The sequence below is a fragment of the Vibrio sp. 1F263 genome (genome assembly GCF_041439035.1).
GTDB lineage: Bacteria > Pseudomonadota > Gammaproteobacteria > Enterobacterales > Vibrionaceae > Vibrio > Vibrio tasmaniensis_A.
This window is the reverse complement of sequence record NZ_JBGONI010000028.1, coordinates 1-57,671: the sequence shown is the minus strand read 5'-3', so window position 1 is coordinate 57,671 and position 57,671 is coordinate 1. Positions and strand designations below refer to the sequence as shown.

Annotated in this window: 54 protein-coding genes (1 of these 54 running past the window's edge); 37 read left to right on the top strand and 17 right to left on the bottom strand. The window is 43.2% G+C overall.

The features are described from left to right. A protein-coding gene (locus ACED25_RS16640; protein ID WP_102250188.1) for a CinA family nicotinamide mononucleotide deamidase-related protein crosses the window boundary here: on the top strand, positions 1 to 83 show its 3' end. Its footprint begins 1,153 nt before the window's first position; the window shows 83 of its 1,236 coding nt (coding positions 1,154–1,236); its start codon lies beyond the left edge, outside the window; it ends in the stop codon at positions 81 to 83. A 280-nt stretch (positions 84 to 363) separates the two neighbouring features. Here ACED25_RS16640 and yfaE read toward each other — a convergent pair whose 3' ends face one another. The 4 genes from yfaE to ubiG all read right to left on the bottom strand — a co-directional run bounded on the left by yfaE (position 364) and on the right by ubiG (position 5,412). After that, the gene (yfaE, locus tag ACED25_RS16635; protein WP_012604325.1) at positions 364 to 642 is read right to left on the bottom strand and encodes a class I ribonucleotide reductase maintenance protein YfaE; all 279 of its coding nucleotides are present in this window, start codon (positions 640 to 642) and stop codon (positions 364 to 366) included. Beyond that, on the bottom strand, positions 642 to 1,775 hold the full coding sequence (gene nrdB / locus ACED25_RS16630; RefSeq protein WP_004733365.1) for a class Ia ribonucleoside-diphosphate reductase subunit beta: 1,134 nt from the start codon (positions 1,773 to 1,775) through the stop codon (positions 642 to 644). Before nrdB ends, yfaE begins: the two co-directional genes overlap by 1 nt. Positions 1,776 to 1,878: 103 nt before the next feature. Next, a complete protein-coding gene (nrdA, locus tag ACED25_RS16625; protein WP_371695709.1) occupies positions 1,879 to 4,161 on the bottom strand; it encodes a class 1a ribonucleoside-diphosphate reductase subunit alpha in 2,283 nt (760 codons plus the stop codon). A gap of 504 nt (positions 4,162 to 4,665) precedes the next feature. Next, positions 4,666 to 5,412, bottom strand: a complete 747-nt coding sequence (gene ubiG / locus ACED25_RS16620) for a bifunctional 2-polyprenyl-6-hydroxyphenol methylase/3-demethylubiquinol 3-O-methyltransferase UbiG (protein ID WP_371695708.1) — start codon at positions 5,410 to 5,412, stop codon at positions 4,666 to 4,668. A gap of 258 nt (positions 5,413 to 5,670) precedes the next feature. On the opposite strand from ubiG, the gene gyrA reads away from it, so the two are divergent. Continuing rightward, on the top strand, positions 5,671 to 8,376 hold the full coding sequence (gene gyrA / locus ACED25_RS16615) for a DNA topoisomerase (ATP-hydrolyzing) subunit A (protein WP_371695707.1): 2,706 nt from the start codon (positions 5,671 to 5,673) through the stop codon (positions 8,374 to 8,376). 271 nt (positions 8,377 to 8,647) lie between these two features. Beyond that, entirely contained in the window at positions 8,648 to 9,277 is a 630-nt protein-coding gene (locus ACED25_RS16610; protein WP_371695706.1) for a tetratricopeptide repeat protein, read from the top strand. Positions 9,278 to 9,329: 52 nt separating this feature from the next. Here the strand turns inward: ACED25_RS16610 and ACED25_RS16605 are convergent, their stop codons facing one another. Both ACED25_RS16605 and nrfA read right to left on the bottom strand, forming a co-directional pair. Next, positions 9,330 to 9,674 (bottom strand): rhodanese-like domain-containing protein, encoded by a 345-nt coding sequence (locus ACED25_RS16605; RefSeq protein WP_009848845.1) that lies wholly within the window; start codon positions 9,672 to 9,674, stop codon positions 9,330 to 9,332. Positions 9,675 to 9,801: 127 nt separating this feature from the next. After that, the gene (gene nrfA, locus ACED25_RS16600; protein ID WP_017101428.1) at positions 9,802 to 11,232 is read right to left on the bottom strand and encodes an ammonia-forming nitrite reductase cytochrome c552 subunit; all 1,431 of its coding nucleotides are present in this window, start codon (positions 11,230 to 11,232) and stop codon (positions 9,802 to 9,804) included. A gap of 481 nt (positions 11,233 to 11,713) precedes the next feature. Here nrfA and nrfB point away from each other — a divergent pair, with 481 nt between their 5' ends. The 15 genes from nrfB (at position 11,714) to ACED25_RS16525 (ending at position 26,490) form a co-directional block, all read left to right on the top strand. After that, complete coding sequence (gene nrfB / locus ACED25_RS16595) at positions 11,714 to 12,298, top strand: cytochrome c nitrite reductase pentaheme subunit (RefSeq protein WP_009848843.1); 585 nt, start codon at positions 11,714 to 11,716, stop codon at positions 12,296 to 12,298. 3 nt (positions 12,299 to 12,301) lie between these two features. After that, on the top strand, positions 12,302 to 12,988 hold the full coding sequence (gene nrfC, locus ACED25_RS16590) for a cytochrome c nitrite reductase Fe-S protein (RefSeq protein ID WP_009848842.1): 687 nt from the start codon (positions 12,302 to 12,304) through the stop codon (positions 12,986 to 12,988). A 2-nt stretch (positions 12,989 to 12,990) separates the two neighbouring features. Then, positions 12,991 to 13,965 (top strand): cytochrome c nitrite reductase subunit NrfD, encoded by a 975-nt coding sequence (nrfD, locus tag ACED25_RS16585; protein ID WP_102258305.1) that lies wholly within the window; start codon positions 12,991 to 12,993, stop codon positions 13,963 to 13,965. A 128-nt stretch (positions 13,966 to 14,093) separates the two neighbouring features. Beyond that, positions 14,094 to 16,016 carry a heme lyase CcmF/NrfE family subunit gene (locus ACED25_RS16580; protein WP_371695705.1) on the top strand — a complete coding sequence of 641 codons (1,923 nt, stop codon included), beginning with the start codon at positions 14,094 to 14,096 and terminating at the stop codon, positions 16,014 to 16,016. Beyond that, the gene (locus ACED25_RS16575; protein WP_371695704.1) at positions 15,997 to 16,584 is read left to right on the top strand and encodes a DsbE family thiol:disulfide interchange protein; all 588 of its coding nucleotides are present in this window, start codon (positions 15,997 to 15,999) and stop codon (positions 16,582 to 16,584) included. The genes ACED25_RS16580 and ACED25_RS16575 overlap by 20 nt, the downstream gene beginning before the upstream one ends. Beyond that, positions 16,581 to 17,021, top strand: a complete 441-nt coding sequence (locus ACED25_RS16570) for a cytochrome c-type biogenesis protein (protein WP_102258308.1) — start codon at positions 16,581 to 16,583, stop codon at positions 17,019 to 17,021. Before ACED25_RS16575 ends, ACED25_RS16570 begins: the two co-directional genes overlap by 4 nt. Positions 17,022 to 17,110: 89 nt before the next feature. Continuing rightward, entirely contained in the window at positions 17,111 to 17,287 is a 177-nt protein-coding gene (locus ACED25_RS16565) for a hypothetical protein (RefSeq protein WP_009848837.1), read from the top strand. Between the two features lie 249 nt (positions 17,288 to 17,536). Further along, positions 17,537 to 18,133 carry a GTP cyclohydrolase II gene (gene ribA, locus ACED25_RS16560; RefSeq protein ID WP_009848836.1) on the top strand — a complete coding sequence of 199 codons (597 nt, stop codon included), beginning with the start codon at positions 17,537 to 17,539 and terminating at the stop codon, positions 18,131 to 18,133. A 177-nt stretch (positions 18,134 to 18,310) separates the two neighbouring features. Beyond that, positions 18,311 to 19,570 carry an imelysin family protein gene (locus tag ACED25_RS16555; RefSeq protein WP_009848835.1) on the top strand — a complete coding sequence of 420 codons (1,260 nt, stop codon included), beginning with the start codon at positions 18,311 to 18,313 and terminating at the stop codon, positions 19,568 to 19,570. Between the two features lie 112 nt (positions 19,571 to 19,682). Further along, positions 19,683 to 21,071 (top strand): di-heme oxidoredictase family protein, encoded by a 1,389-nt coding sequence (locus tag ACED25_RS16550; RefSeq protein ID WP_102250193.1) that lies wholly within the window; start codon positions 19,683 to 19,685, stop codon positions 21,069 to 21,071. Positions 21,072 to 21,229: 158 nt separating this feature from the next. After that, positions 21,230 to 22,291, top strand: a complete 1,062-nt coding sequence (locus tag ACED25_RS16545; RefSeq protein ID WP_371695703.1) for an imelysin family protein — start codon at positions 21,230 to 21,232, stop codon at positions 22,289 to 22,291. Then, positions 22,281 to 23,369, top strand: a complete 1,089-nt coding sequence (locus ACED25_RS16540; RefSeq protein ID WP_009848832.1) for a DUF1513 domain-containing protein — start codon at positions 22,281 to 22,283, stop codon at positions 23,367 to 23,369. The genes ACED25_RS16545 and ACED25_RS16540 overlap by 11 nt, the downstream gene beginning before the upstream one ends. Before the next feature lie 81 nt (positions 23,370 to 23,450). Further along, positions 23,451 to 24,989 carry a murein L,D-transpeptidase gene (locus tag ACED25_RS16535; RefSeq protein ID WP_371695702.1) on the top strand — a complete coding sequence of 513 codons (1,539 nt, stop codon included), beginning with the start codon at positions 23,451 to 23,453 and terminating at the stop codon, positions 24,987 to 24,989. 199 nt (positions 24,990 to 25,188) lie between these two features. Continuing rightward, complete coding sequence (locus ACED25_RS16530; RefSeq protein WP_009848830.1) at positions 25,189 to 25,737, top strand: YcbK family protein; 549 nt, start codon at positions 25,189 to 25,191, stop codon at positions 25,735 to 25,737. A gap of 99 nt (positions 25,738 to 25,836) precedes the next feature. Then, the gene (locus ACED25_RS16525; protein ID WP_004733386.1) at positions 25,837 to 26,490 is read left to right on the top strand and encodes an MBL fold metallo-hydrolase; all 654 of its coding nucleotides are present in this window, start codon (positions 25,837 to 25,839) and stop codon (positions 26,488 to 26,490) included. Positions 26,491 to 26,597: 107 nt separating this feature from the next. Here ACED25_RS16525 and ACED25_RS16520 read toward each other — a convergent pair whose 3' ends face one another. Continuing rightward, positions 26,598 to 27,398 carry a DUF2982 domain-containing protein gene (locus ACED25_RS16520; protein ID WP_371695701.1) on the bottom strand — a complete coding sequence of 267 codons (801 nt, stop codon included), beginning with the start codon at positions 27,396 to 27,398 and terminating at the stop codon, positions 26,598 to 26,600. 220 nt (positions 27,399 to 27,618) lie between these two features. Between ACED25_RS16520 and ACED25_RS16515 the strand changes: the two genes are divergently transcribed. The 9 genes from ACED25_RS16515 to ACED25_RS16475 all read left to right on the top strand — a co-directional run bounded on the left by ACED25_RS16515 (position 27,619) and on the right by ACED25_RS16475 (position 39,995). Then, on the top strand, positions 27,619 to 28,011 hold the full coding sequence (locus ACED25_RS16515) for a hypothetical protein (RefSeq protein ID WP_004733388.1): 393 nt from the start codon (positions 27,619 to 27,621) through the stop codon (positions 28,009 to 28,011). 671 nt (positions 28,012 to 28,682) lie between these two features. Beyond that, the gene (locus ACED25_RS16510) at positions 28,683 to 29,777 is read left to right on the top strand and encodes a TRAP transporter substrate-binding protein (protein ID WP_009847138.1); all 1,095 of its coding nucleotides are present in this window, start codon (positions 28,683 to 28,685) and stop codon (positions 29,775 to 29,777) included. A gap of 495 nt (positions 29,778 to 30,272) precedes the next feature. Next, positions 30,273 to 30,818, top strand: coding sequence for a TRAP transporter small permease subunit (locus tag ACED25_RS16505; RefSeq protein WP_052879091.1), 546 nt, complete (start codon positions 30,273 to 30,275; stop codon positions 30,816 to 30,818). A 9-nt stretch (positions 30,819 to 30,827) separates the two neighbouring features. Next, positions 30,828 to 32,111 (top strand): TRAP transporter large permease subunit, encoded by a 1,284-nt coding sequence (locus ACED25_RS16500; RefSeq protein ID WP_017078694.1) that lies wholly within the window; start codon positions 30,828 to 30,830, stop codon positions 32,109 to 32,111. 104 nt (positions 32,112 to 32,215) lie between these two features. Next, positions 32,216 to 33,571: a cache domain-containing protein gene (locus ACED25_RS16495; protein WP_371695700.1), complete on the top strand. Its 1,356-nt coding sequence runs from the start codon at positions 32,216 to 32,218 to the stop codon at positions 33,569 to 33,571. Next, positions 33,564 to 34,202 (top strand): response regulator, encoded by a 639-nt coding sequence (locus ACED25_RS16490; RefSeq protein WP_371695699.1) that lies wholly within the window; start codon positions 33,564 to 33,566, stop codon positions 34,200 to 34,202. The genes ACED25_RS16495 and ACED25_RS16490 overlap by 8 nt, the downstream gene beginning before the upstream one ends. A 169-nt stretch (positions 34,203 to 34,371) precedes the next feature. Further along, positions 34,372 to 35,970, top strand: coding sequence for a BCCT family transporter (locus ACED25_RS16485; protein ID WP_371695698.1), 1,599 nt, complete (start codon positions 34,372 to 34,374; stop codon positions 35,968 to 35,970). 272 nt (positions 35,971 to 36,242) lie between these two features. Beyond that, a complete protein-coding gene (locus tag ACED25_RS16480) occupies positions 36,243 to 37,814 on the top strand; it encodes a BCCT family transporter (protein ID WP_009847132.1) in 1,572 nt (523 codons plus the stop codon). 297 nt (positions 37,815 to 38,111) lie between these two features. Beyond that, positions 38,112 to 39,995 carry a methyl-accepting chemotaxis protein gene (locus ACED25_RS16475; protein WP_371695697.1) on the top strand — a complete coding sequence of 628 codons (1,884 nt, stop codon included), beginning with the start codon at positions 38,112 to 38,114 and terminating at the stop codon, positions 39,993 to 39,995. A gap of 112 nt (positions 39,996 to 40,107) precedes the next feature. Here the strand turns inward: ACED25_RS16475 and ACED25_RS16470 are convergent, their stop codons facing one another. From ACED25_RS16470 to ACED25_RS16445, 6 genes are read right to left on the bottom strand one after another with little or no spacing between them, the layout of a single operon-like run. Further along, positions 40,108 to 40,509 carry a SufE family protein gene (locus tag ACED25_RS16470; RefSeq protein ID WP_012604295.1) on the bottom strand — a complete coding sequence of 134 codons (402 nt, stop codon included), beginning with the start codon at positions 40,507 to 40,509 and terminating at the stop codon, positions 40,108 to 40,110. A 3-nt stretch (positions 40,510 to 40,512) separates the two neighbouring features. Beyond that, positions 40,513 to 41,745 (bottom strand): SufS family cysteine desulfurase, encoded by a 1,233-nt coding sequence (locus ACED25_RS16465; protein WP_371695696.1) that lies wholly within the window; start codon positions 41,743 to 41,745, stop codon positions 40,513 to 40,515. Continuing rightward, the gene (gene sufD / locus ACED25_RS16460; protein ID WP_371695695.1) at positions 41,738 to 42,994 is read right to left on the bottom strand and encodes a Fe-S cluster assembly protein SufD; all 1,257 of its coding nucleotides are present in this window, start codon (positions 42,992 to 42,994) and stop codon (positions 41,738 to 41,740) included. Before sufD ends, ACED25_RS16465 begins: the two co-directional genes overlap by 8 nt. Continuing rightward, positions 42,984 to 43,730: a Fe-S cluster assembly ATPase SufC gene (gene sufC / locus ACED25_RS16455; protein ID WP_371695694.1), complete on the bottom strand. Its 747-nt coding sequence runs from the start codon at positions 43,728 to 43,730 to the stop codon at positions 42,984 to 42,986. The genes sufD and sufC overlap by 11 nt, the downstream gene beginning before the upstream one ends. Before the next feature lies 1 nt (position 43,731). Beyond that, entirely contained in the window at positions 43,732 to 45,243 is a 1,512-nt protein-coding gene (gene sufB / locus ACED25_RS16450; RefSeq protein WP_371695693.1) for a Fe-S cluster assembly protein SufB, read from the bottom strand. Between the two features lie 2 nt (positions 45,244 to 45,245). Beyond that, positions 45,246 to 45,614 carry an iron-sulfur cluster assembly accessory protein gene (locus ACED25_RS16445; RefSeq protein ID WP_009847125.1) on the bottom strand — a complete coding sequence of 123 codons (369 nt, stop codon included), beginning with the start codon at positions 45,612 to 45,614 and terminating at the stop codon, positions 45,246 to 45,248. A gap of 185 nt (positions 45,615 to 45,799) precedes the next feature. On the opposite strand from ACED25_RS16445, the gene nrdH reads away from it, so the two are divergent. From nrdH to nrdF, 4 genes are read left to right on the top strand one after another with little or no spacing between them, the layout of a single operon-like run. Further along, complete coding sequence (nrdH, locus tag ACED25_RS16440) at positions 45,800 to 46,021, top strand: glutaredoxin-like protein NrdH (protein ID WP_009847124.1); 222 nt, start codon at positions 45,800 to 45,802, stop codon at positions 46,019 to 46,021. Beyond that, entirely contained in the window at positions 46,021 to 46,419 is a 399-nt protein-coding gene (nrdI, locus tag ACED25_RS16435; protein WP_012604288.1) for a class Ib ribonucleoside-diphosphate reductase assembly flavoprotein NrdI, read from the top strand. Before nrdH ends, nrdI begins: the two co-directional genes overlap by 1 nt. Then, positions 46,412 to 48,544: a class 1b ribonucleoside-diphosphate reductase subunit alpha gene (gene nrdE, locus ACED25_RS16430; RefSeq protein WP_371695692.1), complete on the top strand. Its 2,133-nt coding sequence runs from the start codon at positions 46,412 to 46,414 to the stop codon at positions 48,542 to 48,544. The genes nrdI and nrdE overlap by 8 nt, the downstream gene beginning before the upstream one ends. 16 nt (positions 48,545 to 48,560) lie before the next feature. Next, positions 48,561 to 49,532, top strand: a complete 972-nt coding sequence (gene nrdF, locus ACED25_RS16425) for a class 1b ribonucleoside-diphosphate reductase subunit beta (protein WP_032555225.1) — start codon at positions 48,561 to 48,563, stop codon at positions 49,530 to 49,532. A 93-nt stretch (positions 49,533 to 49,625) separates the two neighbouring features. Here nrdF and ACED25_RS16420 read toward each other — a convergent pair whose 3' ends face one another. Continuing rightward, the gene (locus ACED25_RS16420; protein WP_017097344.1) at positions 49,626 to 50,045 is read right to left on the bottom strand and encodes a BLUF domain-containing protein; all 420 of its coding nucleotides are present in this window, start codon (positions 50,043 to 50,045) and stop codon (positions 49,626 to 49,628) included. 212 nt (positions 50,046 to 50,257) lie between these two features. Continuing rightward, positions 50,258 to 50,449, bottom strand: a complete 192-nt coding sequence (locus ACED25_RS16415) for a hypothetical protein (RefSeq protein ID WP_009847119.1) — start codon at positions 50,447 to 50,449, stop codon at positions 50,258 to 50,260. A gap of 498 nt (positions 50,450 to 50,947) precedes the next feature. Here ACED25_RS16415 and ACED25_RS16410 point away from each other — a divergent pair, with 498 nt between their 5' ends. From ACED25_RS16410 to ACED25_RS16400, 3 genes are all read left to right on the top strand, one after another. Further along, entirely contained in the window at positions 50,948 to 51,196 is a 249-nt protein-coding gene (locus ACED25_RS16410; protein WP_009847118.1) for a TIGR03643 family protein, read from the top strand. A gap of 76 nt (positions 51,197 to 51,272) precedes the next feature. Further along, positions 51,273 to 51,668, top strand: a complete 396-nt coding sequence (locus ACED25_RS16405) for a DUF3465 domain-containing protein (RefSeq protein WP_029225537.1) — start codon at positions 51,273 to 51,275, stop codon at positions 51,666 to 51,668. A 131-nt stretch (positions 51,669 to 51,799) separates the two neighbouring features. Beyond that, the gene (locus tag ACED25_RS16400) at positions 51,800 to 52,090 is read left to right on the top strand and encodes a hypothetical protein (RefSeq protein ID WP_009847116.1); all 291 of its coding nucleotides are present in this window, start codon (positions 51,800 to 51,802) and stop codon (positions 52,088 to 52,090) included. 57 nt (positions 52,091 to 52,147) lie between these two features. Here the strand turns inward: ACED25_RS16400 and ACED25_RS16395 are convergent, their stop codons facing one another. Further along, a complete protein-coding gene (locus ACED25_RS16395; RefSeq protein ID WP_371695691.1) occupies positions 52,148 to 53,521 on the bottom strand; it encodes a cytochrome P450 in 1,374 nt (457 codons plus the stop codon). A 176-nt stretch (positions 53,522 to 53,697) separates the two neighbouring features. Further along, positions 53,698 to 54,672 carry an integron integrase gene (locus ACED25_RS16390; RefSeq protein ID WP_371695690.1) on the bottom strand — a complete coding sequence of 325 codons (975 nt, stop codon included), beginning with the start codon at positions 54,670 to 54,672 and terminating at the stop codon, positions 53,698 to 53,700. Positions 54,673 to 54,976: 304 nt separating this feature from the next. On the opposite strand from ACED25_RS16390, the gene ACED25_RS16385 reads away from it, so the two are divergent. From ACED25_RS16385 to ACED25_RS16375, 3 genes are all read left to right on the top strand, one after another. Continuing rightward, complete coding sequence (locus ACED25_RS16385; protein ID WP_108112258.1) at positions 54,977 to 55,393, top strand: N-acetyltransferase; 417 nt, start codon at positions 54,977 to 54,979, stop codon at positions 55,391 to 55,393. 148 nt (positions 55,394 to 55,541) lie between these two features. After that, positions 55,542 to 56,318 (top strand): hypothetical protein, encoded by a 777-nt coding sequence (locus ACED25_RS16380; RefSeq protein ID WP_371695689.1) that lies wholly within the window; start codon positions 55,542 to 55,544, stop codon positions 56,316 to 56,318. 144 nt (positions 56,319 to 56,462) lie between these two features. Beyond that, positions 56,463 to 57,470, top strand: a complete 1,008-nt coding sequence (locus ACED25_RS16375) for a restriction endonuclease (RefSeq protein WP_371695688.1) — start codon at positions 56,463 to 56,465, stop codon at positions 57,468 to 57,470. Positions 57,471 to 57,671: the final 201 nt, after the last annotated feature.

The window sequence follows — 57,671 nt, the reverse complement described above, 5'->3', positions numbered from 1 at the left end:
ATCTAGACAACAAACCGATGTTTGGTACTTACTCTTCGGTTAAGCGATTGAAAGACATGTTTATTCCTAAAGCGGTACTATAAAACCAAGTCAACGCTATAAAGTCCAAGTTAAAGCTATAAAGCTATAAAGCTATATATGTAATAAATCATATACATCAATAAAGCCGAGTTGGTGCAATAAGCGAGTTGTATGATTGAGCCAACATGAAATACAAAAAGGGCCTGATAATGAAGATTATCGGGCCCTTAAATTTTTAAGCTTGTCTGTTAACGATTCAACATTGTACTAATCGCGCTAAGTAGCTAAGTAGCTAAGTAGCTAAGTAGCTAAGTAGCTAAGTATAAGATCTAAGTACAAGTATTAAGCACTTTTTTGCTTATTTCTGTGAATAACGTTACTCAGCGATAGTTCTGTTTTTGCTTTACAGATACAAGGCAAAATTTCATCGCCTTGTGTGTAAGCCATAGCAAAACCAACGTACTCGACTTCACCAGAATCCAACGTACAGCGGCAAGCGCCACAGTGGCCATCTCGGCAGTTGTATTCTGGCTCTAACCCTGCTTGTTCCATTGTTTCCAATAGAGTATTTGAAGGGTTAGATTCAATAGAAGTCAGCTTGTTGATTTTGATTGTTGGCATTACAGCTCAAACCCTTCAAAGTCGTCAGCTTTTACTTCGTTGTCGATTTGGCCAACTAGGTAAGAACTGATTTCAGCTTCTTGTGGAGCAACTTGAACGTTATCTGAAGACAACCAAGCGTTGATCCATGGAATTGGGTTCGACGTTGCTTCTGGGTAAGCGGTACCTAGACCAACAGCCTGCATACGGATGTTAGTAATGTACTCAACGTATTGGCAAAGAATGTCTTTGTTTAGACCAATCATAGAGCCATCTTTGAATAGGTATTCTGCCCACTCTTTCTCTTGCTCAGCCGCTTCTTTGAATAGGTCGAAACACTCTTGCTTACACTCTTCAGCGATCTGCATGAATTCGAAGTCATCTTGGCCATTACGCAGCAAGTTGATCATGTGCTGTGTACCAGTAAGGTGAAGTGCTTCATCACGAGCGATTAGCTTGATGATCTTCGCGTTACCTTCCATTAGCTCACGTTCAGCGAATGCGAATGAACATGCAAAACTCACGTAGAAACGAATCGCTTCCAGTGCGTTTACAGACATTAGACATACGTAAAGCTTCTTCTTCAGGTCGTGAAGTGAAATCTTAACGTCTTCGCCGTTGATGTTGTGGTTGCCTTCACCGTAGCGGTGGTAGTCAGCCGTCAGCTTGATCAAATCGTCGTAGTAAAATGCGATGTCTTTAGCGCGCTTCAGGATCTCTTCGTTTTCAACGATGTCGTCGAATACTACGCCTGGATCATTTACGATGTTACGGATGATGTGCGTGTAAGAACGAGAGTGAATCGTTTCAGAGAATGACCATGTCTCAATCCAAGTTTCAACTTCTGGTAGTGATACCAATGGAAGTAGGGCAACGTTAGGGCTGCGGCCTTGGATAGAATCTAGAAGCGTTTGGTACTTCAAGTTAGAGATGAAGATGTGCTTTTCATGCTCAGGAAGCTTGTTGTAGTCGATACGGTCACTAGACACGTCGACCTCTTCTGGGCGCCAGAAGAAAGAAAGCTGCTTCTCGATAAGCTTTTCGAAGATTTCAAATTTTTGTTGGTCGTAACGTGCAACGTTTACCGACTGACCCAAGAACATTGGTTCTTTTAGTTGGTCATTTTTTTGTTGAGAAAAAGTACTGTAAGCCATAAATGCCTCAAATCCTTTAAAGACCCGCAATAAAACGGACCCTGTTAATGCTTTAAACCCAGAGAAGATAACTCTTCTCTGGGGTCTTAATGTTTATTGCGATTTAGATCTTACAACCGCCGCCTTCACAATCTTCTTCCGGCACTTGAACTGCATCGCCTTGGTCGTCTTTAGCACCATCACGAGTGTTATGGTAGTAAAGCGTTTTAACACCATACTTGTATGCAGTTAGCAGGTCTTTAAGCAGCTGCTTCATTGGTACCTTACCGCTGTCGTAAACACTTGGATCATAGTTAGTGTTTGCAGAGATAGCTTGGTCAACGAATTTTTGCATGATACCCACTAAGTGCAGGTAACCGTCGTTATTGCCAATGTTCCAAAGTAGTTCGTAGTTGTTTTTAAGATTTAAGAAATCAGGAACAACTTGCTTCAGGATACCGTCTTTCGACGCTTTCACTGATACATAACCACGTGGTGGCTCGATACCGTTAGTCGCGTTCGAGATTTGAGACGAAGTCTCAGAAGGCATAAGCGCTGTTAGCGTAGAGTTACGCAGACCGTGCTCCATGATCTCTTCACGTAGCGTGTCCCAATCGTAGTGCAGCGGCTCTTCACATACTAAGTCGATATCTTTTTTGTAAGTATCGATTGGCAGTAGGCCTTTCGCGTAGTTGGTCTCGTGGAAAGATGGGCAACGGCCTTGCTCTTTCGCTAGTTCAACAGACGCTTTTAGCAAGTGGTATTGAATTGCTTCAAAAGTACGGTGAGTCAGGCCATTTGCACTGCCATCAGAGTACTTAACACCATTCTTCGCTAGGTAGTATGCGTAGTTGATTACACCCACACCTAGAGTACGACGGTTCATTGTCGACTTACGTGCTGCTGGAAGCGGGTAGTCTTGGTAATCAAGCAGTGCATCAAGTGCACGAACAACCAACTCAGAAAGCTCTGCTAAGTCGTCGAGTTCATTGATTGCGCCAAGGTTGAACGCTGAAAGCGTACACAGTGCAATCTCACCTTCGTCATCTTCCACGTTAGAAAGTGGCTTAGTTGGTAGCGCGATTTCTAGACATAGGTTCGATTGACGAACAGGTGCTACTTCAGAATCAAACGGGCTGTGTGTATTACAGTGGTCAACGTTCTGAATGTAGATACGACCAGTAGAAGCACGCTCTTGCATTAGTAGAGAGAACAGTTCAACCGCTTTCACAGTTTCACGTTTCACTGAAGGATCGTTTTCGTACTTAACGTACAGCTCTTCAAAACGCTCTTGGTTTTCGAAGAACGCATCGTAAAGTCCAGGTACATCTGAAGGGGAGAACAGGCTGATGTTGCCACCTTGAACAAGACGAGAGTACATAAGCTTATTAAGCTGTACGCCGTAGTCCATGTGACGAACACGGTTCTCTTCAACACCACGGTTGTTTTTCAGTACTAATAGAGACTGAACTTCACCGTGCCATAGTGGGTAGAACACGGTTGCTGCACCGCCACGAACACCACCTTGAGAACAACATTTTACTGCTGTTTGGAAGTATTTGTAGAAAGGGATACAGCCAGTGTGGAACGCTTCACCACCACGAATTTCAGAACCAAGCGCACGGATACGACCTGCGTTGATACCAATACCAGCACGTTGAGATACGTAACGAACAATAGAGCTTGCTGTTGCGTTGATAGAATCAAGGCTGTCACCACACTCGATCAGTACGCAAGAACTGAATTGACGAGTAGGCGTACGTACACCAGACATAATTGGTGTAGGTAGAGAAATCTTAAACGTAGACGAGGCGTCGTAAAAACGTTTGATGTAATCCAGACGAGTTGATTTCGGGTATTTACCGAATAAACAAGCAGCAACTAGGATGTAAAGGAACTGAGCACTCTCGTAGATTTCTTTTGTTACACGGTTTTGCACGAAGTATTTACCTTCAAGCTGCTTGACCGCTGCATAAGAGAAGTCTAAGTCACGCTTGTGGTCGATGTACGCGTCAAGCTCGTCAAACTCAGCTTTCGTGTAGTCTTCCATTAGGTGGCTATCGTATTTGCCCATATCAACCAGTTTTGCAACGTGGTCATATAGAGCCGGTGGCTCGTACTCGCCGTACGCTTTTTTACGTAGGTGGAATACTGACAGACGTGCTGCTAGATATTGGTAATCAGGAGTCTCTTCAGAGATTAAATCCGCTGCTGACTTGATGATTGTCTCATGGATGTCAGTGGTGGTGATGCCATCATAAAACTGAATGTGAGCTTTCAATTCTACTTGTGATACAGAAACATTGTGCAAGCCTTCAGCTGCCCATGTGATCACTCGATGGATTTTCTCTAAATCGATTGTTTCTTTGCGCCCGTTACGTTTGGTAACAGTAAGTTGTTGGTTCATTCTGCTTAATTTCCCTAACAAAACTGAACAAAGCCGTGTTTTTGTGTATTTCTGTGTAATTTTTGTAAATTACGTTTCGGCTTTGTGATCTTGGTCTACCCATACATTGTAGTTCAAACACAACATATAGGGGTCATTTGTTTGTTGGGTTACAAGATAGTGCTACAGCTTATATTTTTCAAGGTAAAGAAATGGGAGTGCTTGTGGATAAGTGGTGGATTGAAAAAAAACTGTAAGTGACCACTAACTGACGAGGTTCGATGTGACTTGATTGTATAAAAATAGCCTTTTAAGGTTGCTTTATTTTTGCGCACACATAAAAAAAAATCCCTTGATCTTTGAGCAAAATGGGCAATGGATTTTGGATGATTAAAATTAAATCTAGGTGGTCAAAATGGAAGCGAGCGCACGAAATTTAGACTGAAAAAAGTCGTAAAGTTATGTTAATTACAACTCTTTTCAATCGTCTTTTTCTAAAAGATTTTAAGCTGGGGATATTAATAGTTATCGGGTGAGATTTTGCGTGTGGACTATGTAGTTAACATCTACATTTGTGCCCAAACGGTAAGTGTCCGTTAACGGGTTGTAGTGCAGTCCTGTAATCCCCAATTCTTGCAGCGGAGTGTTGTCTATCATCTTGATAAGTTCCGCTGGGCGAATGAACTTTTCGTGGTCGTGAGTACCTTCTGGGACAATCTTAAGTAGCTTTTCTGCACCTACTATAGCGAATAGGTAAGACTTAAAGTTACGGTTCAATGTCGAGAAGAACACATGGCCGCCTGGTTTAACCAACTTTGAACAAGCCGAGATAACCGATTGTGGGTCTGGTACGTGCTCTAGCATTTCCATGCAGGTCACCACATCGTAAGTTTGTGGGTTTTGCTCAGCATGATCTTCAATGGTGCTTTGAATGTAATCAAGCTTGGTGCCGGTTTCTAATGCATGCAGACGAGCGACTTCTAGCGGTTCTTTACCCATATCTAAACCAGTGACTAGCGCACCTTCAACGGCCATGCTCTCAGCCAAAATACCGCCACCGCAGCCAACATCGAGAACTTTCTTGCCAAATAGGCCTTCGGTTTTCTCTAGAACGTAATTTAGGCGCAGTGGGTTGATTTGATGTAGTGGCTTAAACTCGCCTTCTAGCTCCCACCAGCGCGACGCCATGTCTTCGAATTTTTTGATTTCTGCTGGGTCTACGTTTTGTGATTTAGTCATAATCGGCATTTCCAAGTTAAATAATGCATCCATGAAATTGCAGGCATTATAACTTGCCTTTTCCTGCTGACCAGAAGATCTACAATTTTGCTAGTTTATTGAGTGTAAAGTGACCATGTTTCAGCAAGATATGACGCTGAGGTGCAATTTCTCATCAATAGATTGGCTACAAGGGTCACAAGATGGTAAAAGGAGAGGGAAAGTGATGCCTCCGTAGGTAAATTTGTGTTATATTTTTCGGTCTTATACGTATTCAAAAATACGATCTGACTATAGAGGGAAAATGGCTCTATGAGCGATCTAGCGAAAGAGATCACGCCCGTAAATATTGAAGATGAGCTTAGAGGTTCATACCTAGACTACGCGATGTCCGTCATCGTTGGTCGTGCCCTTCCAGATGTGCGTGATGGCCTAAAACCAGTACACCGCCGCGTTTTGTTCGCGATGAATGTATTAGGTAATGATTGGAACAAAGCATATAAAAAGTCTGCTCGTGTAGTAGGCGATGTAATCGGTAAATATCACCCACACGGTGATAGTGCGGTATACGAGTCAATTGTTCGTATGGCTCAGCCGTTTTCACTACGCTATATGTTAGTCGATGGCCAAGGTAACTTTGGTTCGGTTGACGGCGATTCAGCTGCGGCAATGCGTTATACCGAAGTTCGTATGTCAAAAATAGCTGGTGAGCTATTAACGGATCTTGATAAAGATACGGTTGACTTCGTTCCTAACTATGATGGAACCGAGCAAATACCAGCAGTTTTACCAACAAAAATACCAAACCTATTGGTTAACGGTGCTTCTGGTATCGCAGTAGGTATGGCTACCAACATCCCGCCGCATAACCTTGGCGAAGTTGTTGATGGCTGTTTAGCATTTATCAATAATGAAGACATCACTATTGATGAGCTAATGGACTACATCCCGGGTCCAGACTTCCCGACAGCAGCATTAATCAGTGGCCGTAAGGGCATTGTCGATGCATATAAGACTGGCCGAGGCAAAGTCTACATGCGCTCGAGAGCTGAAATTGAAACGGAAAAGAACGGTAAAGAAACTATTATCGTTACTGAAATTCCGTATCAAGTGAACAAAGCTCGTCTGATCGAGAAGATTGCAGAACTTGTAAAAGACAAGAAAGTTGAAGGCATCAGTGCACTGCGTGACGAATCTGATAAAGATGGTATGCGTATTGTTATTGAATGTAAGCGTGATGCTGTCGGTGAAGTTGTACTAAACAACCTTTACTCACAAACTCAACTGCAAACAACTTTCGGCATCAACATGGTTGCTCTGAACAACGGCCAACCACAACTTTTCAACATTAAAGATATGTTGAAGTGTTTTGTTGATCACCGTCGTGAAGTTGTGACACGTCGTACTATCTTCGAATTGAAGAAAGCGCGCGACCGTGCACATATCTTGGAAGCTCTATCTTTAGCGCTTGCAAACATTGATGAAATCATTGAACTGATCAAGAACGCACCAACACCAGCAGAAGCTAAAGTTGGTCTAGTATCTCGTGGTTGGGATCTTGGTAACGTTGCATCAATGCTTGAACGTGCTGGTACTGATGCAGCCCGTCCAGATTGGCTTGAAGACCAATACGGTATCCGTGATGGTCAATACTTCCTAACGGAAACTCAAGCGCAAGCTATTCTAGAACTTCGTCTTCACCGCCTAACTGGCCTTGAGCACGAGAAGATTCTAGACGAATACAAAGCACTTCTAGAAGAGATCGCTGAGCTAATGCATATCCTTGCAAGCACTGAGCGTTTGATGGAAGTTATCCGTGAAGAACTTGAAGCGGTACGTGATATCTATGGCGACGAACGTCGTACAGAAATCACAGCAGCGGTTCATGACATCGACATGGAAGAGCTAATCGCTCAAGAAGACGTTGTAGTAACGCTTTCTAACGCAGGTTACGTTAAGTACCAAATCCTAAGCGACTACGAAGCTCAGCGTCGTGGTGGTAAAGGTAAGAGTGCAACTAAGATGAAAGATGAGGATTACATTGAGCGTCTGCTTGTTGCTAATACTCACGATAACATCTTATGTTTCTCTACTCGTGGTAAAACGTACCGCTTGAAAGTTTACCAACTGCCTCAAGCAAGCCGCACGGCTCGTGGTAAGCCTATCGTTAACATTCTTCCTCTAGAAGAAGGTGAGCGTATTACGGCTATCCTGCCTGTTTCTGAGTTCTCTAACGAGAAATTCATCTTCATGGCAACAGGCGACGGTACCGTTAAGAAGACATCACTGGATCAATTCGCAAACGTACGTGCTAACGGCCTAATCGCAGTTAACTTACGTGACGATGATTCACTGATTGGCGTTGATATTACTGACGGTAATAGCGACATCATGCTGTTCTCGAAGTCGGGCAAAGTTGTTCGCTTTAACGAGGACAAAGTACGTCCAATGGGTCGTACTGCCTCTGGTGTTCGTGGTATGAAGCTTCCAGAAGACGATCAAGTGGTTTCACTGATTGTTCCTTCAAACGAAGGCGATATCCTAACTGTGACTCAAAACGGTTACGGTAAGCGTACTGAGCTGGCTGAATACCCAACGAAAGGCCGTGCAACGCAAGGTGTAGTATCTATCAAAGTCTCTGATCGTAATGGCCCAGTAGTTGGTGCTGTTCAGGTTGAAGAAGGCGATGAAATGATGATGATCACCGACGCAGGTACACTAGTACGTACTCGCGTAGCGGAAGTAAGCCAAGTTGGTCGTAACACTCAAGGTGTGACACTGATTCGTACTGCTGAAGACGAGAATGTTGTAGGTCTACAACGTATCGACGAAGTAGAAGAAGCTGAGATTGTTGAAGGCGAAGAAACTGAAGAAGCAAATGCTGACGCAGTAAACGCAGTAAACGCAGTAAACGCAGAAACAGTTAATGCAGAAGGAACGGTTGTTTCTGAATCAAGTGAAGAGCAAGCATCAGATGCTTCTGACTCTGAAAGTGATAGCGAGCAAGACACTGAGTAATCTCGATTACGTTAAGTAATTAAGCTTACCATTGAAAAAACCGAGCCTAAGTGCTCGGTTTTTTATTGCCTGTCATTTCACTTCTCTTCTCTTTTCATTTGGCTTATGGCTTATGGCTTATGGCTTATGGCTTAGGTCTGAGCACCAATCTTACCCCGTCGCTTTTATGCGAAAGTTTGATCACTAAATCTCGAACGCTAAACTTTGATCAATAACGAGGCACGGCGAAAACGATAGAGTAGGAGATAGAGCTAAATAAAAGGGATGTGGAATGGATATCTGGTTGTTGGTTGCGTTACTACTGATGAGTCTGTTTTTGATTGTGATCGTTATTGCCGCGAACAACAATGGCAGTCATCTAAAAGGCAATGTGATGATTTCACTTACTGCTGTGGCTTTGAGTGTGCTTGTCTGGTCTCAACTTAAACAAGAGTTACCTCAACTGCCTTTGGATGATAATAATAACTACACGGCAACAGATTTCGAAGATGAACTTCAGAAAAGCCTTGAGCAAGACCCGAATCAATCCGATTTGTGGTTTAAGCTTGGTGGTGTGTACATGCAGAGAGGGGAGTTTGATGCTGCGTTTACCTGTTACGACTACGCGATTCGCTTAGATCCTCAAGCGCCTTCTGGCCTCTATGCTGCCAAAGCAACGGCACTTTATTATCTTAGCTCTCAAGCGATGAGTGATGATGTTAATGCGTTGCTGGAGCACTCCATGCAGCTTGATCCCAATGATCGTACGGCATTGATGCTGATTGCGACCGATCACTTCATTAGTATGCGCTATCAACAAGCGATTGATGCGTGGACTCAAATCTTAGATTCCAATCAAAAGGGCATTGATCGTGTCTCTATTATTCATTCGATCAACCAAGCCAAACAGATGATCCGCTAAGCTTGGCTAATTGCTAAAGAGGCGATCTTACTTAAGTCTCTCATTTCGAAGACTATTGGTTTTCCTGCATTTCGATTAAGCCACCAGCATTGTGGATTTGAGTAAACCCTTGAGCACGCAAGAATTGATAAGCTTGCCCTGAACGATTGCCACTACGGCAGTACAACACGATGGGTTGGTCTTTATCTATCTTAGCAAAGTGAGTAGCCACTTCAGAAAGAGGGTAGTTGATGGCGTTGTCTAGATGCCCTTGTTCGAACTCTGCAGGTGTTCTGACATCAACCACTAATGCACCTTTCTCTATTAATTCCCACCCTGTCTCAGCACGCTCAGATGCGTGAACGCTTGAACTGAGTAGTGCAATACATAATGCCGAAAGCGAAAGTAAGATTTTCATTGTTTATTCCTTGAATTGGCGAGTGGATCGGGGATTCGATATTGATCTGTATTCCCCTAAAACCTAAAAAAACCAGCCACACAACAATAGTGTGACTGGTTTTTACTTAATGGTCTAATGGAAGAAACTAGTATTCGTAGTTGGCTTCACGCTTTTCAGCTTGCTCTTCCCATTTAGGAACAACCGTGTCTAAGAAGTGCTGTTTCTCTGCGTTCATCTTATCCATGTCCATTCCAAGCGCTTTTTGAGCCGCTTCTTTTGTCGAGATATCTGGAATCTCGATTGGATCGGTGATGCCTTTCTTCGCCAGTAGACGAACAATCTTGGTACGAGCATCCGCGGCGCGGTCAACGGCAGTACCAAGCACTTCTAGAGCGATCTCAGGTGCGTGCATGTGAATACCGTGAGACGCGATAGCGTAGTCCCAACGCCATTGAGCGTGACGGATATCCAGTAAGATAGGTTCCATCTCTTGCTCTGTCGCACCCGCTTCCCATGCTGCGCCTGCTTCAAAGTGAGCAGCAACGATTTGTTTCTCAGCTGTCAGCTTCATGTTCAGTACTTGCGCTTTACGGCTTGAAACGATGTTACGCATGGTTTCTTTCGATTGAGTGTGACAGTTTGCACACGTATCTTCGAAGCGGTCGAATGGGTTACCCACTTTATGGTCGGTATAAACGGTGCCATCTTCTTTGGTCACTTTTGGCATATGACAGTCAGCACAAACGACTTTGTTCTTACCGTGGATGCCTTCGCGCCATGTTTCGAAGCCAGGGTGCTGTGCTTTCAGCATGGGTGCTTTCGATACTTTATGCGTCCAATCTTTAAAGTTGATTGCATCATAGTAACGTTCCATGTCGCCAACGGTTGTACCTTGGTCCCAAGGGAATTTCACACCTTTGGTTGGCCCTGTGAAGTAGTATTCCACGTGGCACTGAGCACAAACAGAAGCTTGTTGGTCTAAACGACTTTGTTCATCAAACTTTTTACCAATCGTTTCAAATGCACGCTCAACGTAAGGACGAGTCACCTTCAGTGCTGGCTCACCATTCTTAAAGCCTTCGCTTTGGGTGTCGTGACAGTCTGAACAGCCAATAGGGTTAATGATCTCGTTGCCAAGACGCGCCCATTTACCTTCAAAATAACCATCTTCACCACGCTCTTCGATAACACGAGCTACGTCTGGGCTCTTACAGCTCCAACACGCCATTGGCATTGGGCCAGAGCTTTCGTCTGTTGGGCCGCCTGTACGAAGCGTTTGTCGTACATCGTCAATCGCATAAAAGTGACCGCGTGCCTTGTTGTAATCTTTTGCGAAGCCGTAGCCAGCCCACATGATAACCATGTTGGGATCTTCTTTTAGTGCATCTTCAATAACTTCGCTTTCTGAAGTCTGTCTCCATGAATGATATTGATCTGGGTGGTTTTGCTCGAACTGGTCGTTACGAGGGTCGCCAATTTCTTTTTGTTCAGACGCAGCAAAACTGGTCGCGCTTGCTAGTGATGCGCTAACCATTAATAGTGCTGTGACCGAATTACGTATCCAATGCTTTTTCACAGTGATATCTCCAATATACTGATTCTTATACCAAGCGTTGTGAGTTTGCTATTCAAATTAAGAACTGGAGAATTCCTGTTTATATTAATTCATAAACAAACACATTTTGTTACGTGTTGGATATAGCTTGTCTTAGATCAATTAACGGTAGTGACTTCAATCACGTTGAAGTTTATATACCCCTAAAGGGGTATTGGTGGTTAGTGGTATTAAAATTTAATTGAGAATTATTATCATATATAACAATCAATTACCTAAATTGACCACTATATAAATAGGGTGATTGTGTTCACATATTAACCCATTCAAATTTCGCATTACCTAATTAGAGGTATATTCTGATTATAGAAAGCGTTGTGGCTTATCCAAAATAAGAATTGATATCATTTAAGCGGTAATAATATCGTTTAAGGGTACTTTTGTTTAACCGGAATATTATTTAGTTGAGAGTTAAATAATGCCGGTATAAGGAAAGGATAAAATGGGCAATATTAAATTGGCCATAGTCATAATGCTTAAATCCCTTCTAGCATTCTGCCTCTATGGTTATTCCATTCATGCTGTTGCTGAGCCTGCTGTTACGCCAGTAGGAGAATCAACAAGACATGAAGTCGAATTAATCCGCGACAAAGACTACAAGTGTGTTCAATGCCATAAAGATTCAAAAGAAACGGTATTGGGTTCACATGGTGAAAGTGCACACGCTTTACTTGGCCGTGAAGTAAATTGTACCGATTGTCATAGTTCAATTAGCCCCGATCACCGAGAAGGTGCACCTGAAGTGGTGAAGTATCGCGCGGCTCAATCACAACCAGGAACCGAAAAGGTTTTCCTCGATCCTAGCTTAATTTTAGATGCCAATAGCCAATGTATCGATTGTCACAAACCTGATGATCTGCGTGAAGCTAGCTGGACTCACGATGTTCACGCGCAAAACTTAACGTGTTCAAACTGCCATGATGTTCATGCGACTGAAGCAAAGGTGTTGGGCTTAGATAAAAAGCAAACCATTAAGCTGTGTGTGGATTGCCATTCAGACTTCAACCAGAAGAAAGAAGGGGAGTAATCTATGAGCTGCTCAAGAAGAAACTTTTTAGCAGGCGCTGGTGCCGTTATTTTTACCACGGGTGTAGCAGGAACCGCTGCGGTGACAAGTCGTAAAACGCTAGCTAATGTTCAAGAAGATGGTGCTAAACGTTATGGAATGATTCATGACGAAACCGCGTGTATTGGTTGTACTGCTTGTACAGAAGCATGTCGTGAAGTGAATAAAGTACCTGAAGGCGTGTCGCGCTTAGAAATTATTAAGAGCGAACCCCAAGGCGAATATCCCAATGTTGATTACCGTTTTACTCGTAACTCTTGCCAACATTGTGATAACGCGCCGTGTGTCATGGTTTGCCCAACAGGTGCTGCCTACAAAGATGAAAAAACGGGCATTGTTGATGTCCACAAAGAGAAGTGTGTCGGTTGTGGTTACTGTTTGTTAGCGTGTCCATATCAAGTGCGCTTTTTCCATCCAGAGAACAAGTCAGCCGATAAATGTAACTTCTGTCGTGATACCAATCTAGCACAAGGGAAGTTGCCTGCTTGTGTCGAATCTTGCCCAACCAAAGCGCTGACATTCGGCGATTTAAATGACCCTAAGAGTGAGATAAACCAAGTACTTCAATCCGAGGTGGTTTACAGAGATAAAGCCTATCTAGGCACTCAACCAAAACTCTATAAAGTGCCACACCAAAAAGGGGAGATTTGATTATGAGTGCATGGGACGCAGCTTTTCAGTCTGGTACCGTGGTATGGGACTGGATTATAGCAATCTATCTATTTCTCGCGGGGATGTCGGCGGGTGCCGTAATGATCTCCATTTATCTCAAGCGTAAGGTTATTGAAGGCGATCCTGCTCATAATGGTGTGTTAAAGGCGACAGCTTTTCTTGCGCCATTTGGGATCATTTCAGGTCTGCTGATCTTGGTTTTCCACCTGACAAAACCACTGTCATTTTGGAAGATCATGATCTTCTATAATCCAACGTCTGTGATGTCGATGGGTGTGATCTTATTCCAAGTGTATATGGTGATCTTGTTCCTTTGGATCGGCATTATATTTAGAGATCAAATTGTCGTGTTCTTGAGTGACCAAACATGGTTAAAAGGACGACTCGACTTTGTCGGGAACTGGATTGGCAAATTAGAAGTGTTTGAGAATGCTCTGGAAATATTCCTAGCTGTTCTTGCTTTGATGCTTGCCGCTTATACCGGATTCTTGCTGTCAGCTTTAAATACCTTCCCACTATTGAATAACCCAGTACTGCCGATTTTGTTCTTGTTCTCGAGTTTATCTTCGGGTGCGGCGGCGTGTATTTTATTTGGTGTGTTGGTCTTTAAAGAGTCACCTCATAGCCCGAGTATTTCATGGATCCACGGTTTTGAACGCCCGGTTGTGATGTTTGAGTTGTTTGTTCTTATTACTTTCTTTACTGGGCTGATCTTCGCTGGCGGTCAAAGTGAACAAGCAGTATGGAACGCAATTGGCAGTGGTTTCTGGGCGAGTTGGTTCTGGTATGGCGTCATCGGTGTTGGTATGGTTTTACCGTTGTTGTTGAATGCCGTCACACCAACATCAATCCGCCATAGCTCGGTGTATATTTTCTCCGTGACTTCGCTAAGCCTAATGGGCGTATTAATGCTGCGAACTTTTGTCCTTTATGCAGGGCAGTTAACGATAGCTTAATTTCGCGCAAGTTTATTAGTGAGCAGATGTTGGATACTAGACATCTGCTTATTAATGAACATGCTTTTAGTAAACATGAGATGCGTGTTCAGATCGGCTCTGCTCTAGCGGAGCCTTATTGAGGTGATATGGTCGGTTCTTTGGGGCTGTTTAGTTTAGTGTTGGTTGCTGTACTCAGTAGCATTATTGGTGTGCATTCGTTTTATCAAATGCTAAACAAACGGACGCAAAATATAGGTTTAGTCCGCAGTTTCTCTCTTTCAAGTGCATTGTTTTCTGTCACTTCTGTCGCATTGCTTGGCTATGCCTTTGTCAGTGATGACTTCTCTATCCTCTATGTCGCTGAACATTCAAATACTCAATTACCCTCATTTTTTAAGCTAGCAGCCGTATGGGCGGGCCATGAAGGTTCTTTGTTATTTTGGGTACTGACGATCAGCGTCTGGTCTGGCGTGATTGCCTTACAAAAACACTATTCGAATGAATACCAAAGCCGTGTGTTGTGGGTAATGAATCTACTGCTCGCGATATTTGCTTGGTTCACCTTATTTTCATCAAACCCATTTGAAATGAATTCGATCTTGCCGCTAGAAGGGCGTGACCTTAACCCAATGTTACAAGATGTCGGCCTGATCTTTCACCCTCCATTGCTTTACCTTGGCTATGTAGGCTTTTCTGTGGTGCTGGCATTTGCAGTTGCCGCTTTGCTGGTTGACCCTATTGAGTTTGATTGGGTTGCTCATTGTCGCAGTTGGTGTCTAGTCGCTTGGATCTTTTTAACTGCAGGGATCATTCTTGGCTCTTGGTGGGCGTATTACGAATTAGGCTGGGGCGGCTGGTGGTTCTGGGACCCTGTTGAAAATGCCAGTTTGTTACCGTGGCTCACTTCGACAGCCTTGCTGCATTGTTTAGGTGTTGCCAAGGGTAAACAACAGCTTCTGAAGTGGTCTCTAAGTCTTGCTTTCATTACATTTTGTTTGAGTATCTTAGGCACCTTTATTGTTCGTTCTGGTGTACTCACATCGGTACACGCTTTCGCTGTCGACCCGACCAAAGGTATCGCACTGCTACTTATATTGATGTTGGTGCTAGTGAGCTCTTTCTCTCTTCTTATCATTAGAGGGGAGTCTTTTGAATCTAACCCGATTACTAGCTTCGCCAGTAAGAGTTTTTTAAGTCTGGTCGCGGTGCTCATTTTTGTATTAGCGACCGCTGTTGTGGTGTTTGGTACATTTTATCCAATGGTCTTTGAGCTGCTTGGGCTGGGTAACATATCGGTCGGTGCGCCATACTTTAATCTGTTGATTGCGCCTTTGGCTTTGCTCGCACTTGGCGTGGTTGGCTTAGCCCCATTGTTGAGTGTTAAACCTCAAGCAACCAAAGGTGTTATTTCATTGTTAGCTTTGGTGTCGTTGGCATTGGGTTACGTTTGTTATTCATGGCAAGTGGAACAAGTCCAACGACAAGTGATGGCTCTGATGACATGGTCACTCGCATTTTGGGTTTTACTCACTCATGTTTATGGCCTAGCGGTAACGGGCAGTTCCAAGTTCCAACAAAAAGTCTGGGTGATGACCTTTGCCCATGTCGGTGTCGCGGTCTTAGCTGTAGGTGCTGCAATGAACAGTTACCACTCGTTTGAGCGCAGCTATAAATTAAGCCCAGATGAACAGGTGGAGTTTATGGACTGGACGCTTGCTCATGAAGATACAGAGCTTTATGTCACCTCAAACTTTACCGCTGAAAAGGCGATACTTAAGCTAGATACTGGCGAGCAAAGTTTTTCTATTTCGCCGGAAAGAAGACATTACCAAGTTCGAGTGATGAACATGAGCGAGCCCGCAATGAAATGGTTCTGGCATGGCGATGTGTATATAACCATGGGTGAGAAAGTTGACGCTACCGCTTATGCATTTCGAGTTCAGTACAAAGCGTATGCTCGTTGGATATGGTTTGGTGGGTTGTTCTCAATTCTAGGTGCTGTGCTTTCACTGACCAATCGTAAAAAGAAAACCGTTAAGGCTGCACAGTATGCATACCAGCGTTCGTAATAAACTCATTGCTCTATTTTCAGTGGCTGTTGCTTTGGTCGTTGCATTTTCATATGCGCTCGACAATAAGCAACAAACGACCAGCGTTTCAGAGCAAAAAAGGGCTTTCCCTGAATTTACGGCAGAAAAACTCGTTACTGATGAGTCATTCGATTCTGAAGCATTAAGCTCTGAAATATTAAGTTCTGAAACGGCTAAGCTTACGCTTTCTGATATTACTCAACATCCTTACCAACTGGTCAATGTATGGGCTTCATGGTGCGGAATATGTAAAACCGAGCACGCTTTTTTACTCGAACTGCAGAAGAAAGGCATTCCAATTGTGGGTCTCAATTATCGAGATAACCCTGGGGCAGCGCTCAATGTATTGTCCAACGATGGCAACCCGTACGCAACTGTGATCAGTGATCCTCAAGGGAAGTTGGCTTTAGAGCTGGGCGTAATCGGTACTCCTGAGACGTATTTAGTCGATGCTGAAGGCCAAATCGTGAAGAAGTTGCTAGGTGTGATTAATGAATCGGTTTGGCGTAAAGAACTCGCTCACTATTTTAAAGGTACAAATGGATGATGAAGTTCCTACTCAACATAGTGCTCATACTTAGCGCTGCTATTGTCGTCAACTTCCCTGTATTAGCTGAGGATTTGTTTACGGCGAGTGATAAAGATACAAGCATTCAGGTAGAGTTATTTGAGTTTGAAAGCCCTAATCAACAACAGCGTGCTATTAGTTTGGCAAAATCGCTGCGCTGTCCACAATGTCAGAATCAAAATTTGATTGAGTCGAACTCTCCCATAGCAAAAGATTTACGCCTTGTTGTATTCAATATGGTGAAAGCAGGGAAGAGTAACAATGAAATCACTCAGTACATGACAGAAAGGTTTGGTGAATTTGTGCTTTATAAGCCAGCAATGAGTGTTTCAAACATATTACTTTGGTTGTTACCGAGCCTATTATTTCTTTTGTTTGTATATTTATCAGTAGCGAGTGTTAGGAATGACTCATAAAAATTGTGTATTACTGTTTACCAATTGAGCTGTATTTTGTAATATTAACGGATTATAAAGGCTAAGCACTGTTATATAAGGATGTGTTTGTGGATAACGTAATCTCAAATTTAAAAAAAGAGTTCTATACTCATGTCCGTTCTGATAAATGGGCAGAAAAATACAGTGCAAAGTCGAGCATCTCTACACTGACACAAGAAGAGTTAAGTGAATTAGAGAATGCTTGGGTGCAGCTTGTTATCTGGAAGCAAACTCAACTAAGCTGATCGTTCCGCAAAAAGTGTAGCCTTAGCCGCAATTGATTGATTTATAACCCCATGTTGGTCATCCCAACGTGGGGTTTTTTGTTACCCAGAAAATTAATTGTTATAATATAACAATTTGTACGTGGTCGACCTTGAAAAAAATTGTTAACAGCCTCATAGTGTCTATCATTAGATAGTTAGCTACAAAATATTGCCTAGACATATAGTGTAGTGTTGTTAAATACATCGAATTTTCAAGTGAGTATAGCTATGGCGGAAGTGCGTGCCAGAATAGATTTCAAAGTAGGGGTAACAAGCAGTATTGATGCTGAACTTCTGTCTTTTCATGGATTGAAAACAGATAAAGAGCATGTTGCTGTGATATTTAAATCAGCGGATAAGACACAAGACATACCTCTTGTTCGTATGCACTCTGAGTGCCTGACTGGTGATGTTTTTCATTCTTCTCGCTGTGACTGTGGTGAGCAGTTAGATGAAACCATCAGAATTATGGGTGAGACGGGGGGAGTGATTCTTTACTTACGCCAAGAAGGTCGTGGTATTGGTTTGTATAACAAAATCGATGCGTACCGTCTGCAAAGCGAAGGCATGAACACCTATGAAGCGAATAACCACCTAGGTTTTGGTGATGATTTACGCGACTTTACCGAAGCGGCAGAAATGCTTCGCGCTTTAGGAACCACAAAAATTCGTTTGGTTACTAACAACCCTAAGAAAATCAATGAGCTGAAATCTTTCGGTATTGAGATTGAAGAAGTGGTGAATACTTCTGCACATATCAAGTCGGGAAATGAGAGTTACCTGAAGGCGAAAGTCTCACACGGTAAGCATAATCTGGATATTTGATAAGCTTCCTTTTATTGCTATAGCACAAAAGTATTTAAAGACCTCACAAATGTGAGGTTTTTTTGTATTTATCTTGCAATAAAATTGTAAGTTTGTATTATTCAAATCTGTAGTGTAAATGATAATGGTTTGCACTATTACTACGAATAATAATTCAAAGCTCAACAAGGATGCTTCATGACCATTAAATCTTTAGTGACAAAAGCCGTAACTTCGTCACTCATTTTTGCCTCTGCTTCTTCTTTTGCAGCAGTAACTCAAGATCAAGTTGTAGAACATTACGCCGATATTGCTCATGCAGTGTTTGCAGATTCAGTAATTACAGCAAAAGCGTTGAACTCTTCTATTGATACCTTCTTAGCTTCTCCTTCTGCTGGCAATTTCGAACAAGTAAAGCAAGCTTGGCTAGACTCTCGTGTACCTTACCAACAGTCTGAAGTCTTTCGCTTTGGTAACGTTGTTGTAGATGATTGGGAAGGCCAATTAAATGCATGGCCGCTAGATGAAGGCCTTATCGATTACGTTTCGACTGATTACCAATATGAACTTGGTAACGAAGGCGCTAGCGCAAACATCGTTGCAAATAAGACTTTCCAAATTGGTCAGACAACAGTAGACGCAACTAACATTACTCCAGAGCTAATTGCAGACCTGAACGAGATCGGTGGTTCTGAAGCGAACGTAGCGTCTGGCTACCACGCGATTGAATTCCTACTTTGGGGCCAAGATTTAAACGGTACTAACAGCGGTGCAGGTGAGCGTGCTTACACTGATTTCGTTGTTGGTGCTGAGTGTACTAATGGTAACTGTGACCGTCGTGGCGCATACCTAAAAGCATCAGCTGAACTACTTATCCAAGACTTAGAGTGGATGGAAAAGCAGTGGGCTGAAGGCGAAAAAGGCAACTACCGTCAAGAGCTTCTTTCTGAATCTAGCGAGAACGGTCTACGTAAAATGCTATTTGGTATGGGCTCACTATCTCTAGGTGAACTAGCGGGTGAGCGTATGAAAGTTGCACTAGAAGCAAACTCTACTGAAGACGAGCATGATTGTTTCTCTGATAACACGCATAACTCTCACTACTACAACGAGCAAGGTATCTACAACGTATACACTGGCTTGTACAAGCGTGAAGATGGTTCTCTACTTTCAGGTCCTAGCCTGTTTGACCTCGTTGAGCAAAAAGACGAGCAAGCGGCGAAAGAGATCCAAAAGCAGTTTGACCTAGCACGTGCGCAAGTTGGTCAACTTGTTGTGTCAGCAGAGAAAAATAACCAGCACTTCGATCAGCTAATTGCTGCTGACAATGCTGCGGGTAACGCATTAGTAAACAAAACTATTGTTGCGCTAGTGTCTCAAACCGCTGCAATCGAGCGTGCTGCTGGTGTTATTGGCATTGATAGCCTAAACCCAGACACAGCGGATCACGAGTTTTAAGAACCCGAGTCCAAAACTATTGTAAGGGCTCTTATTGAGCCCTTAATTGTTTGTTATTCAAAAAAGTTACTCCCTAATAAAAACTAAAATCAAAAACACAGCAAGGCAATGTATGAAGTCGTATCTCTCAGCCTCACTATTAACCGCACTGTTTTTCTTATCTCCATTGCACGCCCATGAAACCTACTCTGGAGGCAAAACCACAGTAAAGAAAGAGGGCGCGAACGCTTTTTCTCTTCCTGCAGCCAACCTTCCAATGAGCAAACGTTTGGATTTCAGCGTAGGTAACAGCTTCTTTAGAAACCCTTGGGTTCCTGCGCCGTCATCAACCGATGCGCGTGATGGATTAGGTCCATTGTTCAATACCAACGGTTGTCAAAACTGTCACATCAAAGATGGTCGTGGTCATGCGCCTGAAAAAGATGACCAGAACGCGGTTTCATTGTTGGTCCGCTTAAGTATCCCTGCTGAAACGCCAGAGCAGAGACAAGCCTTCATTCGTGATGGTGGTATTCCTGAACCAACTTACGGCGGCCAGTTACAAGATTTCGCGCTTCAAGGTGTAAAACCCGAGGGCAAAGTGAACATCAGCTACACCGATGTTCCTGTTGAATTCAAAGACGGTACAGTCGTTACTTTGCGTAAACCAATTTTAAAGATTACTGATCTTGCCTTTGGCGAGATGCATCCTAAAACTGAGTTTTCAGCTCGTGTTGCGCCGCCAATGATTGGCCTTGGTTTACTTGAAAGCATCCCGCAAGAAACGATTCTCGGATTTGCTAAACAGCAGTTGGCCGACAAGCAAGGTGTTTCAGGCAAAGCGAACTACGTTCTTGATGTTCAAACTAACGAAATGGCGTTGGGTCGATTCGGTTGGAAAGCTGGCCAGCCAAACCTAATGCAGCAAAATGCGGCGGCGTTTAACGGTGATTTGGGCTTAACGAGTCGCTTATTCCCGAATGAAAACTGCACATCAGCACAATCAACCTGTGATGATTTTCCGAATGGAGGCGAGCCAGAAGTCAGCGACAATATTCTAGATTTTGTTGAGTTCTATTCGCAGCATCTAGCGGTCCCTATTCGTCGTAACGTAGACAACCCAGCCGTCGTGCAAGGCAAAAAACTATTTAAAGACGTTGGTTGTCAGAGTTGCCACCAAGCTGAAATTCGCACAGCAGAGCGTGAAGGGTTACCTGCGTTGTCTAAGCAATTAATCAGTCCGTATACCGATATGTTGTTGCACGATATGGGGGAAGGCTTAGCCGACAATCGCCCTGAATATCTTGCCAACGGCCAAGAGTGGCGCACGACGCCATTATGGGGATTAGGCTATACCAAAGAAGTGAATGGTCATACGTTCCTGCTTCATGATGGTCGAGCAAGAAATGTGATGGAAGCGGTACTTTGGCATGGCGGTGAAGCAGAAATGGCGAAACAAAACGTTTTAGCTCTTAGTAGCAGCGAACGTGAAGCGCTATTGGCGTTCTTAAACTCGTTATAGGCTGAGTTGAATTCAGTTTAGTTGACGGCTAGTGACTTAAGAAAGCCGCTATCAAACCACTTAGCACCGCTGAATTTGTAGGATTACGAGGTCAGCGGTCGTTTGGTATTTAATGAACTCATATAATTAAAAGAAAAATTAGGAAGTAAGGTAACAGCATGACGCATAAATTTTTGTTAATGCCTTTGTCGGTATTAATCATGGCAGGCTGCCAATCATCGGGTGAACAAGCTGCTTCATCTGAGGTTAATGGTGTGTCTTATCAATCAGATACGACCGATCACATCAGTCGCAGTGTGTATCAACAAGAGTTTGATTCAGCCGTCCTATTCGCCAAGCAAGCCAACGAGCTAGAAGTCTTGATGCAGGGTTACTGCCAAACTAATGATGTTGAGTTAGATGCTTTGAAAAATCAGTGGCAGCTCACTATGAACAGTTGGATGGCACTGCAAGGACAAGAAAGAGGCCCAACAGCGGCACTTGAAGAGAGCTGGAATATTCAATTTTGGCCAGATAAGAAGAACACCACCGGTCTTAAAATGCGTCAATTGACTCAGCAGGATAAAGCATGGTCTCAAGACGAAATCGCGCAGCAGAGTGTTACCGTTCAAGGGCTAGGCGCGTTGGAATGGTCGCTTTATGACGAGCAATCGCCACTGCTTCAAGACAAAGCACTAGGCTGCCAATCATCACAAGCGATTACTGAAAACTTAGCGATTAAGTCATCTTCGATTGCACAGGCATGGCAGGTTAACCCTTGGCTAGCGTTAGACGAGACTCGTTGGGAGTCTGAATACATCGCTTTATTGACCAACCAACTTGATTACAGCATGAAAAAGCTGAGTCGTCCGATGGCTAAAATCGGTCATCCGCGTCCTTACTTCTCAGAATCATGGCGTGCACAAACTTCGATGACTCAACTAAAAGCGAATGTAGCAGCACTTCAGAATTTGTACCTAGCCGATGGCAATGGCCTAGACGGCTTGTTGAGAGAGAAGGGCTTAAATGACCTTGCTGACCGTGTTGCTGACCAGTTCACGCTAACGTTAGATACTTGGCCTACAGACTCAAGTTTGTTCGAGTTGCTGCAGAGCAAAGAGGGCTATCGAAATGTGCTGACTCAATACAACAAACTAGAACGTTTGAAGTACCTGATTCATGAAGAAGTGGCAATAGAGCTTGGCGTGGTAATAGGATTTAATGCTACCGATGGTGACTGATACTACACGAAGAACGCTACTCAAGGCTGCACTGGGTTGTGCAGCTGTACCTGTACTTCCGTTTGGCTGCGCTAGTCGCTCTGGCGCCGCAAGCACATCTAATGATCCTCAACTGATCGGCTGTGCGCTGAATGGTCGTGGCCAATATTCAGCGGTTGTGGCTGACGAATATGGTATGCCGCTGAGTCAGCTGCCGATCCCAGATCGTGGGCATGGCGTCGCGATTTGCCCAACATCATCACATGCGGTGGTTTTTGCTCGTCGTCCTGGTGACTATTTTATGGTGTTTGACTATAAAAATGGTCAGCAGATCAAGATGGTCGTGAAAGGTAACAATCGCCACTTCTATGGTCATGGCGTTTACTCATTAGATGGCAAGTTACTGTATGCCACGGAAGGGAAAACCGACAGCAGCCAAGGTGTGATTGGTGTTTACGATGTCTCACAAGGCTATCGTAAGGTCGAGGAGTTCACTGGCTTTGGTATTGGCCCTCATGAAGTGATCATCATGCCGGATGGAAATCTCGCGATCGGCGTTGGCGGCGTTCATACTGACGGTAGAACACCGAAAAACTTGAATTCAATGCAACCGAGTTTAAGTTATGTTTCACCTGAAGGTGCGCTGCTTGATCAGGTTGAATTGCTAGACAAGAAGCTGAGCATTCGACACTTAGCCCATGATGGTGCTGAAACCGTACTATGTGGCCAGCAATATCGTGGTGAACCAGATGAGTATCCTTCACTTTTGGTGATGCATACCAAAGGCGGGCAGTTTGAATCACTGAATGCAGAACCAGAGCAATGGGCAAGGTTCAATCACTATATCGCCAGTATTGCGGCGTCAGATGATTGGATTATTGCGACTTCGCCAAGAGGCAACTGTTATGGTATTTGGTCTAAAGAGACTAAAGAGTTAGTGGAACTCTCTGCGTTGTCTGATGCTTCTGGCGCAGTGCTGCTTGATGGTGAATTTCGACTCAGCTCTGGAGCGGGCAGTGTGGTGAGCCAACACAAGCCTTATGAGAAATCAACTCAGCAATCATCGGTCCAGTGGGATAACCACTGGAGTGCAATCTAGCTCATAAAACTCCTTAAAAAATAACATGCTTACTCCTATTTCTTTGCCATACTTATGAGATGATTGGTGATGGGGTTAAGCATGTTAGCAAAATACTTCTGTGGATTATTGGTGTTAGTCTCTGTGCATGCATGGAGCTATACGAGTTCTGACGAGAGCCGATTCATTCCGGCTGATTCAGAGCTCTCTTTTATGCTGATTTATCCAGAGCTCACCCAGAGTATTTATCAAGACTCTTCTCTTCCTATCCTTTGGGATTCACCGGAACTTGTTAAAGCTTTTGAATTCCAGTTGTCGCTTCTCGAACAAGCGCAAATGGCGCCTCTTTTCGATCGTCAGTTAAAACAAATCCGCCACTATCAAACTCGTGGGCAATGGCAAGAGTTGGACATCTTGTTAACCGACACCTTTATCTATTACCTAAGCTACGTTGAGAATGCGCCACTTGCCGGTAAAGAGTGGTATTTCTCGGGCAAGCTGCATTCCAAGTTGCCTGCGCCTTCTCCACATATCCTGATGAGATTGAAAAGCAGTGTCACCAACGATTACTTATTAGAAATGGTATTGTCCTATGCGCCGCCTGTTGGGGATTTTGACCAATTCAAGGCGACCTACTCCGTGCTAGAAACTGCGTCTGAACTCAATATAGAGCGATACAGACAGAAAGGGTTGAAACGCTTAGGTGATGAGCTTTCAGACAAAACTATTCTTATTGAGCGCATTGCTTTGGTTGGTGTTGATACCTCGATGATCGCGGTCGATTTCCCTGTATTTGACCAAGATCTGCAAACAGCGATTAAGTCTTTTCAGCGAATGCACGGCCTTACAGACGATGGGATCGTTGGGCCGGATACGATCAAATGGATCAACATGAGCTTTGATGAACGATTGACTTCGCTGGCTCTCAATGCCGAACGTGTTCGTTTGTGGCCACGAGACAGAGACTCTCTCATCGTCGTCAATGTCCCTAGTTTTGATATGAAGTATTGGGAAGATGGTGAAGAGGTCTTTGAGTCCAAAGTTGTCGTGGGCAGAAAGTCGCGAAAAACACCGCTTTTAGAGATAAACCTAGATTCGGTTATCTTAAATCCTACTTGGAACGTACCATGGAAAATCATGGTCAAAGACATCTTGCCTAAAGTAAAAGCGGACGAAAGCTACCTAGAGACACACAACTTCCAAGTGATTGATGGTTGGCGCACCATGGAAACCGTCGACACCACAGGTATCGATTGGCAGACCATCAATTTCAATTCGTTCCCATATCGAATGCGTCAACAGGCAGGCTCACGTAATGCACTAGGTTTGTACAAGTTCAACACACCCAACAAGCGAGCTATCTATCTGCACGATACGCCAAGTAAAGGCCTGTTTAATGATGATTTCCGTGCTTACAGTTCAGGTTGTATACGTGTCGAACATGCAGAGGAATTGGCTGAATTGTTGTTTGCCACCAAGGTAAGGAAAGTACCTAACCAAAGTAACGATCTTGCTCCTAATACTAAGGTTCGCCTCAAGAAGCGAATCCCCGTGCATATCATCTATCAAACCGTGCTGTTTGAAGAAGGGGGCATACAGTATCGTGGTGACATCTACCAATATGATAAAGAGGGTGGTTAACCATCATTGAAGCCAATAAGGGTGATCTTGACCAAAAAATGACAACCAAGCTTCTATTGATAAAATTATAATGTGGATCAATAACTAACCGTGCAAAGGTTACAATTACTAACCTTTTGGGCGGTTTTTGTACGTTGACGCAGCAATTTCCATTATGTATCGTGCATTTTTCGTTCGATCTAATTGGTTTTTTTGCTGTATGTCTCAAAGTTTATTTTCACGCCGTCAGTTTCTGACTTACGCTGGTGGTACTGCTGTTGTCGCCTCAATTACTCCTTCTATCGCTTTTGCTTCATACCCTGATCAACCAAGAACGATTAGCATGAACAATCTTCACACAGGTGAACGATTAGAGACCTGTTATTTCGATGGTACTAACTATGTTGGTGATGAAATGGCTCGTCTAAGCAAATTGTGCCGTGACTTCCGCCGCAATGAGATTCATCCAATGGATAAGAACCTGTTTGATCAGATCACTCAGATTCAAAATGTACTGGGTATTCAAAAAGAAGTTCAAATCATCTCTGGTTACCGTTCTCCAGCGACCAATGAAGCACTGCGCTCAAAGTCGAGTGGCGTAGCCAAGAAGAGCTACCACATGTTAGGTAAAGCGATCGATTTCCGTATTGATGGCGTTAACCTAAAAGAATTAAGAGACGTTGCTAAAAGCTTGAATGCGGGTGGTGTCGGTTATTATGCACGTAGCAACTTTATCCATATTGATACAGGTCCAGCCCGCAGTTGGTAGCGTTAAGCTGAATTTACGAGCGAATGCTAGGTACTTGTCAAAGTAGACATCCAATGTCATAGTTTGCCCAAATTTCAGTTTGCCCTCTAAGGTTTGTATATGTCTCTTAAGTATCAAGTTGTCCCTGTTACCTCGTTCTCTCAAAACTGCTCAATTGTGTGGTGTGATGAGACAATGGAAGGCATTGTTGTCGATCCGGGCGGTGATGTTCAGCAACTGGCTGCTATCATCGAAGAGTTAGGTGTTAAAGTGGTGAATTTGGTATTGACTCACGGTCACCTAGACCATGTGGGCGGAACAGTACCGCTTGCTGAAATCTTGAACGTGAACATTGTTGGCCCACATAAAGCCGATAACTTTTGGCTTCAAGGTCTAGAGAATCAAAGCCAGATGTTCGGCTTCCCACTGTGTAAAGCCTTTGAACCAAACACTTGGCTAGAAGAGGGCGACAAAGTGACTTTTGGTAACCAAGTTATCGATGTGATTCACACGCCGGGTCATACTCCGGGTCACGTCGTGCTATTCAGTGAGCAAGCGCGTATGGCGTTTGTTGGTGATGTTTTATTTAACGGTGCTATTGGTCGTACGGATTTCCCGCAAGGCGACTTCAACACGCTAATTGCTTCAATCAAGACTAAGCTTTGGCCGCTAGGCAGTGATGTAACATTCGTACCGGGTCATGGTCCTGAGTCAACATTTGGCCGTGAGCGCGCATCAAATCCATTCGTTGCCGACGAGATGCCTCTTTATTAATTAAATCTTTGATTTAATATAATAACGATTGAAAATGAAGCTTAGCTTTTGTTATGGAAGCTAAGCTTTTTTATTGTGTGCGGTTTTACTTTTAAACCAGTTTAATTTTAATCAGAAAGACGTTCGGCTGCCGCCAAGTAGCGTCGAGCCAGTCCAACAAACTCCTCCCCACTGATATTCAGATCATGGGTTGATATGAAAATGTCATACCCGTGGAAGCCTCTTTGATATTTCATTCTGTTGGCAAGCATCGCCTGTAATCCAGAATAGTCTTTAATCACCGCGTTGTGATTATTTGCTTTATCGGATGAATCCGCATCCATTTGCGTTTGTTGAGCGCTGAAACTCACTTCGTCGGTATTCTTTGATTCTTTATATTGGCTTAATTCCACACACCCGTTTTCGGTACAACGAGTGTGGTAGTGCGATGAGTCTAAAACCATATCTTCAAAGTTCGATTCTTTACCCGCTTGCTTCGCTCCCAAGTACAAAAGTGCTCGTTGGCTGAGCAGTAATTCACAAGTGATTTTAGGGCAAATCGAATCGAGGTAGGGCGAGTAATCTTTAACCTTGATACCAATCCAAGGAAGAGGTTGGTGCCATCCATCTTGCTCATAGGTACAAAGCCCAATCTTTTGGATGTTATTCCATTTTAAAACCCACCCGCCTTTATAAAAATGCTGCTGAAAATGAGTCGGTGTGAGAGTGAACATCACTCTGCTGCGCAACATTAAATAATAGCCAGTTCCGAGTAGGGCAATAATGCAAAATGCACCCACGATCAGTAACTTTGGATTGTCACTGTACAGAGCAACGATCAAGCAAACGAAGCCTAAAACAACGGCCAGAATACCGTACGAACGTGTGAACGAAGGCAAAGAGAAATTTGTAAGGTGACGAGTGTCCATAGGCAACACCAAGTTTTCATATTTTTGTCTGGATGGATAACCAGTGTATATGACCCTGAATTGATAAGTCGATGATTAAATAATAGACGCTAGTAGACAATATCGGTATTTTTCGTCGACTTTCGGCGCTTCACTCTACAAATAGCTCCTGTTTTTTGGTATAAATCGCGCTTCAAATTTTCACCACTGCGAAAAGAGCAGTGAACTGGAGAAATATTCAATGAGACTTGCTCATAAGCGTAAGGTGCAGGCTAAACTGCAGAAACGCACTAAAGCGGCTGTAGTTAAAGCAGTGGCAACGCCGAAAAAAGCGAAGCCTGTCGCAGAGAAAGTTGTAGCAGAAAAAACTGTAGCAGCAAAACCAGCGGTAGAGAAAGCAGTAGCAGCAACGAAAGAAGTTGCAGTAGCACTGACTCCTAAGCAACAACAAGTTCTAGACATCGTTGTTAGCAATGCTGAAGGCATTAACCCTAAAGGTATCGGCCTAGCAGCTGGTCAAGAAGACGCGAAAGCAGCTTCATGGGCAACAGGCGCATTGAAAAAACTTCTTGAAGAAAACCTAGTAGCGAAAGAGCAACTTGCAGGTAACAAGGTTATCTACAAAGCTATCTAATCCCGCGGGATTACATTCGCTTCGTTAAAGTTTTTAAGCCTCGATTTTCGAGGCTTTTTTGTATCTGGCGGATCATGTTAATCCCAAAACCCAAAACCCAAAACCCAAAACCCAATCCCAAAACCCAATCCCAAACTAAAACCCCTAACCCCCTAACCCCCTAACCCCCTAACCCCCTAAACCCATACTTATATTCAAACCTAGCATTCGAACCAAGCCCCAGAAACCTTATTTCCAATCGGCTGACCTCTTCCGTTATTCATCTGTCGTTCGCGTGTCCCATGTTTCGAATCAGTCAGCACCAAAGTAGGGCGTCTAATTCTCTGAAACTTTGATTTATATGGATAAATGCATTTAAGTGCGTATTCGATGTGTGGCGAGAATAGAGCTTCCTCACGAAATGGAAATCAATTGTTAATGCAGTTTCACTATAACTACTTAGGTATTTATCAATACTAATTACCCTAGTGAATCTCCCAGAGCCTTTAAAATCGACATCGCTAAATTATCTCCTACGTAGTTCTACGTAATCCTTTGGTCTAATACGCAGTTTATGTGAGTCCGTAGTGCGTGCTCTCCCTGATATCTTGTTGCTACATCACGGTGCACTCTTATGCTGAATCATAAAAAATGCTCATAGAAAGAGTGTTAACCCAACAAAGGACGTGAATATGAGTCTCATTTCTAACTCCCTCACACGAGTTTTTAAAAACGTTGCAGTTACTGCAGCGGCTTGTTTAGCTTTGGTCGCTACTGGTGCAACTGCTGCTGATAAGGTTTATCGCTTGAAGCTTGCTGAAACATGGGGACCAAACTTCCCTGTATTCGGTGACGCGACGAAGAACATGGCTGCGATGGCTGAGAAAATGTCGAACGGTCGACTGCAAATCAGAATCGATTCTGCGAACAAGCACAAAGCACCGCTTGGCGTTTTTGACATGGTTAAGTCTGGTCAATACGACATGGGGCACTCAGGCTCTTACTACTGGAAAGGTAAAGTTCCAAACACGCTTTACTTCACTTCTATGCCTTTCGGTATGACGCCAGCTGAACAATATGCGTGGTTCTATCACGGTGGTGGTATGGAGTTGATGGAGCAGGTTTACTCTCCACATAATTTGATGTCGTTCCCAGGTGGTAATACAGATATCCAGATGGGCGGTTGGTTTCAAAAAGAGATCAACAGTGTGGAAGACCTACAAGGTCTGAAAATGCGTATCCCTGGCTTTGCTGGTGAGATTCTAGCGGAGCTAGGCGCTAAACCTACCAATATTGCCCCAGGTGAGCTTTACACGTCTCTAGAGCGTCGCACAATCGATGCACTAGAGTGGGTAGGCCCATCACTTGATCTGCGTATGGGCTTCCACAAGATCGCGCCTTACTACTACACAGGTTGGCATGAGCCGGGTTCAGAGCTTCAATTCCTAGTGAACAAGCGTACATGGAACAAGCTTCCTGAAGACCTACAAGAAATCTTGCGTGTTGCAATGCGTACAGCGGCTTACGACATGTACACACAAGCAACGCACGAAAGTGGAAAGAACTGGGTTTCAATGAAAACAGAATACCCAGACGTACAAGTTAAAGATTTCCCACCAGAGGTTATGTCTGCACTGAAAGAAGCGAACGATCGCCTACTTGCTAAGCACGCTGAGAAAGATGCATTGGCAAAAGAGATTCAAGCTTCACAAGCAAGCTACCTAGAGCAAGTACGTTCATGGACAGATATTTCACATAGAGCTTATTTAAATAGCCAAGCGAAATAATCGACAGTTTTTGAACTGAAGCTAAATGAACCCAAAGCTATTCTTGTTAGGTAACTAAGAGTGACTAAGCGGCGGGTTCATTTTAACCATAATAACTAGGGCGTGTTGACCTTTCGAGCTGATTTTTGCAGCGAGTTGCTGGGTATTTATACAAGGCAGAGGATTTGATGTGTAGCTAGCCTCCATGAGAAGTCGATAACGTAGTAGAAATGGCCAGCAAACGCTGCCCGAAGGGTTCGGCTAAAAGCGTTTTACTCTTTGTTGAGGGGGATTTGCTTAGAATGACTAGGCTACTCCCCCCTCGCCGCGATTAAAACGCTTTTATATCGAACAAAATTTAACCACGAAAGGTTAACACGCCCTAAGCAGGATAAACCCTGTAATACGCCCAAGAACCCTTTCTACGTCGTGCCTATTGCTAGCTATAAACTGAATCGTTTTTAGTTTGGGTTAGTTGTGCTGCGCGATGTCTTTTCAAATTCCATGGAGTCGGGAATGCGAAGTCTAATTTATATTGAACGCCTGTTTAATCGTATCGGTGATGCACTGGGATGGCTTTCCAGTATGTTGTTTATTCTACTTATCGCTAACGTTGTGTATGACGTTGTTATGAGATATGCCTTCAATGATGTCTCAATCGCTTTCCAAGAGATGGAATGGCACCTTTTCTCAGCCGTTTTTCTATTAGGTGTTCCTTATGCCATCAAGGCAGGTGGTCATGTTCGAGTAGACGTGTTCTACGAACAATTGAGCTTTAAAGCGCAAGCCATTATTGACCTGCTCGGCACACTGATCTTTCTGATGCCTTTCTGTTTGCTGGTTGCTTGGTTTGGTATTGATGTTGCCAAAGAGAGTTATAACCTCGGCGAAACCTCTGGTGACCCGGGTGGCCTGCCATATCGATGGATCATCAAAGCCATGATTCCACTGTCATTTTTCTTGATGGCACTCAGCGGCGTCGGTTTGATCCTGCACTCGCTGAACAAGATTTTTAATCCGCATCTTATCCATGCAAACAATACTCATACAAAGAATAAGTAGAGGCTGAACATGATTGGAATAGTAATGTTTTTCGTAGCCTTGTTTGCACTTTTACTTGGCTTCCCAGTGGCGTTCACCTTTGGTGGTATCGCATTAATCTTTGGTGTTTGGGCTGAAGGCATCGAAATGTTCGCCTTCATGCCATATCGAATTCAATCGATCATGGAAAATACGGTGCTGATGGCCGTTCCATTGTTCGTTTTCATGGGGCTTGTTCTACAAAAGACCAAGCTTGCTGAGCAGTTGCTTGAGTCAATGGGGCGATTGTTTGGTGGTGTTCGAGGTGGTATTGCTATCTCGACCGTGCTGGTGGGCTCACTACTTGCCGCATCAACAGGGGTAGTGGGTGCTTCAGTAGTGGCAATGGGGCTTATCTCTCTGCCTGTTATGCTCAAGTACAACTACGACAAAGGCTTAGCCTGCGGCACCATCTGTGCTTCTGGCACGTTAGGGCAAATCATTCCGCCATCCATCGTCTTGATCTTATTGGGTGATGTATTGGGTGTACCGGTTGGGGATTTGTTCCAAGCGGCGATTTGGCCGGGTGTGATGCTAGTGGGTGCTTACATTGTTTATATCTTGATATACGCAAAACTGAACCCTGAATCGGCTCAACCTATTGAGCGTGATGACTCCATTAGCCGTAAGCAAGAAGTGTTTAACGCGCTTAAAGCGATTCTTCCACCTTTAGCGCTGATCATTGTTGTTCTGGGCTCTATCTTTGCTGGTGTGGCAACTCCGACCGAGTCGGCAGCGTTAGGTGGTGCAGGTGCATTGGTTCTTGCACTGTTATACGGTCAATTTAGTTGGTCGATGGTGTTTGCTGCGTCGAAAGAGACAGTTAAAGTGACCGCGATGGTCTTTGCTATCCTGCTTGGTGCGACGGCATTCTCAATGGCGTTTACTTATACTGGCGGTGATTATCTGGTTGAAGAATGGATGCTGCAGTTGCCGGGTGAGAAGTGGGGTTTCTTGATCATTACCATGTTGGTGATTTTGATTCTGGGTTTCTTCATCGACTTCGTAGAAATCTGTTTCATCATTGTGCCGATTATTGCGCCTGTTGCTGAACTGATGGGAATCAACATGACTTGGTTCGCAATCCTTATCGCGATGAACCTTCAAACCTCATTCTTGACGCCACCGTTTGGCTTCAGTTTGTTCTATCTAAAAGGGGTGGCACCAAAAGGTGTGACTACCAAGGATATCTACCGAGGCGTGATGCCTTTCATTTTGATTCAAATCCTCGTACTTGGATCACTTCTCGCTTTCCCATCTTTCTATGGAATGTGAGTGAAGCCTAGAATGTGAATGATATGTTTCAACGGCTATCCATAAATTGATAAAGTAAAACGGCTTATTGATGTTCAATAAGCCGTTTTTTGTGAGGAAAAGGAATGCCTCTAAAAGTTAAGCTGATTTTGCTGACGCTACTCCCGTTGCTGATTGTAACGGCGAGCATTAGTTGGATCTCGTTACACCAAACTAAGACGTTGGGTGAGAAAGAGGTCGAAATCTTCCGAGACAGCTTAATTAAGTCGCGTGAAAACGCCCTCAAAGACACTGTTGATCTCGCATTTGATGCCATCGAACATATCTACAACGATCCCTATATCCAAGAAGCACAAGCCAAAAGAGAAGTTCGAACCATATTGTCTAAACTTAGGTATGGCTCTGACGGTTACTTCTTTGCGTATGATCGCCACGGAACCAATTTGGTTCATCCAATCCAGCCAGAGTTGATAGGGAAAAACTTACTTCAACTGCAAGATGAAGATGGCGACTTTCTGATAGAAGCCTTGTTAAGAGAAGCACAAACAGGCGGAGGATTTCACCAATATTTGTGGCAAAAGCCTTCGACGGGTGAGGTGGTCTCGAAGCTGAGTTACGCCGCTTGGTTAGAGCGCTGGGACTGGATGATTGGCACCGGCTTGTATATTGAGGATGTGCATCAAGAAGTGGCCTCGATGCAGGCCGCAATTAACAACAATATTGAAACCACGTTCTTTTCGATTGTGGTGATTCTGAGTGTGACGGTCGCGGTCATCATTGTACTGACCTTGGCCATTAACATGCATGAACATCGGATAGCGGATAACAACTTGAAGGAACTAGCTCATAAGACGGTGATGTTTCAAGAGGACGAAAAGAAGCATCTAGCGCGTGAGCTGCATGATGGTATTAACCAGTTATTAGTGTCGAGTCGCTGTCACTTAGAACTGCTCGGTAATAAGCTACAAAGCGAAGACCTTAAAGCGCATTTGAATAAGTCTCAGCATTCACTGATGCGGGCAATCGAAGAGGTGAGGCATATTTCGCATCAACTTCGTCCAAGTTCATTGGATGATATCGGCTTAGAAGCGGCGTTGTCTTCGCTGTTATTAGATTTTCAGGCGCACTCGAGCATTGAAGTGGAAACCTTGTTTAATACGCAGCCGGGAAAGTTGAAATCAGAAGCTGCGACGACTTTATATCGAGTGGTGCAAGAGTCACTGAATAATATAGAGAAACACGCACAAGCGACCAAAGTAACGGTTATTGCACAGCAAATTGGAAATGTGTTGCAGTTGCTCATCCAAGACGATGGAGTCGGTTTCAATACCTATAAAGCAATGGAAAAGCGAGGTATTGGGTTACGTAACATGAGAGAACGGGTGGAGTTCATCGGTGGTGACTTTGAATTGATGAGTGAGGTTGGCTTTGGAACGGAAATTACAGTGTTACTGACACTAGAGGGATTAGTGAATGAGTGAAGTTATTCGAGTTGTGATTGCAGATGATCACCAAGTGGTACTGGATGGCTTTATGGCGAGATTAGAACTCGAGCCTGATATTAGCGTGATAGGTACAGCTAGCAATGGATTAGAAGCCGTTGAAGTGGTTAAAGACCTGCGCCCTGATGTGGTGTTGATGGATATCAGCATGCCTATCATGAATGGTATTGATGCCACTCACCTGATTAAAGAGGAAGATCCTCAAGCTAAAGTGCTGATGCTGACCATGCATAACAACCGTGAATACATCATGAAGGTGATGCAATCGGGTGCTGTCGGCTATATGTTGAAAGAAATTTCGGCTGAAAAAATGGTGCAAGCAATCAAGACGGTCAATCAAGGCTCAACCTATTTCTGTGAAAAAGTGACTCAGAACTTGTTTACCCAGCCTATTACTCCCCCACAATCTGTGAAGAACCCATTGAGTAGGCGTGAGGAAGCTGTGTTGAAATTAGTGGCTAAAGGGGAGAGCAGTAAAGAGATCGCGAAGGGATTAAATATCAGTTACCGAACGGTTGAAACCCATAGACAAAATATCAAGCATAAGCTCGACATTCACTCTACGGCAGAGCTTGCCAAGTATGCTGTTAGCTCTGGGCTTGTTGAGTGATGTTACGCTAAATTACAGTGAATGTGTAATTTAATTACCAAATGTGCCATTTACACCCGTTTTTTGATGGTTTTTTTAGTATTTTTGCGACGAGTTGTTATTCTTCCTTTCGAAATTTAAGTGCCAAATGCAATGTTGCAAATTGTGCGCTACTAATTAGAGAGGATGCATGGAGCCTGTAAAGGATAGGTATAGTATTGATAATACTGATTATACCGTAGGACAAGATAATGTTCAGAAATGGGGTTTTGATGTTCATAACCCTGTATTTGGAATCAGCGCTGGGGCGATAATTGCTTTCCTGATTGCGCTTTTGGTTGCAGAACCTGAAACAGCTAAAGCGGCACTTGATGGCGTTAAGTGGAAAGTCATCGGTAACTTCGATGGTTTCTTTATGTGGGCTGCGAACCTTTTCGTATTTTTCTGTTTTGTCCTCATTATCTCCCCGTACGGAAAGATACGTATAGGTGGCGATGATGCTAAAGCAGAGCACTCTAACCTATCTTGGATGTCGATGTTATTCGCCGCGGGAATGGGTATTGGTTTGATGTTCTGGGGTGTGGCAGAGCCAGTAGCTTATTTTACCGGTTGGTATGAAACACCGCTCGGTGTTGAAGCGTATTCTCCTGAAGCGGCTAAGTTGGCACTCGGTGCAACCATCTACAACTGGGGCTTGCACGGTTGGGCAATCTACGCCGTTGTTGCTTTGTCTCTTGCCTTCTTTACTTTCAATAAAGGCTTACCGCTTTCTATTCGCTCAATCTTTTACCCGCTACTCGGTGACAGAACTTGGGGGTGGTTTGGTCATATCGTTGACATTGTCGCAGTACTTGCAACATTGTTTGGCCTTGCAACATCACTTGGCCTAGGTGCACAGCAAGCCGCAAGCGGTATTAACCATGTATTTGGTACCGATGGCGGTATTGGTATGCAGCTTATTGTTATTGCAGTGGTAACACTGTTGGCAACAATGTCGGTGATTCGCGGTATTAACGGTGGTGTTAAGGTTCTAAGCAACGTCAACATGGTTGTTGCATTAGGCTTGCTGATCTTCGTAACTATCGCGGGTGGCATGGCGGGTATTAAGGCGATACCAACCGCGCTAATGGGCTACATTGAGAACTTTATTCCTCTTAGCAACCCTCATGGTCGTGATGATGAAACATGGATGCAAGGTTGGACGGTATTTTACTGGGCTTGGTGGATTTCATGGTCACCATTCGTAGGCATGTTCATCGCTCGTATCTCTAAAGGTCGTACAATTCGTGAATTTATCGTTGCAGTCTTATTTATCCCGACGTCAGTCATTATCATTTGGATGGCTATTTTCGGTGGCATTGCGATTGACCAGGTGGCGAATAAAGTGGGTGAGATTGGTATAAATGGTCTGCAAGATATTACACTTTCTCTATTCCATACTTACGAGGCGTTACCAATGAGCTCAGTGCTTTCAGTGGTATCGATTGGTTTGATTATGGTGTTCTTCATCACCTCATCAGACTCAGGTTCATTGGTTATTGATAGCATTACTTCTGGCGGTAAAGTCGATGCACCTGTTCCACAGCGTGTATTTTGGGCATTGATGGGCGGTGCGATTGCGGCGGTTCTACTGTGGGTTGGTGGTACTGAATCTATTCAGGCATTACAAGCTGGAACAGTCTCAATGGCACTACCATTTGCCTTCATATTATTGCTTATGTGCCTAAGTTTGTTTCTTGGTTTACGTACAGAGAATCAATTGGTTAAGCAGCAAAGTGCTTTGAGCTAAAAGTATTTTTTCAAATAGAGGCCGACTTAGTCGGCCTTTTTTTCGCCGTAAACATAAGTGATTATCTATATTTTGTTTGAAAATCCATCGAACTGATTCTAGTTTACTGAAAACAATAAGTTAACCTGCTAAACTTCAGACATCCAAGTATTTGAATTATTGTGACAACAGCTTGTACTACTTGGATCGTATGTTCGAGTTTGTGATTCAGTCACAGGAAAGTAAGGGATATGAGGTCAACAGACCTTATAAGTATTCCGTAGAGAGGAATAATGACTAAAGGTATAGATAAATACAGTATCGACAGTACGGATTACACTGTTGGTCAAGATAACGTCCAAAAATGGGGTTTTGACGTTCATAACCCAGTGTTTGGTATCAGTGCGGGACTCATCACTTTGTTCTTGATCGGTGTGCTGCTTACAGATACCGCTTCAGCAAAGTCAGCATTGGATGGTGTTAAATGGCAAATTATCAATTCATTTGATTGGTTGTTCATTTGGTCCGGTAATATTTTCGTTATTTTTTGCTTGGGCTTGATTGTTTCTCCGTTTGGTAAAATCCGCCTTGGTGGTGTTGATGCAACGGCAGATTACTCATTCATGTCTTGGTTATCGATGCTGTTTGCTGCAGGTATGGGTATTGGCTTGATGTTCTGGAGTGTCGCAGAACCTGCGGCTTACTACACAGGTTGGTATGAAACGCCACTTGGCGTAGAGGCAAATACACCAGAAGCTGCAAAACTAGCACTCGGTGCAACCATGTATCACTGGGGGCTTCACCCTTGGGCTATTTATGGTGTTGTGGCGCTTTCACTGGCTTTCTTCTCTTACAACAAGGGATTACCGCTTTCAATTCGTTCTATCTTCTACCCAATTTTAGGTGATAGAGCGTGGGGCTGGGCTGGTCACATCGTTGATATTCTTGCTGTACTTGCAACCCTGTTTGGTTTGGCGACATCGCTTGGCCTTGGTGCGCAGCAAGCCGCAAGTGGTATTCAGCATGTATTCGGCATTGAGGCAGGCTTAGGGTTACAAGTCATTGTTATTACCGTAGTAACTTTGCTAGCGGTCGTATCCGTACTTCGTGGTATTGATGGTGGCGTTAAAGTTATCAGTAACATCAACATGTTGGTTGCTTTCCTACTGCTTATCCTAGTAGCTCTAATCGGCTACGCAGTGACTCTAGGTTCAATCCCTACAACATTGATGGCATACATCGAGAACATCATTCCGTTGAGCAACCCTCACGGTCGTGAAGATGAAGCTTGGTTACATGGTTGGACTGTATTCTACTGGGCCTGGTGGATCTCATGGTCTCCATTTGTCGGTATGTTTATCGCGCGTGTTTCTAAAGGTCGTACTGTTCGTGAGTTCATTACAGCGGTACTGATTGTTCCAACGACAGTGACTATCATTTGGATGTCAGTGTTCGGTGGTATGGCAATTGATCAAATCGTGAATAAGGTTGGTACCCTAGGTCAAAATGGCTTAACTGATGTATCACTGGCAATGTTCCAAATGTTTGATGTATTGCCGTTTGGTACTCTGCTTTCAATCATTGCGGTTGTATTGGTTCTCGTATTCTTTATTACATCGTCTGACTCGGGCTCTTTAGTCATCGACAGTATTACCGCTGGTGGTAAAGTTGATACGCCAGTGCCTCAACGCGTATTCTGGGCGTTCCTTGAAGGTGCGATTGCAGTAGCTCTATTGTGGGTTGGCGGTACTGAAGCCGTTCAAGCTCTGCAAGCGGGTGCAATCTCAACAGCATTGCCATTCACCATCATTCTATTGTTGATGTGTGTGAGCCTACTAATGGGTATGCGAACAGAGAAAAGATAGACTACCTACTATTCGATTTTTCATCTTTTTGATGTCGAATACAAAGTAAAACAAAAGGCAGAAGAGGAAACTCTCCTGCCTTTTTTTATCCATTTTACAGCCTGTAAAACTGTATATATCGTAGAAATCGTCGTTGAAATGGCGCCTTGAATTTGGCGAAAAGCCAAGTAATTGGCGAAAGCTAAGTTTTTGGTTTTATTGCAAATATAATGTGATGTAAAACTGTGAAATAGCTCGAATCGTTTGCTTAAATTGGGTAGTATTCGCTAGATTATCCACTACTCGTGAAACTTTGACATGAAACTAACACTTAAGCAGAAGTTAATAGGTGCTAGCCTATCTGCTGTTGTCGTTATGGCAACAGCGTTAACTTGGTTATCAGCAAACCAATTATTTGAACAGACTCGTAACGGCGTATACCTGCGAGCTGAAAGCGTATCAGAAGCAGCATCTGAAGGTATTAAAAACTGGATTGATATCCGCACCGATATCGCATCAGCATTTAATGACTTTTCACGAGAGGATGATGTTGTTCCTTTCCTTAAGCAAGCTCGTGTAGCGGGTGGCTTTGACGATATCTTTTTAGGTACTCCAGAAGGCGGAATGTACCGTTCACATCCTGAACGTAATCGTGCAGATTACGATCCTCGTCAACGCCCTTGGTACCAGGAAGCAAACGCAGCCGGTAAGCAAATTATTACAACCGCTTATCAAGATGCGATTACCCAAGCGCTTCTAGTTACGATTGCTGAACCTGTTCGTCATAACGGTAAGCTTGTTGGTGTTGTTGGTGCGGATGTACTTATTGATCAACTAGTCAACGATGTTATCAGCTTAGATGTTGGTGACAACGCTTACGCAATGCTCATTGATGCCTCTGACGGCACATTCCTAGCACACCCAGACTCAGCACTGAGCCTTAAGCCTGTAAGCCAGCTTTCAAACGACATTTCTATGCCTATCATCGAAAACGCAGTGCGTACGGGTAGCATCGAGATCATCAAAGAGCGCGGTGCTGAGAAGCTTCTTTACTTCACTAATGTGCCTAATACGAACTGGATTTTTGCAGTTCAGATGGACAAAGCAACAGAAGAAGCGAATCACTCAACACTACTTACTCAGTTGATCACAACGGCGGTCATTATTACGTTAATCGTAATCGTATTAGTGTCCTGGTTAGTGAGCTTCCTATTCCGTGATTTGAACCGTGTTTCAGCGGCACTTGAAGAAATTGCTTCAGGTGAGGGCGACCTTACACAACGTCTTGAGCCTAAGAGCGATGACGAAATTGGTAAGCTTGCTGAAAACTTCAACCGTTTTGTAGGCAACATGCACACCATGGTGATCAAGCTAAGCGAAGTATCTGCTGCGCTAGGTAACCAAGCACGTCAAACGGCTTCTCAAGCTGAAGAGCGTAGTGCTCGCATTCAGATGCAACAAGACGAAATCAATATGGTAGCAACAGCCGTGAACGAAATGGCTGCAGCAACGCAAGAGATTGCGGGTAACGCTGATCAAACTGCACAGAATTCATCTGAAGCTGTTGGCGCGTGTGAGCACGGTACGGGTCAAGTTACACAGACTCAAAGCTCAATCCAAAACCTTGCACAAGAAGTTCAAGTTGCAACGAACGTGATTCTTGAGCTTGAAGAGCACGGCAATAGCATCAACGCTATCTTGTCCAATATCCAAGGCATTGCTGAACAAACTAACTTACTTGCACTTAACGCAGCGATTGAAGCTGCCCGTGCTGGCGAACAAGGTCGCGGTTTTGCGGTTGTTGCTGATGAAGTGAGAGTTTTGAGCCAACGTACACACGGTTCAACTCAAGAAATTCAACAAACGATTGAATTACTGCAAGGTACAACGGGCAAAGCGGTAAGTATCATGAACGATAGCCGAACGCTTGCTGAAACCAGTGTTGATGACTCAAACTCAGCGGCCGCTAGCTTAACGCAAATTCATGCTGCTGTTGAACGTATCAGTGATATGGCGACTCAAATCGCTTCTGCTGCAGAAGAGCAAGCGTCAGTAACGTCTGAGATTACTCGTAACACTGAAGGAATCCGTGACGTATCTAACGAGCTAGCAGGTGAAGCGCACCAAGCTGCAGAACAAGCTGCTCAGCTTTCTGAACTGTCTAATGAACTAGAAAATGAAATCAGCCGTTTTAAGCTGTAATTATAGATAGATAGAACGAAGCCCCAACTTAGGTTGGGGCTTTTTTATGTTCGCTTTTTAGAAGAAGCAAAATGTCGTGATCTAATCATGCTGGGCTATTGCTTATTGAAGGTTAAACAGCCCGAGCGTGACACCGAATATGTTTTATTATGGCTTCTAAACCTTGACTCCGACTGGCGCTAAGCTGAGATTTTAAATCTAGCTGGCGGAACCAGTCTTTAATATCGAATTCTAGAACGCTCGCGGGTTGTTGGTTGTTATAGGCGATCAACACCAATGCTAGCAAACCTTTAACTAGCGAAGAATCGCTGGTCGCTTGTATCGACATTTTGTTCTGTTGGCTGATGGAAAGGTCTAGCCATACGTTACTTTGGCAGCCTGCGATAAGATGTGTTTTATTCATCTTTGTCACAGGGAAGGGCTCTAATCGGTCCCCCAATTCTATCAAATACATATAACGTTCTTCCCAGTCAGCGCATCGCTCGAAGTTTTTCTGGAGCTTTTCAGGGGACATAAGCTACCTTAACAGTTGGTGGATTCGTTTTAGTGATTGGCACAAGGCGTCTATGTCTTTGGGCCTTGTGTACATGCCAATCGATGCGCGACACAGCGAGTTTTGTCCGAGTCGTTTTATAAGGGGCATTGCGCAGAGATGTCCGGTACGAATCGCAATACCATATCTATCTAAGAATGAACCCACATCAAAAGAGTGTTGATTCTTCATATTAAAAGCCAAAACGCCCGTGCGGTTATCATCATCGCCATAGATCTCTATTGCTGGTATCTGTCTAATGCTCTCCACCAAATAATTCATTATATTTTTTTCATAGCCAGAGATCTCTTTGAAGCCGATAGCTTCAATGTAGTCTAGAGCGGCGCCTAAACCTAAAATGCCGGCAATATTCGGAGTACCTGCTTCGAACTTCCATGGCGCTTGGCCAAACGAGGTTCCCAAAGGCAGGGTCACTTGATCGATCATGGCTCCGCCGCCTTCCCATGGCACCATGTTGTCGAGATGTGTTTTTTTTGCATAAAGCACGCCGATGCCTGTCGGGCCATACAGTTTGTGCCCAGAGAAGGCGTAGAAATCACAATCGAGGTCCGTCACATTGACTTCATCGTGCATGACAGCTTGAGCACCGTCTACTAACACGGGGACTTTTGCTTTATGTGCAGCTTTGACTATCGTTTTAATTGGGTTTATGCGACCTAGAACATTCGATACGTGGCTAATCGCCAGCAGTTTTGTCTTTGTATTCATTAACGACACAAGGTCGTTGAGATTCAAATAGCCATTTTTTGCCATTGGCCAAACACGAATGTTGACATTATAAATTTCAGAAAGCATCTGCCAAGGAACAAGGTTGGCGTGATGCTCCATCTCCGTCACGATGATTTCGTCACCCGCTTTTAACCTAGGGCGCAAATAGCTATTCGCAACGAGATTGATGGCCTCTGTCGTCCCTTTGGTAAAAACAATAGTTTCTCTGGATTTAGCTGAAATGAACTGAGCAAGTTTTTCTCTCACTTGTTCCATTTCTTCGGTTGCTTTAGAGCTTAGGTAATGGACACCGCGATGAACACTCGCATAATCATGTTGATAAAACTGAGTCATGCGGTCGATAACGACTTGAGGGGTTTGGGCCGTTGCAGCACTGTCTAAATAGACCAAAGGCTTGTCGTAAACTTGAGTTCTTAGAGCTGGGAAGTCATTAAACCAAGGGCTTGTATTTTCGCTCGAATCAATCATTTGGACATCCTTTATTGAGTGACGCATTGATTTTATCTATCGCAGATTGTCTTAGGGCGGGGTGTTTAATTCTCTCGGTAACGCCAATGACAAACGCAGAGGTAATCATGTGCTCGGCTCGTTCTTTTGGGATACCTCTAGAGCGTAAGTAGTTGATTTGGTTTGGGTCGATTTGCCCTGTTGTTGCACCATGGCTGCATTTGACATCATCGGCATAAATCTCTAATTGAGGTTTAGAGTTTACTTGGGCTTCATCGCCTAAAATCAGACTGTGGGTGTCCATTTGCCCGTCTGTTTTTTGCGCGGTAGGGTCAACATAGATCATGCCGTCGAAAACAGACTTAGATTGGTTTCGAGCGATGGTTTTATGATTTTGTTCACTTTGGCAGTGGGGAGAGTTGTGTTTCAAATAGGTGCGAGTATCAAAAACTGCCTCACCTTGAGGTAGGGAAATACTGTCCATAGCGACAAAACCTTGTTCGCCAGTCAGTTCTGAACTTACTTGATGTCGTATCAATTGGCCGGAGTAGAGCAAGCAACAAGAGTAGGCGCTAGCATGCGCATTAATCACCAAATCGTTATGACCGAAGTGATGTTGACTTAAGGCCTCTTCGACAATTTTAGTGTGATGATAGTGAGCACCGCAACCAACGTGTTGTGTTAAGCGAGATAATGTTACGCCTCTACCACTACCTTGTGAAACATGGTGTTCGATGACGGTGACTTCCGCATGATCTGCGACTTCAATATGGCTTCTGTAGCTTGATACATCACCTTGTTTTCCGGAATTGATATGCAGAAGATAAATAGGTTTCGATACCTGCGTATTCGCTTCGACCTCGATTAATATGCCACTTGAAGCGGTAGCATCAGTAATATAGGTAAAAGCGTCTGGCTTTATTGAACGAGATAGCTCATCGATTTCAATTGGAGAGAGCGCGCAGATGGGAGTCACTCGAACTTTTGGAATCCAGTCGGAGTATCGAGCTAAAAAGAAGCCGTCGACGAAGACTAATCGATAAGCATCAATGTCTAAACTGAATTTGTTGTATGGCGTGTTAGTTGTCGACTGCTGTGGTGCGCTGCTTAGCTCTAGTTCGTTTAATCGGTCAAGAGGCGTGTATTTCCAGTCCTCATGTTGAGGGGACGGTAACTCAACCCCAAGCAATTTAGACCATTGTTTTTTTTGCCACTCATGCGGTCGAACAAGGGTTTCAAATGAATCAAGCAATGAATGTTTATTGTTCATCAATGATCCACCCATAGCCTTTCTCTTCTAATTCTTGAGCTAACGTGTGGTCACCAGATTTTACAATCTTTCCTTGGTACAACACGTGCACGAAATCTGGTTTGATGTAATTGAGGATACGTTGATAGTGCGTGACCAAAATGAAAGATCGTTGCTCATTCTGCAGCGCGTTTACACCTTCAGAGACGGCTTTAAGGGCATCAATATCTAGACCTGAGTCGGTCTCGTCTAGTATACAAAGATCAGGTGAGAGCACCGCCATTTGTAGAATGTCATTGCGCTTTTTCTCTCCACCAGAGAATCCCTCATTGACAGAGCGTTGGAGTAAATTTGCCGGCATCTTCAACAATTGCGCTTTTTCTTCCAATAGATCTTCAAAGTCAAAACGATCGATTGGTTCTAAGCCTCGATATTCACGAACCTCGTTGAGAGCTGTATTTAGAAAGAGTTTGTTACTGACACCTGGAATTTCGACAGGGTACTGAAAGGCTAAAAATACCCCTTCACCGGCTCTTTCCTCTGGATCTAGCTCTGTAAGATCTTGACCTTTGAAAACAATCTCACCACTGACGACCTCGTAATCATCCTTGCCTGCCAGTGTGGCGGATAGGGTACTTTTTCCTGACCCATTAGGCCCCATAATTGCGTGAACTTCACCAGGTTTAACGGTTAGGTTAATACCTTTTAGGATAGTATTTTCTTCAACGCTGACATGTAAATTTTTAATTTCTAACATTTTATCCCACACTATGCTCGAGGCTGATTGATAGAAGTTTCTGCGCTTCAACAGCGAATTCGAGTGGTAATTCTGAAAATACGTCTTTACAAAAACCATTGACGATCATGGATATGGCGTTGTCTTCACTGATCCCTCTTTGGGTGCAGTAAAACAGTTGATCTTGGCCAATTCGAGAGGTCGTTGCTTCGTGTTCAACGTGAGCAGACGGGTTTTTGACTTCGATATAAGGAAAAGTGTGAGCCCCACATTCGGCGCCGATTAACATTGAATCGCACTGAGTGAAGTTTCTCGCACCTTCTGCGTTGGGGGTGACTTTAACCAGCCCTCGGTAACTGTTCTGGCTTTTGCCTGCTGAAATCCCTTTTGAAATGATGGTAGAGCGAGAGTGTTTTCCTATATGAACCATCTTAGTGCCGGTATCGGCTTGTTGAACGCCATTCGTTAAAGCGACGGAGAAAAACTCACCGACAGAGTAGTTTCCTTTGAGAATCACGCTTGGGTACTTCCACGTTATCGCAGAGCCTGTTTCTGATTGAGTCCAAGACATTTTGCTGTACTCGCCTTCGCAAACCGCACGTTTGGTTACGAAGTTGAGTATGCCGCCTTGTGAATCCTCTGCTCCTGAGAACCAGTTTTGCACAGTGGAATATTTAACTTCAGCACGCTTGTGAATGATGACTTCTACGACGGCGGCGTGAAGTTGATAAGTATCTCTCATCGGGGCAGAGCAACCTTCAATGTAGCTGACGTATGAGTCCTCATCAGCCACTAAAATTGTTCTTTCAAACTGGCCTGTTTTTGCTTGGTTTATTCGAAAGTAGGTAGAGAGTTCTCTTGGGCATCTCACACCTTTAGGGATGTAAACAAAAGTGCCGTCAGAGGCAACAGAGGCATTCAAAGCTGCAAAGAAGTTATCTTCAGGTGGAACAACGGTGCCTAAGTATTGCTGCACAAGTTCAGGGTATTCTTGGATTGCTTCGCTGAATGAACAGAAGATGATCCCGAGTTCTTTCAGTTCGTTTTGATAGGTAGTGGTGACGGAAACTGAATCGAAGATTGCATCGACAGCAATTTCTGAACCTTCCCTAACTGGAATCCCCAGTGTTTCAAAGGCTGTCTCGACTTCTTCGGTTAAAAATTCATTCGAGCCATCATCACTATCTTTATCACAACTATCTTTGTCGCAGCTAGAGCAACTTGGGGCGGAGTAGTAACTGTAATCTTGGTAATTTAGGTCTGGATAATCGGCTTTTAGCCAATGCGGTTCCTCCATTGTTCGCCATTTACGGAATGCTTTGAGGCGAAACTCCAACATCCATTCGGGTTCGTTACGTTTTGCGGAGATTGCTCGAACGACTTGTTCGTTGATTCCCTTCGACAAAGTATCTGAAGATAACTCAGTGTAGAAACCTTCACGATAGTGACTGCTATGCAGTAACTCTGTAACTTCAGGCTGCGTGTCAATTTCAGGTCGCGTTTTAGCTTCAGACTGCATTTCTAATGCGCACATGGTTAAACTCCAAAACTCTCGCCACATCCACAAAGGTTCTTCACTTTGGGATTATTGTATACAAAATTACTGTTTAAACCCTGACGCACAAAGTCGATCTCTGTGCCATCGATCATAGGTAGGGCTTTGAGTGCAATATAGAAAATGACGTCATGTGATTCGTACTTGATGTCGTCATCGGATGGCGAATCGATCAGCGCCACTTCATATGCAAACCCCGTACAGCCAGAGGACTTAACCGTGAGGTGGAAGTGCTTTTGCCCATGTGATAACTGGGAAATTCTGTTTGCGGCACTTTCACTTAACGTGACGCCTTGCCACTCCATATCATGTATGGATATGTCATTAGAACCGGAACTCGAAATACTCACCTTACTGCTCCATATTTGACTGGTGACAATAGATGATATTGATTATCATTTGCATATCAACCATGTATTGTCTATGGTCTTTAAGTCGAGGATCAATATGTTGACAAAACATAAATCCCAAATACTATATGTGCCAATATATATTAGTAATGATTATCATTAAGATTTAATTGAGGTTGTATAATATGGATGTCATCGTTTATTCCAAGCCACAGTGTGTGCAATGCACAGCAACGGTTAAGGCGTTACAGAGCAAAGGAATTGAGCATACAGTTGTTGATTTAACGTGCGACGAAATCGCAATGGAAAGAGTTCAATCAATGGGTTATCGACAAGCTCCCGTGGTTGTGGCCAATGACCGCCACTGGTCCGGTTTTAGACCTGACATGATCAGCGCGTTGGGTTAATGATTGTTTATTATTCTAGCGCTTCCGGGAATACGAAGCGGTTTGTCGAACAGCTAGGATTACCTGCGATCAGGCTTCCTACTGAGGCCAATGAAAGGGCGCTAGAGATTGAGCAACCATTCGTACTCATATGCCCGACTTATGCCGATGGTGAGGGGCGAGGAGCTGTGCCTAACTCTGTTATAAGTCTATTGAATAACCCGAATAATCGAGCATTGATTAAAGGTGTGATTGCATCGGGAAATCGAAACTTTGGAGCTCTTTTTGCTCGCGGAGGTGCCATTGTAGCTGAAAAATGCAATGTACCGCTGTTGTATCGTTTCGAACTATCTGGAACCCAGAGCGATATTGATATCGTGACAAATGGGTTAGAACAATTTTGGAAACATCATGGATAACCACTTTGAGAACGAGTCCCTTGACTACCATGCTTTAAACGCAATGTTGAATCTACTTGATGAACAAGGGACGATTCAGTTTGAGGCAGACAAGCAAGCGGCTCGACAGTTTTTCTTACAACACGTTAATCAAAATACCGTTTTCTTTCATAATTTAGACGAGAAGATCGACTATTTGCTCAGAGAGGGATATTACGAGGCTCAAGTTATTGATCAATATGATCGCAGTTTTCTTCATCAAATCTGGGCAAACGCCTATCAAGCCAAATTTCGATTCCGCACGTTCTTAGGTGCTTATAAGTTTTTTACTTCCTATGCACTGAAAACTCGTGATGGTAAGCGATATTTAGAAAGGTTCGAAGACCGAGTGGTTATGACTGCGCTGTTACTGGCTCGTGGTGACTGTGAATTTGCTCTGGCACTAATGGAAGAAATCATTCATCAACGCTTTCAACCGGCTACGCCCACTTTTATTAACTCCGGTAAAAAGAGCCGTGGTGAATTGATCTCCTGCTTTTTGTTGAGAATCGAAGACAATATGGAGAGCATCGGTCGTGCGATTAACTCATCGTTGCAACTCTCACGTCGTGGCGGTGGTGTTGCTTTACTTCTGACGAACTTAAGAGAGCAAGGTGCGCCCATTAAGGGGATCTTAAATCAAAGTTCAGGTGTCGTCCCTGTGATGAAATTGCTTGAAGACAGTTTCTCGTATGCAAACCAATTGGGGTCTAGGCAAGGCGCGGGTGCTGTCTATCTCAATGTTCACCATCCAGACATCATGCAATTTCTTGATACAAAAAGAGAAAATGCCGATGAAAAAATCAGAATTAAGACCTTGAGCCTTGGTGTTGTCATTCCCGATATTACTCTAGAATTAGCCAAGCAAAACAAAGATATGTACTTGTTTTCTCCTCATGATGTCGAGCGAGTGTATGGCGTACCTTTCTCTGAAATTAGCGTGACGGAGAAGTACCATGAAATGGTGGACGACCCGAGGATCCGCAAAGGGAAAATGAGTGCAAGAGGGCTTTTCCAAACACTTGCCGAGATCCAATTTGAGTCGGGCTATCCATACATTATGTTCGAAGATACGGTTAATCAGGCTAACCCCATTCAGGGGCGTGTAAATATGTCTAACTTGTGTTCTGAAATATTGCAGGTCAACGAGGCGTCAAATTATGATGATGACTTGAACTATAGTCATGTCGGGCGAGATATTTCGTGCAATTTAGGCTCGATCAACATTGCCAAAGCCTTGGATGGAGGTCGACTATCTCAAACCGTTGATACCGCAATTCGAGCATTAAATGCAGTGTCAGAGATGAGCGCAATCAACAGTGTTCCTTCGATAAGAAAGGGCAACGATGAAAGTCATGCTATTGGTTTAGGTCAGATGAACTTGCATGGTTTTTTGGCTCGAGAACGCATTCACTATGATTCATCAGAGGCCATTGATTTCACCAGCAGTTATTTTGCCTGTGTTTTATATCACTGTCTCGTGGCTTCCAATAAGTTGGCACAAGAGAAAAAGAGTACGTTCAAAGGGTTCGAAGATTCTAGTTACAGTGATGGGTCTTTCTTCGACAAATATTTGCAGCAGGATTTCTCGCCAAAATTGGATGTGGTTAAAGATTTGTTTAGCCGTTTAGATATACGAATACCCACCGTATCTGAGTGGAGCGAATTGAAACAACTTGTCATGAGCTCAGGGCTATACAACCGATACTTACAGGCCATTCCTCCTACAGGCTCAATTAGCTATATCAACGACTCTACCGCTTCTATTCATCCCGTTACCGCTAAAGTGGAGATAAGAAAAGAGGGTAAAATTGGGCGAGTTTACTTCCCTGCGCCGTATTTGAATAACTCCAATTTAGAGTACTTCCGTGATGCCTTTTCCATAGGCCCTAAGGCAATAATCGATGTCTATGCAGCGGCCACTGAACATGTTGATCAAGGCCTTTCATTAACTTTGTTTTTTGACGATGAGGTAACGACGAGAGATATCAACAAAGCTCAGATCTACGCATGGAAAAAGAAAATTAAAACGCTTTACTACATCCGAATGCGACAGAAAGCATTAGAAGGTACTCAAGTCGAAGGGTGCGTGTCGTGCTCACTGTAATAAAGGGATAAACGCAATGAAAAAGATGGAATCCGGACCCGTTCAAGCGATTAACTGGAATCGTATGATTGATGGCAAAGATCTAGAGATTTGGAATCGCCTGACGGTTAATTTTTGGCTGCCTGAAAAGGTACCTTTATCCAATGATATTCAAACATGGAAGCAACTAACTGAAGAAGAGCAAACGCTAACGATTAGAGTTTTTACCGGTTTAACGTTACTCGACACGATTCAGAATACGGTGGGTGCGCCAGCCTTGATGGAAGATGCGAGAACGCCTCATGAAGAAGCGGTATTAACCAATATCGCTTTTATGGAGGCAGTTCATGCTCGTAGTTACTCTTCTGTCTTCTCAACTTTGTGTACTACGCCGCAAATTGATGAAGCGTTTCGCTGGGCTGAAGAGAACCCTCTGTTACAGAAAAAAGCACAGATTATCCTCGACGATTATTTGGCTGAAGGCGATCCGCTAAAGAAAAAAGTGGCCAGTGTTTTTCTAGAGAGTTTCTTATTCTATTCTGGGTTTTATCTACCCATGCATTGGTCGAGTCGGGCAAAACTGACCAATACAGCGGATTTGATCCGTCTGATTATTCGTGATGAGGCGATTCATGGTTACTACATTGGATATAAATTCCAACTTGCTTACCAATCTCTTAGTGAGGAAGAACAGGCGAGAGTTAAGGATGAAGCTTATTCATTAATGTTCTCTCTTTATGAAATCGAAACACAATATACCGAATCGCTTTATGATCCTGTTGGCTTAACTGAAGATGTGAAGCATTTTCTACATTACAATGCCAACAAGGCATTGATGAACCTCGGGTTTGAAGCATTGTTCCCGGATGAGTTATGTCAGGTTAACCCTGCTATCATGGCCGCCTTGTCGCCAAATGCTGACGAAAATCATGACTTCTTTTCTGGTTCTGGATCTTCTTATGTCATAGGTAAAGCTGTCGCTACTGAAGACGATGACTGGGACTTTTGAACAAATAGCCCGAGTATGAACTCGGGCTTGAAAGAGGATTACTTACCCCTGAATCGACATCATCGTTCTAAGGCCAGCCGTTTGAAAATTAGGTCACTCAGACGGCAAATTTTGCTTTAACTCTAAAAGCATTTTATAAGCACTTTCGCCAGACATTTCGTATGGGTTAAATTGATCCGAAGTCGAAAATTGTAAGTTCAACAGTTCAGTCAAATTAGACTGCGGAATGTCTCCCATTGACCAATCTCCAAACTCTCGACAATCAACTTCCTTAAAATACAGTATGGTCACTCTCTCGTGCCGCTTATCGTTTAGGATGTGATTGTAGGTATGGTTTACCGCCTCCCTAGAGCCTTCAATGCATTGAAGAAAGTACTTTTGATTATGACTGAGAAGCCCTGTTAGATGGCTCTGCCGGTTGTGGTCTCGTGAGATAGTGAGTATTTCATCCAGTGCTTTGGAATCACAACATTCGGAAAGTGTACTGACATAAATTAACCGAGTTAGGAACATAGGCATCATTTCGAATTTTTGTTCAAAGGGTATTAATAAATATAAGCCAAGCTCATGGAATTGCGAGTTATTGACCTAATTGTCACTCGGGGGCTTTCGGAAGAGAAGAGGATGGCGATGAAGTCGCAAAGGACAGCTAGCAAGATGCGCTAAAATGAGCCGAATATTGGACATTCAATCATTCTAGCGACCTGCTTGCATCGAGTCTCTCGTTAGTCGTTAAGAACCGAAATCGATTCGACGTTGGAAGATGCATCGAATCGAACATTGACCAATACGCTTTCACGTTCAAAAGTCACATCATCAAAATCAGTGGCTGCGATCTTAAATCCATTCCTTGCGAATAAACTGGTCACTGTTGTTCGTTGTTTCTGTTCCATGGCGCTTGTCAGTAGTTCGTTCATTGTGATCTCCATTAAGTAACCGTGTGCATAGTGTAAGCGTACAGGGTCTACGTTATGAGTTCAATTGCTTAATTAATAAGCTGTGTTGATGAGTTCAATTGAATGATTTTGGTATTCCAAAATGTGATAAATAAGAGGGTGGATGGCCGTATTACCTATGATAAGTATGGTGTAATGTGACCACCGTTCAGTAGACTTTTGGGTAGGGGTTTATTTAAAAAAATTCAATGTAATAAGTGGTTACAAATCGAACTAGTGTGGTTTGTGGTTTTACGTTTTTTCGAAATTACTTTGTATTGGTTCAGGTTATTGCGATGTCGCATCTTCGGCATCCTGTTTTAATCTTTAGCCATAAACGGACTTGATGACTTGATGGATTAGTAATTCTGCCGTTGCTTTTTGGATGTTGGGGTTTTTCAATTTAAGCGATAAGTCTTTGATCTAATGAGCAAGAAGGAACGTATTTCTGTTCATTTAATTGAAGATGAGTAGGCAAAGATGTTATCTAAAGAGACTGAATCAAGAATTATTGAAATGGCGTGGGAAGACAGAACGCCGTTTGAAGCAATAGAACTGCAATTTGGTTTAAATGAATCAGAGGTGATTCGCTTGATGCGCAGTCGTTTGAAGCTTGGCAGTTTCAAGTTGTGGCGTACTCGCGTTTCTGGTCGCTCTACCAAGCACGTAAAACTTCGTAGCTCAGATGTATCTAGAGGTTATTGCCCTACTCAGTATAAGCATCGTTAAATTGATACTTACGTAGATTTGTAGCCTCAATGGATATCCCTGTATGGAAAAGAAAGGAATAAAAGGAATAAAAGGAATGAAAAAGTTTATTACTCTATTTTTGGTATTGCTCTGCTTTGGTGTCAGCCATGTTCAGGCCAATGATGCGCGACTTAAGCAAGCTTACCAAAATCACAAAAGTGATGTTCAAGTACGTGGGTCGGGTTTAGTTTCACGATTACTTCCAGACGATAATAAAGGCTCTCGACATCAGAAGTTTATCTTAAGGCTCGACAGCGGACAAACTTTGCTGGTGGCACATAATATTGATTTAGCTCCTCGTATTCAGGGATTGAGAAAGGGCGATAGAGTTGAATTTTATGGGGAGTATGAATGGAACAAGAAAGGTGGCGTGATGCACTGGACCCACAAAGACCCTCGGAATCACCATGCTCATGGCTGGCTGAAGCATAATGGGAAAATATACGAATAGACGACACTTGGCATGGCATATCTGCCATTGAAGAGCATCGTAGAAGGGTGTTAGAGATAGGTAGTGAAAGGGTGCCTATCACTGGGTTTTGTTGTAACTTGGTTTTTAGTGATTTAATAATTTGAGGCTTTATGATTGAAGTGAATTATTTAGTTCAAGTCGTGAGTATTCCTGATGATCTCATTGAAGCATCACAGAAAGCGGGTTCAGACTTGTATATGACCTACAAGCTTTATCAGCTGCTTGTACAGTCCAATCTTTTGTGGCGAGTTTGGTATATCGATGAATTTGGCAAAGTTTGGCTTGAAGTCAATTTGGTTAATGATGTGGGTGACCCAGAATTTCATACGATAGCTTTAGATCAAGGTACTTATCTGAAAATAGACACGGAATGCTATGAAGTGTTGGATGAGTTGAAATAGACGAAAAGAGCCGATAGTTCGGCTCTATCATTGGCTCTCGATAGGTCTATTTGTAAGCTAGCTTCGCTTGGTTATTTTTACATTAAACCCAACGGGAGACATCGTGAACGCAAACTGTTCAACCACAGTTTCAGGGGCTTGTTGTGGCTCAATGCTGAATTCTTTAAACAATGTATGAAAGGCGAGTTTAATTTCCATCATGGCCAATGAGCGTCCAGGGCATAGCCTTGCTCCTCCACCAAACGGCTGAAGGTTAGAGAAGGAAGCGCCATCTTTTTCTACCCAACGATTCGGGTTAAACGTTGTTGGATCTTCAAATAAATCAGGGTCAAAACCATTCGCGTGTAGCATTACAAAAACAGGTGTGCCTTTTTTTACTTCGATGTCACCAATCTGAGTGTCTCGTGTGGGTTCCAAATAAAGTTGTGGTGCTACCGGCTTTAATCGCATGGCTTCATACATCACCGCTGTCATATAAGGTGTTCGAGGAAGCGGCCATTCTAAGACTTTTCTCTTCCCTAGGGCGTCAAGTTCATCTTGTAAGGCCAACTCACTACTGCGATTGCCGCTGACTAAGAATGCCATCCATGCCAGTGTATTCGCTGTGGTATCTTCACCTGCTAATAGAAGGGTAATAGCATTTGCAACAATATCTTGGTCAGTTAATGAGGAATCTTGTTCTTGTTCCAATAACATGATTTGCAGCATGTTCTCTGGTGAGTCTTTAAGGGCTGGTTCGTGAACCAGACGAGCGCGTTGTTTTTCAATACACCCATAAACGAAATGCCCTATGTCTTCCAAACTGGTATCAAACAGCTTGTCTTTTTTCGTTTTGAAAAAACGCCACAATGGAATTGGAGAACTACAGCGTTGATTTATTACCGGAAATACGTTTTGTAAGCTTTTACTTAGTGGCACAGTTGTTTGTTCTATAGAGTTAAAGTCTTCCCCGAACGCTAGCAGAGATGTTACATCAACCGTGTATTTTTTAAACTCTGCTACGAGTTCGACCACTTCTCCTGATTCCGCTAGCATTTCAAGGTGCTTTCCCAAACGCTCCGTAATCACACTTAGCTGAGGGTGAAAATTTTTCAGATGACCCGGCTGAAACATAGGTTCTGTTAATTTTCGTTGATGCTTCCAACGTTCTTCTTCAGCAGAGAATACGCCATTAAGACCGACTTCATCAAAGACACTCTCGATATTCTTTAGGCGGCGAAATTCATCCGGTCTCGATTTCAACACCGACTTGATTTGAGCTGCGTCGGATAATACAAGTACATCTTTCATGCCTAGCTTTAAACGAAAATGAGCACCGTACTCTCTAATCCAACACAACATTTGCTGATGAACATTGGACTTTTTTAAATAACTAACATGTCCTAAAACACCAGAGGTGGGTGGCATTGGTAGCTGCTCAATTCGCTGCATTTGTATTTCCTTATGTATATCATTGATGGCGCGTAACAATACTGAAGTTACGGCTAGAGCGATAAGTAACTTCAGCATCTAATTTAGCAAGTTTCATGGTTTGGTAAGTAAAGGTATGTAAGTGAGTGGTTAACCGCTAAATTTACGAAACCTCGGAACCGGAGATTCCTCGACAATTACTTAACGAATATTTTTGACAGTGGACTAATTACGCCGTTGGCTCCTCTATCTATGATGTGAGTATATATTTGCGTTGTTTTTAGATCGGTATGTCCAAGCTGTTCTTGAACTGTTCTAATATCAGCACCGCTTTGAAGAAGGTGCGTAGCAAATGAATGCCTTAAAGTGTGGCAGGAAATGTTTTTCTCAATGTCGGCTTTTTGGCTAGCGACCTTAATGTGTTTTTGTAGTGCTGTTGGATGAATATGATGCCTACGTAATTCACCTGTTCGTAAATCGGGTGCCAGACGAGCAGAAGGAAAAAGAAATTGCCAATTTAAGCTTCTTTCTGCACTCGGGTATTTTTTAGCTAGAGAGTCGGGCAGGTATACGCCAGAAAAAGCTTTATCATGTATATCTTGCTGATAGTATTCTGCGGATTTCTGTTGTTGCAACTGGATTGCGGGAAAAAGCTCGGGGGCTATTGTCACTATACGGTTCTTTCCTCCTTTTCCTTGCCACACTCGCACTGATTTGTAGTCATAGTCGATGTCTTGCATTCGTAAGCGCAGACACTCCATCAACCGTAGGCCTGACCCATACATTAATTGGTAAGGTAATTTGAAGTTAGCTGAGCAGTGGTTAAAGAACCTGCCAATTTCTTCTGGAGTCATAACCGTTGGCAACTTTCGGGATTTTTCTGAACGGCGAAACTGCATATCAAGTTCAATGGGTTCCTGAACGATTTCTTTGTATAAAAAGACTATCGCATTGAGGGCTAGGCTCTGCGTTTTCTGTGCTGACTTCCTATCAACAACTAAGTGCGTCAGGAAGTCTTCTACATGCCTCGACGTCAAACTTCTGGGATGCTTTTTATCATGATAAAGAATGTACTGGTGAATCCAATAAATGTACGCCTGTGTAGTACGAAGAGCATAGTGTCTCCCCAACATATACTCTTGTATATAGGCTAGAAATGGTGATTTTTGCATTTTAATTTTAACTGGTTATATATACATGAGTTTCAGTTTGGCACATCAATTCATGCTATATAGAAAAAATCTGTATTTTGGGATTCAGGCAGATGCTCGTAGTGCTTAAGTTGCTGTTAGTTTTAATAAAAACGGGGTATGGTTAACTTCATCAAGATACTAGATAGAAAAATTCTACATTTAAATGCAGAATTTTTCTGTCTAAGAGCTGTTATGTTTTGGTGTGCCCCCGAAAACAACCAAAATTTACGATTAAAAGGCTTGGTAAATTTAACCAGCCGACGGTTTATCCATAAGGAGTATCATGGATCAGTTATCCAATATTATGCATAAAGAGCATGAAGGATTTTTTTATGAGTATTTTGAAAACTACAGTAATGATTGTAATTGCATGTGGAGACAAAATGCGGCACATCAAAATGTCTATTCTATCGAGCGCATAGATATATTACCTGAATTTCGCAGGAAAGGATTAGCTAAAAAGTTGCTCTCTGAGACGCTTAAACGTATTGCGGTAGAATGCCCTAAAGCTTGCGTAGAAATCACCGCAGAACCAGACGCGGATAGCGAATTAACTATGGAGAATCTCGTAACTTTTTATGAATCTCTCGGATTTGAAAAGTACCAAAGCCTTGGAACTCGTGTTCATCTTCGTCTATATCTGGATGATTCTGTGAAACCACGCGAAGTGTATGATAATCCATCGTATTTCAGCTTTTAGATAAAAACATAACAATCGCATCAACACGATTTACTACACTCGGCAATCTCAGTTTGCCGGGTGTTTATCGTTTTAAGGCGTCAATTTTAAGTATAATTGCTTGGTAGTAAACGTGTTATGCAGGCGTTAGGCAATACGGGCATGCAAAGTGCGTGCTATTGCATTATCATTAATTTTTTCTTTTTATACTGAGAATATGAATAAGATTGTTAAGTTTGTTTTAGGCACTATTGGGGCCGTAGTAATTGGTGCAATAGGCAGTGGGGTTTGGGAATACATCTTTCAACCAGCACTCCGCTCCGGCTCTAATATATTGTTAGAAGTTGCAACGCTAGGTATTGAAAGCTTTAAAAATGATCTGTATCGAGATGTAGCAAAAGGTTACAGAGAGCAAGCTAGCTACTCGTTGTTGCTGTCTTTTACTTCTCTACTAATTAGTGGCTACATTGTTGGTTGTCTAATAATGTTTTCAAAAGTTAAAGATATGATAAAAGCAGAACAAGAAACTCTTGCAGACCTGAATGAAATGGAGTTAGAAATAGAGCATGGTCCAACAGAAGAAATAGATGACAAGCCGGAAAAGGCTGATTTACTAGAAAGAATAGAAGATATCAGAAAATCACTACAAAGCTCTGGAAGCAAGAAAATTAAAAAGTATTGTTATGCAATGACTCTTATAGTGGTTGTTATTAGTGTTAGCAAATTTGTTGGAATAATCAAAGACGGATATATTAATGGTGCAGTGACACATTATACTCAAATGGTAAGAATTGTGAGCCCATATGTTGAAAAGGATAGGTTAATTGAAATTGAATCTGAATTTTCTCAGATTCAATCATCGAGTGACTATGAAAAAATTATCGATAGCTTGAATTTCTATATTCAGGAACATCAATTACATAAACCACAATTCAGTGTTTGGTGATTTTGCCTAACAAATGCTTTAAGGCGGACCGCCAACTTTTGGCATTTTTAGTCTGGATTGGGTGTAGTGATTACGGCGGTCTGTTTGAGTGTCGTTTAAGTTGGCAGCCACTTAAGCAGGCGTTAGGCGTTCTGGTAGATAAGTATGAATTATATAAAAAAGTATAAAGAATGGTGTAGAGAGTCGAATGATTCTCCGAATGGTTGGCATCAAAAGAGAGGTTTCGCCTTTGAGAAGATATTAATAGAATGGTTAAAAACCGAAGGTTTAGAACCACGTGCTGGGTATAAACCGGATGGTGAACAGATAGATGGCTCTCTCTTTCTTGATGGGAGTGTATTTCTATTAGAAGCTAAATGGGTTAAAGACCCCATACCTGCATCAACAATTTATCAATTCAAAGGAAAAGTGGATGGTAAGTTGTCAGGAACACTAGGTATATTTATATCGATGTCGGGTTACTCAGAAGACGCAATTGATGCATTGACGTTAGGAAAATCATTAAATGTGATACTTTTTGATAAACGAGACCTTGATGCAGTAATCGCAATGCCAAATGGTTTTAAGTGGACACTTAAGGAGAAGCTTCGAATCGCTGCCGAAGAAGGTGTTATATATCACGCCCCGAAAATTCAACAAGTTACCAAAGAGCATGATGAACTGGTCAACTTTTCTGATATGCATTATATGCACAGAGAAAACCGGATTGCTGAACGAGAGCTAACTATTGTTTGTGAAGGAGGGGTTGATAGACATATATTATCGTATTTTGTGAAAAAAATTCTTAAGGAACATGACCTGAATAAAAAAGTAAACTTTGTTATGGGAGGAGGAACAACGACACTTCAAGTAGTAGCTAATATGAATCGAAATACCTCTAAAGATACGCCTGTATTAGTGGTGATTGATTCTGATGGTGATTATTCGGGTACAGTGGAAAGGCTTAAATATAATATCACTTTAGACAATTGGCAATATTCAGTACCGCACCCTTCGATAGGTATTTGGCTAGACCTTGAAGAGAGTGAGTTTCGTTGCATGATTAGACATCATCCTAAGCTACTTCGAGCATTAGATAATGTCGATATGGAGCAGTTAGCTAATACAAATAAATCGTTTAAATCATTGTATGATTGGGTGAAAAACGCCTAACAAAGCATTTAAGAGTGATTCGCAACGCTTGGCAGTTTCGCTTCGCTCAAGTATAGCCAAGCGCTGCTCACACCTTAATGCGGCGTTGATATGACCCCCACAGTCAATTAAAAACGTAGAAGTTTCTCTCCTGTATTATCAGAGCTTTTCTTGTTGCTTAGGGGATAGTGTTACCGCATAGATGAAGCAAGTAATGTCGTC

What these genes read in the sequence shown, in the direction of transcription:
- yfaE (WP_012604325.1), bottom strand. Translation starts at nt 642, where the DNA reads ATGCCAACAATCAAAATCAACAAGCTGACTTCTATTGAATCTAACCCT.
- nrdB (WP_004733365.1), bottom strand. Translation starts at nt 1,775, where the DNA reads ATGGCTTACAGTACTTTTTCTCAACAAAAAAATGACCAACTAAAAGAA.
- nrdA (WP_371695709.1), bottom strand. Translation starts at nt 4,161, where the DNA reads ATGAACCAACAACTTACTGTTACCAAACGTAACGGGCGCAAAGAAACA.
- ubiG (WP_371695708.1), bottom strand. Translation starts at nt 5,412, where the DNA reads ATGGATGCATTATTTAACTTGGAAATGCCGATTATGACTAAATCACAA.
- gyrA (WP_371695707.1), top strand. Translation starts at nt 5,671, where the DNA reads ATGAGCGATCTAGCGAAAGAGATCACGCCCGTAAATATTGAAGATGAG.
- ACED25_RS16610 (WP_371695706.1), top strand. Translation starts at nt 8,648, where the DNA reads ATGGATATCTGGTTGTTGGTTGCGTTACTACTGATGAGTCTGTTTTTG.
- ACED25_RS16605 (WP_009848845.1), bottom strand. Translation starts at nt 9,674, where the DNA reads ATGAAAATCTTACTTTCGCTTTCGGCATTATGTATTGCACTACTCAGT.
- nrfB (WP_009848843.1), top strand. Translation starts at nt 11,714, where the DNA reads ATGGGCAATATTAAATTGGCCATAGTCATAATGCTTAAATCCCTTCTA.
- nrfC (WP_009848842.1), top strand. Translation starts at nt 12,302, where the DNA reads ATGAGCTGCTCAAGAAGAAACTTTTTAGCAGGCGCTGGTGCCGTTATT.
- nrfD (WP_102258305.1), top strand. Translation starts at nt 12,991, where the DNA reads ATGAGTGCATGGGACGCAGCTTTTCAGTCTGGTACCGTGGTATGGGAC.
- ACED25_RS16580 (WP_371695705.1), top strand. Translation starts at nt 14,094, where the DNA reads ATGGTCGGTTCTTTGGGGCTGTTTAGTTTAGTGTTGGTTGCTGTACTC.
- ACED25_RS16575 (WP_371695704.1), top strand. Translation starts at nt 15,997, where the DNA reads ATGCATACCAGCGTTCGTAATAAACTCATTGCTCTATTTTCAGTGGCT.
- ACED25_RS16570 (WP_102258308.1), top strand. Translation starts at nt 16,581, where the DNA reads ATGATGAAGTTCCTACTCAACATAGTGCTCATACTTAGCGCTGCTATT.
- ribA (WP_009848836.1), top strand. Translation starts at nt 17,537, where the DNA reads ATGGCGGAAGTGCGTGCCAGAATAGATTTCAAAGTAGGGGTAACAAGC.
- ACED25_RS16555 (WP_009848835.1), top strand. Translation starts at nt 18,311, where the DNA reads ATGACCATTAAATCTTTAGTGACAAAAGCCGTAACTTCGTCACTCATT.
- ACED25_RS16550 (WP_102250193.1), top strand. Translation starts at nt 19,683, where the DNA reads ATGAAGTCGTATCTCTCAGCCTCACTATTAACCGCACTGTTTTTCTTA.
- ACED25_RS16545 (WP_371695703.1), top strand. Translation starts at nt 21,230, where the DNA reads ATGACGCATAAATTTTTGTTAATGCCTTTGTCGGTATTAATCATGGCA.
- ACED25_RS16540 (WP_009848832.1), top strand. Translation starts at nt 22,281, where the DNA reads ATGGTGACTGATACTACACGAAGAACGCTACTCAAGGCTGCACTGGGT.
- ACED25_RS16535 (WP_371695702.1), top strand. Translation starts at nt 23,451, where the DNA reads ATGTTAGCAAAATACTTCTGTGGATTATTGGTGTTAGTCTCTGTGCAT.
- ACED25_RS16530 (WP_009848830.1), top strand. Translation starts at nt 25,189, where the DNA reads ATGTCTCAAAGTTTATTTTCACGCCGTCAGTTTCTGACTTACGCTGGT.
- ACED25_RS16525 (WP_004733386.1), top strand. Translation starts at nt 25,837, where the DNA reads ATGTCTCTTAAGTATCAAGTTGTCCCTGTTACCTCGTTCTCTCAAAAC.
- ACED25_RS16520 (WP_371695701.1), bottom strand. Translation starts at nt 27,398, where the DNA reads ATGGACACTCGTCACCTTACAAATTTCTCTTTGCCTTCGTTCACACGT.
- ACED25_RS16515 (WP_004733388.1), top strand. Translation starts at nt 27,619, where the DNA reads ATGAGACTTGCTCATAAGCGTAAGGTGCAGGCTAAACTGCAGAAACGC.
- ACED25_RS16510 (WP_009847138.1), top strand. Translation starts at nt 28,683, where the DNA reads ATGAGTCTCATTTCTAACTCCCTCACACGAGTTTTTAAAAACGTTGCA.
- ACED25_RS16505 (WP_052879091.1), top strand. Translation starts at nt 30,273, where the DNA reads ATGCGAAGTCTAATTTATATTGAACGCCTGTTTAATCGTATCGGTGAT.
- ACED25_RS16500 (WP_017078694.1), top strand. Translation starts at nt 30,828, where the DNA reads ATGATTGGAATAGTAATGTTTTTCGTAGCCTTGTTTGCACTTTTACTT.
- ACED25_RS16495 (WP_371695700.1), top strand. Translation starts at nt 32,216, where the DNA reads ATGCCTCTAAAAGTTAAGCTGATTTTGCTGACGCTACTCCCGTTGCTG.
- ACED25_RS16490 (WP_371695699.1), top strand. Translation starts at nt 33,564, where the DNA reads ATGAGTGAAGTTATTCGAGTTGTGATTGCAGATGATCACCAAGTGGTA.
- ACED25_RS16485 (WP_371695698.1), top strand. Translation starts at nt 34,372, where the DNA reads ATGGAGCCTGTAAAGGATAGGTATAGTATTGATAATACTGATTATACC.
- ACED25_RS16480 (WP_009847132.1), top strand. Translation starts at nt 36,243, where the DNA reads ATGACTAAAGGTATAGATAAATACAGTATCGACAGTACGGATTACACT.
- ACED25_RS16475 (WP_371695697.1), top strand. Translation starts at nt 38,112, where the DNA reads ATGAAACTAACACTTAAGCAGAAGTTAATAGGTGCTAGCCTATCTGCT.
- ACED25_RS16470 (WP_012604295.1), bottom strand. Translation starts at nt 40,509, where the DNA reads ATGTCCCCTGAAAAGCTCCAGAAAAACTTCGAGCGATGCGCTGACTGG.
- ACED25_RS16465 (WP_371695696.1), bottom strand. Translation starts at nt 41,745, where the DNA reads ATGATTGATTCGAGCGAAAATACAAGCCCTTGGTTTAATGACTTCCCA.
- sufD (WP_371695695.1), bottom strand. Translation starts at nt 42,994, where the DNA reads ATGAACAATAAACATTCATTGCTTGATTCATTTGAAACCCTTGTTCGA.
- sufC (WP_371695694.1), bottom strand. Translation starts at nt 43,730, where the DNA reads ATGTTAGAAATTAAAAATTTACATGTCAGCGTTGAAGAAAATACTATC.
- sufB (WP_371695693.1), bottom strand. Translation starts at nt 45,243, where the DNA reads ATGTGCGCATTAGAAATGCAGTCTGAAGCTAAAACGCGACCTGAAATT.
- nrdH (WP_009847124.1), top strand. Translation starts at nt 45,800, where the DNA reads ATGGATGTCATCGTTTATTCCAAGCCACAGTGTGTGCAATGCACAGCA.
- nrdI (WP_012604288.1), top strand. Translation starts at nt 46,021, where the DNA reads ATGATTGTTTATTATTCTAGCGCTTCCGGGAATACGAAGCGGTTTGTC.
- nrdE (WP_371695692.1), top strand. Translation starts at nt 46,412, where the DNA reads ATGGATAACCACTTTGAGAACGAGTCCCTTGACTACCATGCTTTAAAC.
- nrdF (WP_032555225.1), top strand. Translation starts at nt 48,561, where the DNA reads ATGAAAAAGATGGAATCCGGACCCGTTCAAGCGATTAACTGGAATCGT.
- ACED25_RS16420 (WP_017097344.1), bottom strand. Translation starts at nt 50,045, where the DNA reads ATGTTCCTAACTCGGTTAATTTATGTCAGTACACTTTCCGAATGTTGT.
- ACED25_RS16415 (WP_009847119.1), bottom strand. Translation starts at nt 50,449, where the DNA reads ATGAACGAACTACTGACAAGCGCCATGGAACAGAAACAACGAACAACA.
- ACED25_RS16410 (WP_009847118.1), top strand. Translation starts at nt 50,948, where the DNA reads ATGTTATCTAAAGAGACTGAATCAAGAATTATTGAAATGGCGTGGGAA.
- ACED25_RS16405 (WP_029225537.1), top strand. Translation starts at nt 51,273, where the DNA reads ATGAAAAAGTTTATTACTCTATTTTTGGTATTGCTCTGCTTTGGTGTC.
- ACED25_RS16400 (WP_009847116.1), top strand. Translation starts at nt 51,800, where the DNA reads ATGATTGAAGTGAATTATTTAGTTCAAGTCGTGAGTATTCCTGATGAT.
- ACED25_RS16395 (WP_371695691.1), bottom strand. Translation starts at nt 53,521, where the DNA reads ATGCAGCGAATTGAGCAGCTACCAATGCCACCCACCTCTGGTGTTTTA.
- ACED25_RS16390 (WP_371695690.1), bottom strand. Translation starts at nt 54,672, where the DNA reads ATGCAAAAATCACCATTTCTAGCCTATATACAAGAGTATATGTTGGGG.
- ACED25_RS16385 (WP_108112258.1), top strand. Translation starts at nt 54,977, where the DNA reads ATGGATCAGTTATCCAATATTATGCATAAAGAGCATGAAGGATTTTTT.
- ACED25_RS16375 (WP_371695688.1), top strand. Translation starts at nt 56,463, where the DNA reads ATGAATTATATAAAAAAGTATAAAGAATGGTGTAGAGAGTCGAATGAT.